This is a genomic window from Micromonospora lacuserhaii, assembly GCF_036902735.1.
Lineage (GTDB): Bacteria > Actinomycetota > Actinomycetes > Mycobacteriales > Micromonosporaceae > Micromonospora.
The window spans coordinates 110432-157263 of sequence record NZ_JBAKHO010000010.1; the positions used below are offsets into that span (position 1 = coordinate 110432).

The window sequence follows — 46832 nt, forward strand, 5'->3', positions numbered from 1 at the left end:
GGCGGATCGCCATGCGGGACGGGGTGGTGGTCTCCGACAGCGCCCATGATCGACCGCCGTTCGGGGCCGGGGAGGCACCTGACACACTGGATGGCGCTCCCAGCGCGGAGCCCCGGTCCGCGTCCGGAAGCGGCCCGGGGCACCCGTCCGGTGGCTCCGGTGGGCCCGCCGGAGCCACCGGACGCCTTCCGCACGACATCGGCGGTGCGTCGTGAGGCTGGCCGAGGCGTGGCGGGTGGCGCTGGACGCGCTGCGGGCCAACCGGATGCGCAGCGCGCTGACCATGCTCGGCGTGATCATCGGGGTGGCCTCGGTGGTGCTCCTGGTCGCCATCGGCACCGGCACCAAGCAGCAGGTGGAGCAGCAGGTCGAGGGGCTCGGCTCCAACCTGCTGCTGGTCGTACCGGGGAAGATCGACGTGGGAACCGCGCCGGTGGTCTCCCCGCTGACCCTGCGGGACGTGGACGCGGTCACCCGGGTGGTCGGCGATCCCGGCCGGGTCGCCGTGACGGTGACCTCCGGCGCGACCGCCCGGGCCGGCAACCGGTCCGACTTCACCACCGTGCAGGGTGTGCTGGAGACGACCCCGGCGGTCTTCACCCGCTCGCTCGCCCGGGGCCGCTACCTCACCGGCGCGGACGTCGACACCAGCCGGCGGGTCGCGGTGCTCGGCACGTCGGTGGCCCGGGCGCTCTTTCCCGACCGGGATCCGCTCGGCCAGCAGGTGTCGCTGGCCGGGGTGCGGTTCCGGGTGATCGGCGTGTTCGCGCCGCTGGGGCAGAGCCTGGGCGTGGACCGGGACGACGAGGTGCACGTGCCGGTCACCGCCGCGCAGCGGCTCTGGGGCACCCAGCGGGTGGACGGCATCGCGGTCAAGGCCCCGGACCGGGAGCGGATCGGGGAACTCGGCGACCGGATCGTCGCCGAGCTGGGCCGCCGGCACCCGGACACCGAGTTCAGCGCGGTCACCCAGCAGCAGATCCTCGGCGTGCTCGGCGACATCCTCGGCGTGCTCACCGGGGTGCTGGCCGCCATCGCCGGGATCTCCCTGCTGGTCGGCGGGGTGGGGGTCTCCAACATCATGCTGGTCTCGGTACGGGAGCGGACCCGGGAGATCGGCCTGCGCAAGGCGGTCGGCGCCCGCCCCCGGGACATCGGGGTGCAGTTCCTGCTGGAGGCGGTGCTGCTCACCTCGATCGGCGGGCTGACCGGAATGGCGCTCGGCGTGGGCACCGCGCTGCTGGTCGATGCGTTCTCGCCGATCCCGGCGGCGATCACCTGGTGGTCGCTGGCGCTGGCCTTCGGGGTCTCGGCGGCGGTGGGCATCGTCTTCGGGGTGGTCCCCGCGCAGCGGGCCGGCAGACTCGACCCGGTGGTCGCGCTGCGCGCCGAGTGAGGGCGGTGGCACCGGTCCCGGCAACGGGACGTCGGGCGCGGGCAGGCACAAAACCCCTGCTCACGGTCGGGTGAACCGCCGGTCAATCATGATCAGTTGTACGAAGGGATCGCGCCGGTCACAGCGGCCCCGCTACCGTACTGGTAACACGCGCGTTGCCGGCCCGGGTGGGACCACCCGTCGGGTGGCTCGCGCCGGGCATGGGATGGGTCGGGTGAGCCATGGCCGGGTCACAGTCCGACGGTCGGCTGTCGGATGTCAAGTTCCTGACCGTCGCCGAGGTGGCGTCGGTCATGCGGGTGTCGAAGATGACGGTCTACCGTCTGGTGCACAGCGGTGAGCTCACCGCCGTCCGGGTCGGCCGCTCCTTCCGGGTGCCCGAGCACGCGGTGCACGACTATCTCCGGGGCGCCTTTCAGGAATCCGCCTGACCCGTCCCCCGACGACCTGCGGAGTACGACGTAACGGGCATCGACGGGGGCGCGTTGGTCCTGCTGATGCTCTCCGGCTACCCTGGAGCCGACCGTGACCGCTCGCCGGTGCGCCCCACTGCCACCAGGCTGGTCCGGTCCGTTGTCCGCAAGCGGTCACCGGCGTCACCGCAGTGACGCCGCCCGTCCGCCCCGCACGTTCCATTGAAAGGCTGTCGTATGGGCTCGGTGGTCAAGAAGCGCCGCAAGCGCATGGCTAAGAAGAAGCACCGCAAGCTGCTGCGCAAGACCCGCGTCCAGCGTCGCCGTCTCGGCAAGTGACCGATGCCGGGCTACGGCCCGGCAGCCGGTACCACTTGCCAACTGTCGACCCTCGGAGGCTCAGGTGATCAGGCCGCGGACATCCCGGCTCGGTCCCTCCTGCCGGTCAGGGCGTGCGCGATGACCCCCGGTGGCACCTCAGGTGCTCCGGGGGTCGTCGTCGTGACCGGGGTCGGTCGCTACCTCGGCGCGCACGTCGCCGCCCGGCTCGCCGCCGACCCGCGGATCGAGCGGGTGATCGGGGTGGACCCCACCACCCCCGGCCCCGAGGTCACCGACCTGCTCGACCGGGTCGAGCGGATCCGGCTCGACCTCGGCTCGCTCGGCGGCCTCCTCGCCGACCTCGACGTCGACGCCGTCGTCCACCTCGCCCTGGTCAGCGCCCCCGACCCGCAGCACGGCGGCCGGGCGGCGATGAAGGACCAGAACGTCATCGGCACCATGCAGCTGCTCGCCGCCTGCCAGCGCGCCCCCCGGCTGCGCAAGCTGGTGGTCCGCTCCTCGACCGCCGCGTACGGCGCGTCGTTCCGCGACCCGGCCGTGTTCACCGAGGAGACCGAACCGCGCGAGGTGCCGCGCGGCGGTTTCGGCCGCGACATCCTCGACATCGAGGGGTACGTCCGCGGCTTCCGCCGCCGGCGCCCCGACGTCACCGCCACCGTGCTGCGCTTCGCGCCGTTCATCGGCTCGACCGCCGACACCACGCTCACCCGCTACTTCTCCCAGCCGGTGGTGCCCACCGTCTTCGGGCGCGACCCGCGGTTGCAGTTCGTGCACTTCGACGACGCGCTCGAGGTGCTGCACCGGTCGATCGCCGAGGACCACCCGGGGACGTACAACGTGGCCGGTCCGGGCGTGCTCTCCCTCTCCCAGGCGATCCGCCGGGCCGGCCGGGTGGCGATGCCGGTGCTGGAACCGGGCCTCTCCGGGGCCGCCGCGGTCGCCCGCAACCTCGGCTTCGGCCGGTACGGCCTGGACCAGGTCGACCTCTTCGTGCACGGCCGGGTGGTCGACACCAGCCGGCTCGAGCGGGAGTACGGCTTCACCCCGCGCTCCACCGCCGCCGCGTTCGAGGACTTCATCCGCGCCCACCACGGAGGCGTGGTGGTCAGCCGGGACAATCTCGCCGCCGCGGAGCAGTTGGTGCTGGAGAGCATCCGGCAGGTCCGCACGGCCGTTCGGGAGCGCTCGTCGTGACCACCGAAGGACCCGACAGTGGCGCTGACGGCCGGTACGACGTACCCCTGAGCGTGGCAGGACCGGACGCGGAGCCGGTGCGGCGCAACGGACACCGGCGCCGGACGGCCGCCGCCGCGAAACCCGCCGTCGACCCGGCGGCGCAGGACGAGCCGGACACCGCCGCGGCCGACGAGCCGGACACCGCCGCGGCCGACGAGCCGGTGGCGACGCCGACGGCCGGCGACCTTCCGGCCCTGCCGGACGGGGCGGCGGTGGCGGACCGGCCCGGTGACCACTGGGACCGCAAGGTCGCCTCCGGCCTGGCGTTCCTGCGCCGGCGGCTCTCCGGCGACTACGAGGTCGACGAGTTCGGCTTCGACCCGGACCTCACCGGCTCGGTCTTCCACCCGCTGCTGCGGATGCTCTACCGGGACTGGTTCCGCACCGAGGTCAGCGGGCTGGAGAACGTGCCCACCGACGGGGCCGGCCTGGTGGTCGGCAACCACTCCGGCACGGTCGCGCTCGACGCGCTGATCCTCTCCACCGCCCTGCACGACCAGCACCCCGAGCACCGCTACCTGCGGCTGCTCGGCGCCGACCTGGTGTTCCGGATGCCGGTGGTCTCCGAGATCGCCCGCAAGACCGGCGGCACGGTGGCCTGCAACCCGGACGCGGAACGGCTGCTCGGTAACGGCGAGCTGGTCGGGGTCTTCCCGGAGGGCTTCAAGGGCGTCGGCAAGCTCTACTCCGACCGCTACAAGCTGCAACGCTTCGGCCGGGGTGGCTTCGTCTCGGCGGCGCTGCGCACCGGTACGCCGATCGTGCCGGTCGCCATCGTCGGGGGCGAGGAGATCTACCCGATGCTCGCCGACGTCAAGCCGCTCGCCCGGCTGCTCAAGCTGCCGTACTTCCCGGTCACGCCGACGTTTCCGTGGCTGGGACCGCTCGGCATGGTGCCGCTGCCGAGCAAGTGGCTGATCGAGTTCTGCCCGCCGATCCCGACGGCCCACCTGACCGACTCGGCGGACGACCCGCTGGTCGTGTTCAACCTGGCCGACCAGGTCCGGGAGACCATCCAGCACACCCTGCACAAGCTGCTGGAACGCCGCCCCGACCCGTTCGGCCCCTGACCTACGGGGTCAGAGCGCGCGGCGGCGGCGGTGCGCGGCCAGGCCCGCGGTGACCGCGCCGGCCAGCAGCCCGGCCGCGGCGGTCGACGGTACGGCGATCTTGGCGGCCCGCCGGCCGGTACGGAAGTCGCGGACCTCCCAGCCCCGCTCCCGGGCCCGGCGCAGCAACGTGCCGTCCGGGTTGATCGCCACCGCCCGGCCGACCGCCGAGAGCATCGGCAGGTCGTTGGCCGAGTCGCTGTAGGCCGCGCAGCGGGACAGGTCGAGCCCCTCGACCGCGGCGAGCTGGGTGACCGCCTCCGCCTTCGCCGGCCCGTGCATCAGGTCGCCCACCAGCCGCCCGGTGTACGCGCCGTCGACCACCTCGGCGACGGTGCCGACCGCGCCGGTCAGGCCCAGCCGGGTGGCGATCACCCGACCGATCTCCACCGGGGCGGCGCTGACCAGCCAGACCCGCTCGCCCGCGTCGAGGTGCCGCTGGGCGAGGCGGCGGGTGCCGGCCCAGATCCGCGGGGCCATCAGCTCGTCGAAGATCTCCTCGGCGAGCAGCTCCACCTCGTTCACCCGCCAGCCCTGGATGAAGGCCAGCGCGGCCTCCTTGGCCTGCGACATGTCGCCGGCGTGCTCGGTGGCCAGCAGCCGGAACCGGGCCTGCTGCCAGGCGAACCGGGCCAGGTCACCGGTGGTGAAGTACTTCCGGGCGGCGAGCCCGCGGGCGAACCAGTAGATCGACGCGCCCTGCATCATCGTGTTGTCCACGTCGAAGAAGGCCGCCGCGGTCGGATCCGGCTCGACCGGGGTGGGCGGCGGCCGTTCCGCCTCCGCCCAACCGGCGGTGTGCCCGTGGACGTCGGTGCTGACCGTGACCTTGCGGGTGCGGGCCATGGCACCTCCCTCCGGTGGACCTGCCGCGCTGCCTACATCCCCGAGCCTAGTCGGGTGGTCGCGCGGGGTGATCGGCTGAAGGGAGAAGTGTGGCGGACTGCTCGCCGGGTCAGCGGTCGCCGGGGCAGGCGGCCGGGGCCGGGCCCAGCGCGTCGCTGCCGACCGGCCTGGGCAGCTCGCAGGCGATGGCGGCGCGCAGCCCGTCCGAACGCCTGCGGATCGCGTCGAGCAGGGCGAGGGACCGCCGGGTCCGGTCCCGCTCGGCGCGGCCGGCCCCGTCGAGCAGCCCGGTGACCGCCCCTCGCTGGCCGGTGACGAAGGTGTTCACCGCGTCCAGGCCGGCCGGGTCGGAACGCTCGACCGCGGTGGTGGTCAGCAGGCGTACGCCCTGGCGGGTGTCGGCGTCCATGTCGTCCAGCACCGCGCTGAAACCGGCCGGGTCGCCGTGCAGCGTGGCGGCCTCGTCGAGCCGGGTGCGGGCGAAGTCGAGGAAGAGCTGGCCCCGGCTCAGGTCCGAGCTGGCGAGCGCGAGCTGGGCCCGCTCGGTGGAGCGCTTCATGCCGTACAGCGCGTCACCGGGGACCGCGTTCTCGCTGGCGGCGGAGATGCCGGAGAGCGCGACCGCGCCGGCCGTGATGCCGACCAGGATGGCGCCCCGGGCCCGGGCCCGACGTGCGGTCGCCCCGCCCAGCAGCGGCGTACGCGAAGCGGTTGCGGCGGGCTGCGCCGCGGACTCCGTGGCGCCGGCGGTGCCCATCCCCTCCCGTACCGCCGTGGCCACGAGCATCGCCCGCAGCCCGCTGCGGAACTCGGGGTCCACCTGGACGTCCGGCCGTTCGGCGGTGAGCTGACGGCCGATCGCGACGAGGGCGACGAGCTGGTCGTCGGTCCGGGACCGGGCGTGATGGCGTCGCCCGCCGTTTGCCTCGTCGAGAAGCTGGGCGAAGCGTGTGGCCCGCCGACGGGAGAAGAGGTCACTGTCCACCGCAGGCACCCCCTCTCGCTGGTCACGGCCGATCGGCCGCGGTGGTTCCCGGCGACCGGTGGCAGTGGGACTCCGACGGGCGGCATGCGGTGACCACCCGTGCTGACCGGACCGGGTGGCCCGGGGGACGCCGGACAACCACTGGTCGCACCCGGAGAAACGGTTCGCGACGGGTGCCGGTTACGGGGGCGGCGGAGGCGAAATCACGAAGCGTGATCGCCGTCACTGGACGTGCGGTATCCTCGCCGGCCCGCCGCCGGCTGCACGAAGGCGCCCGATCAGGGCTGGAAGCCGTCCGGAAGCAGCCGGGCCAGGGCTCGCACCGCGCGGTACTGGAGGGCCTTGATGGCCCCCTCGTTCTTGCCCATCGCGCGGGCGGTCTCGGCCACCGAGAAGCCCTGGAGGAAGCGGAGCACGATGCACTCCTGCTGCTCCGGGTTGAGCTGCTTGACGGCGGTGAGCAGGGCGACGTTGGTGATGTGCTCCACCACCGCCGCCTCCGGGCTGCCCTCCGGCCCGCGGTCCTCGCGGTCGGCGTCGAGCACGTCGCCGGTGGTCACCTCCAGCCGGTAGCGACCGGACTTGAAGTGGTCGGCGACCAGGTTGCGGGCGATGGTGACCAGCCAGGCGCCGAGGTCGCGGCCCTGCCAGGTGAAGCTGCCGATCCGCTTGAGCGCCCGGAGGAAGGTGTCCGAGGTCAGGTCCTCGGCGAGCTGCCGGTTGCCGACCCGGAAGTAGACGAAGCGGAAGACGGTGTCGACGTACCGGTCGTAGATCAGACCGAACGCCTCGGCCTCGCCGGCCTGCGCCCGCTCCACCAGCCCCCAGACCTCGGTCGCCGGGTCGGACGGGTCGGGTCGGCTGGGGTAGCCGGTGGCGGGCGTGACGGAGGCCGGGACCGCGGGAAGCACGGCGGTGTCGCCGGCCGGCACCGCGGGGAGCACGGCGGTCTCGGTGCTCGACGGGTCGGTGACCGGGGCCGGTTCGCCGGCCCGCCGGCTCTGCGCCGGCATGGTCGGGCGGGTCGGTGACGCCACCCGGCCGGCCGGCGCGGCGTTGCCGCCGGGTACCAGCGGGCGGGTCGGGGCCTCGTTGTGGTGCGGTCGTTGGTGGACCCGACGCCCGGCGCTGTCGGAGCGGCCGGCGTCCAGCCGCTCGTTGACAGAGCTGCGGGGCGCCGGACCGGTCAGACCGGCGGGCCGCTCGGCGTAGCCGAAGGTGGTCACCGTGCCTCCCCGCTACGCTCCGCGGCCGGGTACGCGTGGCGACGCAGGGTCGCCGGTGCGTCCGGTCTGCCTCGGGCGGGCAGGGCCGCGCGGGGGTGTGCCGACGTGCGGCAGATCCCCATGAGGTGCTGGTCCAATGCGCTCACAGGCACGGGGGCCTCCTCGGGCTGAGGGGTGTCGACTCACGGCAAATGGGGTGAGCCGACCCGAGTGATGATAGGGCCAACGTCACCCGCGTGTGGCAAGTCCGTTACACAGGGCAGAAGTATTTCCCTCGAGGTCGCACAGATGGCGGACCCGTTGTCCGTCGTGTGCGGTTGACATTCACGTCGGGACTTGATCCCGAGTGGAAAGTCCGAGAAGGTAGCGAATTGTTCCCGCGTTCGGCGTGTCGGGGACGGGGCGGGCCGGTTGCGCCCGGGCGCGGGCATGGTCCGTGGGGGTCCTGCTGTGCCAGACTCAGCCACCGTGCAGGATGCCGCCGACCTCGCCGCGCCCACCCTCGCCGACCGGCTCCGCCGGGCGGCCGCCGACCGGGGCGACCACCCGGCGCTGCACTGGCGGGAGGTGACCCTCACCTGGTCCGAACTGGACTCCCGGGTGACCGCCGTCGCGCACGCCCTGGCCCGGATCGCCGCCGGGGACGGTGACCCGCCGGCCCGGGTGGCCATCGCGCTGCCGAACTCGCCCGACTTCGTGGTCGGCTACCTCGCCGCGCTCCGCGCCGGGCTGGTCGCGGTGCCGGTCAACCCGGGCCTCACCGCCCGCGAGCTGCGGCACGTGCTGACCGACTCCGGGGCGCGGGTGCTGATCTGCACGACGGCGGTCCGCGACCGGGTCGCCGGGTTCGCCGCCGACCTGCCGGAGCTCACCGCCGTGCACACCGAACTGCCGACCACCGAGCCGCCGGCCGCCGAGCCGCCGGCCGCCGAGCCGCCGGCCACTGAGCCGCCCGGCGGCGACGGGTCCGCCGAGACCCCGGCGGGGGCGGCGTTCCCGGCCCGGGGCGGTGAGGACCTGGCCGTACTGCTCTACACCTCGGGCACCGAGGGCTGGCCCAAGGGGGCGATGCTGCCGCACCGGGCGCTCGCCGCCAACCACGAGCAGGTCGGCCGGATCGACCCGCCGGTGGTCGGCCCGGACGACACCGTGCTGCTCGCCCTGCCGCTGTTCCACGCGTACGGGTTGAACTCGGGGCTCGGAGCGGTCGTCCACCACGGCGCGACCGGGGTGCTCGTCGACGAGCCCGGCCCGACCTGCGCGCTCGACGAGATCGCCCGGCACCGGGTCAGCGTGCTGGTCGGCGTACCGTCGATGTTCCTGGCCTGGTCCACGGCGGACGCCGACGCGGTCGTCGCGGCGATGACCGCGGTCCGGGTCGCGGTCTGCGGCGCGGCGCCGCTCGACCTGGCCACCGCGGCGCGCTTCACCGAGGTCACCGGGCATCCGGTGCACGTCGGGTACGGCCTGACCGAGACCGCGCCGGTGCTCACCTCCACCCTGGTCGGCGGGGAGCCGAAGCCGGGCTCGATCGGCCGGCCGCTGCCCGGCGTGGAGCTGCGGCTGGTCGGCGCGGACGGAGCCGAGCTGTGGCGGGACGGCGTCGCCGCGGCGGCGGACGAGGACGCGGACGACCCCTACCTGGCGGACTCCTCGCCCGGGACCGACCCCGGGGAGATCGTGGTCCGCGGGGCCAACCTCTTCACCGGCTACTGGCCGGACGGCCGGGGCGGCCCGGACGCCGACGGCTGGTGGGCGACCGGGGACGTCGGGTACGCCGACGACGACGGTGACCTCTTCCTGGTCGACCGGCTGGGCGAGCTGATCCTGGTCAACGGCTTCAACGTCTACCCGCACGAGGTCGAGCTGGTGCTGGACGCGCACCCGGGGGTGGCCGGCTCGGCCGTCCTCGGTGTGCCGCACCCGCGAACGGGTGAGACTGTCCGGGCGTACGTGGTGCCGGCGCCCGGGCGTCCGGTCACCGACGAGGAGCTGCTCGGCCACTGCGCGCGTAACCTGGCCCGGTTCAAGTGCCCGACCGCCGTCGAGTTCGTCGACGAGCTGCCGTACTCGGCGATCGGCAAGGTACGCAAGACGTCTCTGCGGTCGATCCCGGCCGCCCGCCCGACGGAGGTGCCCGATGTCCACTGACGCCCGGCTCGCCCTGATCACCCGCCCCGGTTGCCACCTCTGCGACGACGCCAAGGCGGCGCTGGACCGGGTGGTGGCGGTCACCGGCGACCGGTGGGTGGAGAAGGACGTCACCGGTGACGTGGAGCTGGAACGCGAGTACGGCGACCGGCTGCCGGTGGTGCTGCTCGACGGCAAGGAGCACGGCTACTGGCGGGTGGAGGAGGAGCGGCTGCTGCGGGACCTGACCACCCCGCAGTTGTGACCGGGCCTTATCGTGCTGCGATGACCCCTGCGCGCCACCACCTGGTGTGGGACTGGAACGGCACCCTGCTCAACGACCTCAGCCTGGTGGTCGAGGCCACCAACGTCGCCTTCGCCAGCGCCGGCGGGCCGTCGGTCGGCGCCGACGAGCACCGGAGCCGGTTCCGTCGGCCGATCGCCGACTACTACGCGGAGATGCTCGGCCGGGCGGTCGACGACGAGGCGTTCGGCCGGCTGGACCGGATCTTCCACGACGCGTACCGGGCGGGGCTGGCCAGTTGTGCGCTGGCCGACGACGCGACCGCCGCGATCGGGGCCTGGCCGGGCAGCCAGTCGCTGCTGTCCATGTGGTTCCACGACGAGCTGGTGCCGACCGTGCACACGTACGGCCTGACCGGTCACTTCGCCCGGGTGGACGGGCTGCGGGCCAGCGTCGGCGGCGGCTTCAAGGCGCAGTGGCTGGAGAAGCACCTCGCCGAGCTGGGGCTGGACGGTCGCCAGGTGGTGCTGATCGGCGACTCGATCGACGACGCCGACGCCGCGGCGAGCGTGGGCGCGACCTGCGTCCTCTACACCGGCGGCCTGTCGCACCCCGCCCGCCTGCGCGCCTCCGGCCACCCCACCGCCGACACCCTCACCGAGGCGGTCACCCTGGCCACCACCCTCCCTTGACGGTGGGCACGGCGCGATCGGCGGTGGGTCAGGGGCGCAGGTAGGCGAGGACCGCGAGGACTCGGCGGTGCTGGTCGGCGTCGGGGGGCAGGGCCAGCTTGGTGAAGATGTTGCGGACGTGCTTCTCCACCGCGCCGTCGCTGACCACGAGGGTCCGGGCGATCGCGGTGTTGGAGCGGCCCTCCGCCATCAGCGCCAGCACCTCCCGCTCGCGCGGGGTCAGCTCCCGCAGCGGGTCGTCCCGACGCCGCCGGACCAGCAGCTGGCCGACCACCTCCGGATCGAGCACCGTGCCGCCGCCGGCCACCCGGGTCAACGCGTCCAGGAACTCGTCGATCGCGGCGACCCGGTCCTTGAGCAGGTAGCCGACTCCGCCGCCGCCGGCCCCGCCGGTGGTCGCCAGCAGGTCGTCGGCGTACGACGCCTCGACGTACTGGGAGAGCACCAGCACCGGCGTGTGCGGCACCAGCCGGCGGGCCTCCACCGCCGCGCGCAGCCCCTCGTCGGTGTGCGACGGCGGCATTCGGACGTCCACCACTGACACGTCCGGCCGGTGCGCCACCACCGCCTCGACCAGGGCGTCACCGTCACCCACGGCGGCCACCACCTGGTGCCCCGACTCGGTCAGCAGCCGGGCCAGCCCCTCCCGGAGCAGTACGGCGTCGTCCGCGATCACCACCCGCATGGTCCGGTGTCTACCACGCCGCGCCCGTCCCGTCCGCCCGGCCCGCCCGGCTTGCCCGGACCGCCCGGCGGCGCGGTCGGGTCAGCGGGGGAGGGCGGCGCGGATCTCGGTCGGGCCGCCGGCCGGGCTGACCACGTCGAGCGTGCCGCCGGTGGCCCGGACCCGGTCGGCGATGCCGGCCAGCCCGTGCCCCTTGGCCACGTGCGCGCCGCCCGCGCCGTCGTCGTACACGTCGATCAGCAGCCGGTCGCCGTCGCCGCCCACCGTCACCCGGCAGCCGGTGGCCCGGCTGTGCTTGGCCACGTTGGTCAGCGCCTCGGCCACCACGAAGTACGCGGTGTTCTCGACCGCCGGGTCGAGTCGCCCGCGCGGGGTGCCGAGCTCGGGCTCGACCACCAGCTCGGTGGGGACCAGGGCGCGTCCGGCGAGCGCGGCCAGCGCGCTGGGCAGGCCGCGGTCGACCAGGATCGGCGGGGCGATTCCGCGGGACAGGGCGCGCAGCTCGTTGAGGATCTCCCGGGTCTGGGCGACGGCCTCGTCCAGGATCACCCGGGCGGCCTCCGGATCCGTGGCGAGCTGGTGCCGGGCCCGGCCGAGATCCATCGCGAGGCGGACCAGCCGCTGCTGGGGGCCGTCGTGGATGTCCCGCTCCAGCCGGCGCAGCGCGGTCGCCTCGGCGGAGACGGCGGCCCGCTTCTGCTCCTCCAGGGTGGTGATCCGGTTGCGCATCTCGGCCACCCCGGTCAGCAGGAAGCGGGCGAACTCGGCCTGGAGGAGGGCGCAGGCCCGGACCACCAGCGGAAGCGTGAACAGGCAGAACAGCCCCAGGGCGGTGTTCAGGAAGATCCGTGGGCCGGCCCCGTCGCCCATCCCGAGGAGCTGGCTGAGGTCCTGGTCGTCCGGGCCGCGCGGGATCGCCCGGTCGTACGCCCCGTAGAGCGTGCCGGCCACGGCCACCGCCCACCAGACGACCGTCACCACGAAGGTGGGCAGGGCCGCCACCAGCTTGAACAGGGCGTGCGCCAGGTCGAGCCAGGACTGCGCGTCACGCATCGGCAGGAAGATGCGCCGCCACGCTCCCGCTCCGGGCTTCGGCGTGCGGTAGTCGGGACGCACCCGGGGCTGGTGCAGCACGGCGGGCAGTCGCAGTCGCTCGATGTCGGCCAGCCCGCGGGCGGCGTAGAGGGTGCCGGTGAGGACGGGCAGGCCGACCACGGTGACCAGCAGGCCGGCGCTGAGCGAGATCCCCGCCACGGTGACCACGAAGCTGGCGACGGCCAGCGGGAGGCCGAGCAGCACGTACCGGGAGTCGCGGAGGAGTTGACGGACGACGCGTACGGGCGCCGGCGGGGGGACTGCGGTCATGTGTCGAGGCTATGGGCGTGCCGACCTCGCTCCCATCCCGCTCACCGGCCTCTTCGGGGTGAGGCTCTCCCTACCGTCGGCCCGGCCGGAGAGTGAGCCTCGCCCCAGATCGACGGTGACTCAGCGCGACCGGGCGCGCGCGATTGGTCAGAGAAGTCGGGATTGAGCAATAATCGCGCAGCGGCGCCGGCGGAGGCCGCCGGATCGATCTTGCGGAATGGAGAAGCTGGTGGAGGTGCGTCGCGAATCAGCAAGATCGCGATTTGTGCACGTCTTCACAAGCGCCTACTCTGTAGTTCCGACGCGCCCCGCTAGCACGACCGGCACTTTCGGTCGCGAGCGGGGGTCCCAAAATGGCCGGGCACCGGAGCTGGCCGAGGATCGCACCGCACGGAGTCTCATGAGTCAGCACCGTCACCCTGGCGCGCCCGGCCGCGCCGGTGCCGTACCGACGCTCCCGGACCTGCCGGAGGCGACCGTCGCGCGGCTCCCGGAATACCTCCGTGCCCTGCACAACCTCGCCGAGGCCGGCCACGAGACGGTCTCCAGCGAGGGGTTGTCCGGTGCCGCCGGGGTCAACTCGGCCAAGCTCCGCAAGGATCTCTCCCACCTCGGCTCGTACGGCACCCGGGGCGTCGGCTACGACACGGCGCTGCTGATCGAGCAGATCGAGTACGTGCTCGGGCTCACCCAGTGCCGGGCGGTGGCGCTGGTCGGCGTGGGTAATCTCGGTCACGCCCTGGCCGGCTACGACGGCTTCGCCAGCCGCGGCTTCCGGATCGCCGCGCTCTTCGACGCGGACCCCACCCGGGTCGGCGAGGTGATCAACGGCCTGGCCGTCCGGCACGTCGACGAGCTGCCCCGGGTCGCCGCCGAGGAGTCGATCTCGATCGGCGTGATCGCCACCCCGGCCGCCGCGGCCCAGCCGGTGGCCGACCAGTTGGTCGCCGTCGGCGTGACGAGCATCCTCAACTTCGCGCCGTGCGTACTCTCGGTGCCGGAGGGAGTCGACGTCCGCAAGGTCGACCTCGCCATCGAGCTGCAGATCCTGTCCTTCCACGCACACCGCAAGGCGTCGTTGACCGCGCTCCCCGCCACCGGCGGGTCCGCCCTCACCGCTCTGCCCGGCGGACGCGCGGCCACCGACACCCAGGAGGCGATCGGCACGTGAAACTGCTCGTCGTCGGCGCGTCCTACCGCACCGCTCCGGTCCCCACGCTGGAGCAGCTGGCGGTCGCCCCCGCCGACCTCACCCGCACCCTGGACCGCCTGGTCGCCCAGCCGTACGTCGCCGAGGCGGTGCTCGTCTCCACCTGCAACCGGGTGGAGGTCTACGCCGCCGTGTCCGGCTTCCACGGCGGCCTGGGCGACATCTGCGCCGTCCTCGCCGAGCAGGCCGGCGCCCCGCCCGCCGCGCTCGCCAACCACCTCTACGTGCACTACGACTCGGCCGCCGTCGACCACGTCTTCCGGGTCGCCGCCGGGCTGGACTCGATGGTGGTCGGCGAGGCGCAGATCCTCGGCCAGCTCCGGGACGCCTACCACTGGGCGAGCGGGGCCGACACCGCCGGCCGGCTGCTGCACGAGCTGATGCAGCAGGCGCTGCGGGTCGGCAAGCGGGCGCACGCCGAGACCAACATCGACCGGGCCGGGCAGAGCGTGGTGACCGCCGCGCTGGACCTGGCCGCGGGCCACCTCGACGGTGACCTCGCCGGCCGGCCGGCCATGGTGGTCGGCGCGGGCGCCATGGGCGCGCTGGGCGTCGCGACGCTCTCCCGGCTGGGCGCGGGGCCGCTCACCGTGACCAACCGCGGGGCCGACCGGGCGGTCCGGCTCGCCGAGTCGTACGGCGCCAGCGCCGTGCCGATGGCCGAGCTCGTCGACGCGCTCTCCACAGTGGACATCGTAGTGGCCGCCACCGCGGCCACCGAACCGGTCCTCACCCGCGACGTGGTGACCCGGGCCCTCGCCGACCGGGACGCCGACCGGGGCCCGCTGGTCCTGCTCGACCTGGCCGTCCCGCGCGACGTCGAGGAGGGGGTGGCCGCGCTGTCCGGCGTCGAGGTGATCGACATCGACCGGATGGCCACGCTGCTCGCCGACGGCCCCGCCGCCGCCGACGCCGCCGAGGTGACCCGGATCGTCACCGGCGAGGTCGAGGCCTTCCTCTCCTGGCTGCGCGGCGCGGACGTGGCGCCCACCGTGGCCGCGCTGCGCGGACGCGCCGACGACGTGGTCACCGCCGAGCTGCGCCGGCTCGCCCAGCGCCGCCCCGACTTCAGCGACGAGCAGCGCGCCGAGGTCGCCCGTACCGTGCACCGGGTCGTGCAGCGGCTGCTGCACCAGCCCACCGTGCGGGTCCGCCAGCTCGCCGCCGAGCCGGGCGGCGACCAGTACGCGGCGCTGCTGCGTGAGCTGTTCGACCTCGAGGTGCCACAGACCTCCCCGGTCGACACCGTCCCCGACGTCGTCGAGAGCGCCGACGGCCGCCCGTCGTTCGGCGCCGCCGAAGTGCCGCCGTCCGTCGGCGCCACCGACGTCCCGCCCACCGGAGGTGAGCGATGAGCACCCCCCTGCGCCTCGGTACCCGGGGCAGCGCCCTGGCGATGGCCCAGTCGGGCCAGATCGCCGAGGCGCTGACCGCGGCCACCGGCCGGGAGGTCGAACTGGTCGAGGTGGTCACCGCCGGCGACCGCTCGGCGGCCCCGGTGCACCGGCTCGGCGTCGGCGTCTTCGTCACCGCCCTGCGGGACGCGTTGACCGCCCGCACCGTCGACTTCGCGGTGCACTCGTACAAGGACCTGCCCACCGCCGCGGCGGCCGGGCTGCACATCGCGGCGGTGCCGCCCCGGCAGGACCCGCGCGACGCGCTGGTCGCCAAGGGCGGTCGCACCCTCGCCGAGCTGCCGCCGGGCGCCGTCATCGGCACCGGCGCGCTGCGCCGCATCGCCCAGCTGCACGCCCTCGGGCTCCAGCTGGAGGTCACCCCCATCCGGGGCAACGTGGACACCCGCCTGCGGCGGGTGCTCGGCCCGGACGCCGATCTCGACGCGGTCGTCCTGGCCCGGGCCGGCCTGGCCCGGCTGGGGCGCACCGACGAGATCACCGAGACGCTCGACCCGATGCTGATGCTGCCCGCGCCCGCACAGGGCGCGCTGGCGGTGGAGTGCCGGGCCGACGACCAGGACCTGGTCGAGCTGCTCGCCGTGCTCGACCACGCACCGTCCCGCGCCGCGGTCACCGCGGAACGGGCGCTGCTGGCCACCCTGGAGGCCGGATGCTCCGCTCCGGTCGCCGCCTACGCCGAACTCGCCGAAGGCGAGACCGGTGACGAGATCTACCTGCGCGGGGCGGTGATCAGCCCGGACGGTACTCGTGACCTCCGGCTGTCCCGCACCGGAACGCCCGCCGACGCGGCGGAGATCGGCAAGGCACTCGCCGCCGAACTCCTCGAACTCGGCGCCGACTCGATCCTCGGCCACGAAGGAAGCACCGGCCCGGGGACCCAGCAATTTGGGAGCACAGAATGACCCGCACCCGTAAGCCCGTAGGCCGGATCGCGTTCGTCGGGGCCGGCCCCGGCGACCCGGGCCTGCTGACCCGCCGGGCGCACGACGCCCTGGTCGACGCCGACCAGGTGGTGTACGACCGGGGAGTCCCCGAGTCGCTGCTCGACGCCGTGCGTGCGCAGGCCAAGTCCGACGCCCAGTTCAGCCCCGCCGAGGGCGTGCCGGGCGACGTGGCGAAGGTGCTGATCTCCGCGGCCCGCTCCGGGCTCAACGCGGTGCACCTGGTCGCCGGGGACCCGTTCGGCCACGACTCGGTGGTCAAGGAGGTGCAGGCGGTGGCGCGTACCGCCGCGCACTTCGAGGTGGTGCCGGGAGTCGGCCAGGCCGAGGGCGTCGCCACGTACGCCGGCGTGCCGCTGCCGGGCGTCCGGACCGCCGCCGACGTCGAGGACGTCAGCACGCTGGACTTCGACGCGCTCGCCGCGGCCGTCGGCCGGGGCTCGCTGGCCCTCGCCGTGGACGCGGGTGACCTGGCCGCGGTCCGGGACGGCCTGCTCGCCGCCGGGGTGGACGGCACCACCGGCGTCGGGGTGACCGGCGACGGCACCGGCGAGACGCAGTACACCACCACGTCGACCGTCGACTCCTTCGTCGCGGCGGCGCTCGGCTTCACCGGCCGGGTCGTGCTCACCGTCGGCGAGGGCGTCGGCCAGCGGGACAAGCTCAGCTGGTGGGAGAACCGGCCGCTGTACGGCTGGAAGGTGCTCGTTCCCCGGACCAAGGAGCAGGCCGGCGCGATGAGCGCCCGGCTGCGCGCGTACGGGGCGATCCCGTGCGAGGTGCCGACCATCGCGGTCGAGCCGCCGCGTACCCCGGCCCAGATGGAGCGGGCGGTCAAGGGCCTGGTCGACGGCCGGTACGCCTGGGTGATCTTCACCTCGGTCAACGCCGTCCGCGCGGTCTGGGAGAAGTTCGCCGAGCACGGCCTGGACGCCCGGCACTTCGGCGGCGTCAAGATCGCCTGCATCGGTGAGGCCACCGCCGACGCGGTCCGCGCGTTCGGCATCCAGCCGGAGCTGGTCCCCTCCGGTGAGCAGTCCTCCGAGGGGCTGCTGGCCGAGTTCTCGCCGCACGACGAGATCCTCGACCCGGTCGGCCGGGTGCTGCTGCCGCGCGCCGACATCGCCACCGAGACCCTCGCCGCCGGGCTTACCGAGCGCGGTTGGGAGGTCGACGACGTGACCGCGTACCGGACCGTCCGGGCCGCCCCGCCGCCCGCCGAGATCCGGGATGCGATCAAGTCGGGCGGGTTCGACGCGGTGCTCTTCACCTCGTCCTCCACCGTCCGGAACCTGGTCGGCATCGCCGGAAAGCCGCACGCGCGTACCGTTGTTGCTGTCATCGGGCCCAAGACGGCGGAGACCGCGACGGAGTTCGGCCTGCGGGTCGACGTCCAGCCGCCGCACGCCTCGGTGCCCGACCTGGTGGAGGCGCTCGCCGCCTACGCCGTCGAGCTGCGCGAGAAGCTCGCCGCCATGCCGGCGAAGCAGCGCCGCGGCTCGAAGGTGCAGGGGCCGACCGCGCTGAGGTTCCGGTAGTCGTACAGGAGGCTCCTCATGTCGTACCCCGAGATCCGGCCCCGCCGGCTGCGTCGTAACGCGGCCGTGCGGCGGCTGGTCTCCGAGACCCGCGTCGACCCGGCCGAGCTGGTCGTGCCGATGTTCGTCAAGGAGGGGCTGGCCGAGCCGCGGGCCATCGCGTCGCTCCCGGGGGTGCTTCAGCACTCCCGGGACTCGCTGCGCAAGGCCGCCGTCGAGGCGGTCCAGGCCGGCGTGGGCGGGATCATGCTCTTCGGGGTGCCGGCGTCCCGGGACGAGACCGGCTCGGGCGGCATCGACCCGGCGGGCATCCTCAACGTCGCCATCCGGGACGTGGTCGCCGAGGTGGGTGACGCCACGGTCGTGATGAGCGACCTCTGCCTGGACGAGTTCACCTCGCACGGGCACTGCGGCCTGCTCACCCCGGACGGCGGCGTGGACAACGACGCCACGCTGGCCGCGTACGCCGAGATGGCGGTGGCCCAGGCGAACGCCGGGGTCGGCGTGGTCGGGCCGTCCGGGATGATGGACGGCCAGGTGGGCGTGGTCCGCCGGGCCCTGGACGCCGCGGGCCACCAGGACGTGGCCGTGCTGGCGTACGCCGTGAAGTACGCCTCCGCCTTCTACGGCCCGTTCCGTGACGCGGTGGAGTCGGCCCTGGAGGGCGACCGGCGCACCTACCAGCAGGATCCGGCGAACCTGCGCGAGTCGCTGCGCGAGGTGGCGCTGGACATCGCCGAGGGCGCCGACATGGTGATGGTCAAGCCGGCGCTGCCCTACCTCGACGTGGTGTCGGCGGTCCGGGCCGCGGTGGACGTCCCGGTCGCTGCCTACCAGGTCTCCGGCGAGTACGCGATGGTCGAGGCGGCCGCCGCGAACGGCTGGATCGACCGGGAACGGGTGATGCTGGAGACGCTCACCTCGATCCGCCGGGCCGGCGCCCAGATCATCCTCACCTACTGGGCCGTCGAGGCCGCCCAGCTCCTCCGCGACCGCTACTGAGCGGTCGCGGAGACGATCCGGGTCACCTCGGGAACCTGGTAGACCCCGTGGGTCCGCCGCAGAGTGGACCCGCCGTGGCGCGGACCCGCCGTGGCGCGGACCCGGGAGATGTCTCCTGCGCACGCTTTGCTCTGCTACACCACAGGCAACACTGAAAGCGCTCCACTGTTGCCGTCGCCGCAGCAGAGCAAAGCGCGCGAGGGAGATGCCGGGTCGCGCCCGGTATCCCGGTCGCGCCGGTAGCCGGTTCCACCGGGCCGATTCGGTCGCGCCCCGGGCCGGCGGCGCGTTGTCCACAGGTTTGTCCACAGGGGTTGTCGTTGGTGGACCGTGCCCGGCAGGGTGCCGGCATGGCTTCCGCACTCGATCCGCCGCCCACCGGCCCGACCGTGGGGCCCTTCCCGATCGCGGGGCTCATTCGGAAGGCGCGACGCATCGCCGGCCTGGGCCAACGGCAGATGGCACGGTTCGCGAAGGTCGCGCCGTCGACGGTGGGCCGGGTGGAGAGCGGGGCGATGGCCCCCAGCCTCGCGGTGCTGGAGCGGCTCCTCGGTGCGGCGGGCCTCTACCTGGCCGTGGTCGACCACGACGGTCGGGTCATCCAGCCGATGGCCGACTGGGACGACACCCGGGACGGGGCCGGGCGACGCTACCCGTCCCACCTGGACACGATCCTCGACCCGGAGCCGGGGGAATGGTGGGGCGACGTCTACGGCCTTGCCCGCCCACCGGAGACCTTCCACCGCTGTCCGGTTGACCGGGAGGCGCGTCGGCGGCGCAGCCAGTGGGAGGTGCGGGTGGCGCAACATCGGCACCTCCCGCCGCCCAGGAACATGCGGGAGCGGTACTGATACGGCCCGCCGCCCACCGGGCCGGAGCCCGGGAACGGCGGGCCGTCGCCCGCTGAACGGAACGGTCAGTCGTCGTTCGAGATGGTGCCGATCGCGACCGGGTCCGCGGGCCGCAGGTTGGGCACCCCGGCGACCGCGATGGTCAGCTTCTCGTCCACCTCGACCCGCCGGTCACCGCGGACGGCCACCGGGAACGCCAGCGTGGTCTGCCCGGCGGGCAGCGTCCGGCAGCCGAGGTACGAGTCGAAGTCCGACCCGGCCTGGGCGGTCAGACCCCCTGTGGCGGCGCAGATCAGCGCCGGCTCGGAGAGCGGCCGGGAGACGGTCACTGTGAAGGTGAGCGGGCTGGTGCCCTGGTTGCCCTCCACCACCGCCGCGTCGCCGACGCTCAGCGACGCCTGGGACCGGAACCGGGCGACCTGCGGGTCGTGGTCGCTGGCCGCCCGGTCCCCGAGGCCCTCGGTGTCGGTCGGGTAGTCGGCGTTGATGTGCGCCACCCGGATCTGCACCAGGTCGTCATGGAGCCTGCCGTTGACGAACAGGTTGTCCAGGGTCTGCGCCTGACCACTGAAGGTGTACGAGTAGGCCGCGGCCGGCACCTCGGCGACCAGGTCGTCCCAGAGGTTGCGCATCCCGGCCTGGTACAGCGGGCCGAGCTGATCCGACGGGGTCGGGTTGGCCGCGGTGGCGATCGGGTCGTCCGGGCGCGGGAAGACGTTCAGGTCACCGCCGTAGATCACCCGGGCGTTCGGGTCGCTCGCCTCGATGGCTTTGACCAGCGTGGCGCCGTACCCGGCCTGCTCCCGCCGCTGCCCGACCTTGGTGTCCGGGCCGGACGAGTAGTGGTTGCTCAGTGCCCAGAGCGTGTAGTGCTCCGTCGAGCCGGGCACCGCCGCCACGGTGAACTTCCCGAGCTGCGGGGCCCGGGTGTACACGTTCTTGCCGTCCACCCCGGTGGACCGGTCCACGTCGTCCGGCAGCAGGGCGTTGAGCGCCTTCGGGTTCTGCACGTCGGCGTTGCTGGGCAACCCCGCCGCCCGGTACTCCACCGCCGGGGCCGAGCCCAGCAGCGGGTCGGTGGCGGTCGCCTCGGCCAGCGTCAGCCGGTCCGTGCGGTAGAGGAACGCCGAGGTGATGCCGCGGGCGTCCGCGCCGGTCCGGTCGTACGCGGCGGCGTAACCGGGACCGCCGTTGGCCGCGATGGCCAGCGCCAGCTCCTGGAGGGTGTCCGGCGCGCCGTCGGCGTCGTTCGTGGTGCCGCAGGCCAGCTGGCCGTCGGCCACCGCGCAGATGTCCTGGTCCTCGGCCTCCTGGACCATCACCAGGTCGGGGCTGTGCAGGGAGTTGATGATCTGTCGGGCCTCCATGCCCAGCCGCTCGGTGTACGCGGCCTCGCTGGCCGGTACGTAGTCGAACGGCGGGGTGACCCCGGTGCAGCCCGTGTTGCCGGCGAAGTCGCAGCCGTCGAACGGGTCGTCCCGGTAGTCGTAGAGGTTCTCCAGGTTGTAGGTGGCCACCGCGAGCTCGGTGCCGCGGTCCGCCGGCCGGGGCGGGTTGTTCGCCGACGGGTCGGCGCCCCCGGTGAAGGCGATAGTCGGCGGCTGCACGGTGTACTTGCTGAACGCGTACGACACGGCCCCGGGGGCGTCCGCGGTGAGCGTGTCGAAGGTCCGGGCCGGGGGCAGCAGCGCGGTGGAGTCACCGGCGGTGGCCTTCACGCCGCCGGCGCCGATCAGGATCCGCTGCGGGTTGCCGTTGTCGAAGAGCTGCCCCGGCACGTCGTCCAGCGGGTGAGCGTCCCGGAAGGACCGGCGGGCGTACGGGTCGGTCCGCTTCATCAGCGGGTCCTCGCGGTCCAGCAGGTAGATCTCCGAGTCGGCGCTGGAGGCGTAGATGTGCCGGGGGGCGGTCACGCCGCTGCCGGCGCGGACCCGCACCCGGGCCCCCTCGTGGCGCTCCCAGAACCGGTCGACGTCCGCCTGGTCGGCCGAGGGCGCCGCGTCGTCGACCTGCACGACGGCGTCCACGTCGAGGCCGGAGTCCACCTTGCGCACCAGCGAGGCGCCGGAGAGCTGGGTCTGGTTGAAGTACTCCGACACCCGCGCCCGGACGACGACCTCGTCGCCGACGGTCGGCGCGTAGCCGCCGATCAGGGTGGTGAACGAGCCGGTGAAGACGAAGACGCCGTCCGAGCTCAGCGGGTCGCCGTCCCCGGTGCCCTGGCGGCTCTGCAGGTAGAAGCCGTTCTGCTCGACCCCGGCGGAGGTGCGGGTGAGCGACTTCTGGGTGATCACACCGCGGACGTCCCACAGCCGGGTGCTGGTCCCGGTGCCGGTGGCCGGCGCCAGCGGCGACCGGTCGGCCGCACCGGCCTCGGCGTCGGTGGTCGGGCCCTGGACGGCGCCGACGGTGACCTCCTCGACCGCCTGCACGGTCAGCTTGCAGGTGGCGGTGCCGCCGCCGGTGTCCGTCGAGGTCACCTCCACGGTGTAGATGCCGCCGGCCAGGTCCGCGCTCGCGGTGACGGTGGCCCGGGCGGTGCCGCCGGTCGCGTCGGCCGGCGTGAGGGCGGTGCGGGCGATCGAGCCGGTGGCCGGGGTCGGCGTGACGGACGTGACGGCGAGGTCGACGATCGTGTCGTCGGGGTCGACCGCGGTCACCTCACGGCCGGCCGCGGTGCCCACGGCGGTGACCAGTTGGGTGCCGCAGGTCAGCACGGCCGGCTGGTCGACCGGCCCGCCGCCGTCGACGGAGTGCGCGCCGAGGCCGTCGAAGCTGTCGGTGGCGAAACCGGCCCACTGGGTGGCCGGGTCGAACGCGTCCGCCGGGTCGAGGTCACCGGAGGAGACCGAGGCCAGCCGGCGCAGGGTGTTGTCGGCGGTGCTGGTGAGCCCGGCGCCCCACTCGGTGCCCGGGTCGACGCCGACCTGGCCGATCGAGTCGAGCACGGTGCTGCCCTTGCGGAGCACGATCGCGTCGTCACCGTTGAACAGGCTGGCGCCGGTGGTCTGGTCGGCCTGGGCGAGGACCGTCGGGGCGGCCGAGGCGGCGGCGAAGACGAAGACGTCGCCGGCGGCGACGGTGCCGCTCAGCGCGATGCTGGTCGGGCTGGTGCCACCGTTGAAGTAGAGCTGGAGCTGGTAGCCGCCGGCAGCCAGGTCGACGGGGGCGCCGGTGCCGTTGAACAGCTCGATCGCCTTGTTGTTCGACGAGCCTTCGACGTACTCGGAGATGAAGAGGTCGGTGGGCGCGGCGGTGGCCGCGGTGGGTGCGACGCCGATGACCGGAATGGTGACGGCGGCGGCGGTTGCGAGCGCGGCGAATCTGCGGCGCGGGCGCATGGGGCCTCCACGATGGGTGGACGGGAATACCCGCACGTTAGGCGTCGATGCTGGTCGCCGTCCATCCTCCGGGCGGCGGTGTGGTGAATTACCGTTAAGGTCAGCGCGAGGAATCGAGCCGGTGCACCAGCTCGGCGACGTCCACGCTGTATTCGCACCAGTCCCGGTCGGGGCGGTAGCCCAGCTCGGCGTTCACCTTGAGCATCGCCTCGTTCGCCTGGGCGTTCCAGGTCTGCACCTCGGCCAGCTCCGGCTCGGCGGAGCGCAGCTCCAGCAGCATCCGCGCCTTGATTGCCCGGTCGATGCCGTAGCCCCGGTGGTCCTGGCCCACGATCGTGTCGTACTGGTCGGCCCGGGTGGGGTGCTGCGCCGGCACCACCACCTCGGTCAGCCCGGCCACCTCACCGGTCTGCTCGTGGATGGCCAGCACGATGTAGGGCTTCATGCCCCGCCGGTGCAGCGTGTCGAGGCTGTCGCGCAGCCGCTGCGGGTCGTACGAGCTGGGGCGCAGCTCGCCGTCGTCGACGTCGCGCACCTCGGCCTTGGCCCGCGCGTACGCCTCGATCAGGTCGTCCGGCGGGCCGCCCGGGCAGAACTCCAGGTGGTAGCCCGCGCCGACACCGGTGGCCATCTCGGTCAGCGACGGCCAGTCCACCGCGCGCAGGTCGAGCACGCTGCGGGTCTCGACGTACTCCCGGGTGAAGCCCAGCGACTCGTAGAAGGCGACGGCGGGGGTGTCGCCGACCACCTCGACGCCGATCGACTGGAAGCCCTCCTGGTAGACCCGGCGGGCGGCGAGCAGGACCAGGTCGCGGCCCAGGCCGGTGCGGCGCGCCGAGGGGTGCACCAGCACCTCCAGCACGCCGATGTCGCCGAGCAGCAGGATGTGCACGTGGCCGACGATTTGGCCCGGCTCGTCGGCCGACCCCTCCTGGGCCACCCAGGAGATCCGCCGTTCGCCCGGCATCACCTCGGAGAGATATTCCCGCAGGGAGCTCTCCCGCCAGGGCGGGTCCTGCGGGAGGTCCGCCGCCAGGACCGCGTTCAGCGTGTCCAGCACGGACGCGACCTCGTCGGACGACGCGGTCCGGGGATCCCACTCGCGCACCATCACCCGTCTAGCTTGCCGTCATTGGCCGCCCGGGGGAAGTGTCTGGCCCGCCAATGTACGCGGACGATCACGTCACGTACGGCTGGCCTGGCCGTAGCGGTTCGCGGTGTCGAAGACGGCCTGGGCGTACGGGCGCACGTCGTTGTAGGAGAGGATGGCTCCCCACCAGTCGCCGGGGATGGTCATGTTGCGCCCACCGGCGCAGAGGTAACGGGCCGCGGCGAGGGCGGCGTCGTCCAGGTCGTGCGGGTCCTTGCGGCCATCGTTGTCCGCGTCCGCGCCGATCTCCTGCCAGGTGGTGGGGATGAACTGCATCGGCCCGATCGCCCGGTCGTAGACGGTGTCCCGGTCGAAGAGGCCCCGGTCGGTGTCGATGATCCGGGAGCGTCCGCCCTGGCCGTCGAGGGGGTCGCCGATGATCTCCGGCTCGGCCCGGCCGTCCGGCTTGAGGGTGGCGCCGTTGGCCTGCCCGTGCCGGGACTCGACGTACCCGATCGCGGCCAGCGTGGTCCAGCTCAGCTGGCAGCTCCGGTTGGTCTGGGCGAGCACCAGCTCGGCGTAGCCGTACGCCTGCATGGCGACCGGGGCGATTCCCACCTTGGCGCCGGTGGTCCGCGCCCAGCCGGCGAGGGCGTCGGCGGGGCGCCCGGTGGCGGGCGCGCCGACCGGCGCGGTGGGCGCCACCCCGCCGGGGAGCAGGGTGGCGGGCGGCAGGCCGGGCAGGCCGGTCGCGCCGGGCAGCACGGGCGCTCCGGAGAGCCCGGGCAGGCCGGGCACCGCGGTCGGGTCGACCGGGGGTGTGCCGAGTGCCGCGCCCGCGGTGGCGTCCACCGCGGCCGGGCTGGGCGTCCGGACGGCCGCGGGCACCACCACGGCGCCCACCACCGCGGTGGCCGCGACCAGCGCGAACCCGAACACCGCCGGCAGGGTCAGCCGCCCGCTGGGGCGGCGGGACCAGGCCCGGGTGGCCGAGGCGGCGCGCCGGACCGGGGGGAGCCGGAGGGCGCGCGCGAACGGCACCCGCCGCTGGCCCGAGGTCGGCCCGGCCGCGGGATCGCCGGTGGAAGGTTCGTCGGTGGCGGGGGTGTCGGTCCCCTCGCGGCCGTTCGCGCCCGGCGTGCGGTCGGCGTCGGCGCTCGCCGGCTTCGCATCGGCGTCGGCGTCGGCTGGCTTCTCACCGGCGTCGGGGTTCGCCGGCTTCGCGCCGCCGTCGGCTTCGGCGTCGACGCTGGGCGGCTTCGCGCTGGCGTCGGCGTTCGCCGGCTTCGCGCCAGCGTCGGTGGGCGGCGCGTCGGTCGGGGCGGGTGGGTCGACGGCCGGGCGGGGCCGGGGAAGCGGCGTCCGCTCCGTAGCCGGCCCGGCTTTCGCGAGCGCGCCGTCGGGCGGTGCCGCCGGTCGCAGGGGCCGCACCGTCGGTTGCTCCTCGCCGCTCGCCACCCGTCGAGTATCACCCATGCCCGGCTTGGCGTCGGGGCCGGTCGTACGCTGGTTCCATGCCCCGCTACGAGTTCCGGTGCCGCGCCTGCGGCGACACCTTCGAGGTCAACCGTCCGATGTCCGAGGCGGCTGCGCCGGCGTCCTGTCCACAGGGTCACGGCGACACCGTCAAGCTGCTCTCCGCCGTCTCGGTCACCGGCCGCGGCGGGGCCGGATCGGCGGGCGGCGCCCCGGCGGCCCCGGCGGGCGGCGGCTGCTGCGGTGGCGGCTGCTGCGGCTGACCGGACCGCGCCCGACCACGTCGCGGCCGACCCGCTGGACGATGCCGCCCTTGCCGGGAATGGGGTCCGATGGCAACTTTGGGTCGGAAGCCGCCCGGCCGTTCTCACGATGCGTGACGGCCTGACCATAGGGCAGCATGAACCCGATGTCAGGGGCGGAGGTTCCACGCATGTCGCCACGGATCCACCTCCCGAGCGGGTGGGTCACCTTCGTGTTCACCGACATCGAGGGTTCGACCCGGCTGGCCCAGCTGCTCGGTACGGGCTACCGCCCGGTGCTGCGGGAACACCGTCGACTGCTCCGTGACACCCTCGCCGGGACCGACGGGGCGGAGCTGCTGACCGAGGGCGACTCGTTCTTCCTCGCCTTCCCGGACGCCTCGGCGGCGCTGACCGCCTGCCTCACCGCCCAGCGGGCACTGTCCACCCACGACTGGCCGCACCCGGACGCTGCGCCCCGGGTCCGGATGGGCCTGCACACCGGCTACGCGGAACCGCGCGACGGCGAGTACGCCAGCCCCGAGGTGCACCGGGCCGCCCGGGTGGCCGCCGCCGCGCACGGCGGGCAGGTGCTCTGCTCGGCGTCGACCGCTCGGCACGCCGACCCGCTGCCGGCCGGCGCGTCCCTGCTCGACCTCGGACTGCACCGGCTGCGCGGCTTCGACGACCGGGAACGGCTCTTCCAACTCGTCGCGCCCGGCCTGGAGCGGCAGTTCCCGCGGCCGCGTACCGCCGACGCGGTGGCGCACAACCTGCCCACCCAGGTCACCGCGTTCATCGGCCGGGAGACCGAGCGGGTCGAGCTGGACCTGCTGGTCCGGCGGCACCGGCTGGTCACCGTCCTCGGCGCGGGCGGCGGAGGCAAGACCCGGCTGGCGGTCGAGCTGGCCGCCGGGGTGGTCGAGGAGTACCCGGACGGGGTGTGGTTCGTCGACATCGCCACGGTCACCGATCCGGGGCTGGTGGCGTTCGCGGTGGCCGCGGTGCTCGGGCTGCGTCCGGAGCCGGGCCGCCCGATCCTGGACACCCTCGTCGAGTACGCGGCCGCCCGCCGGATGCTGGTCGTCCTGGACACCTGCGACGCCCAGCCGGCGGCCTGCGCCGAGGTGGCGTCCCGGCTGCTCGCCGGCGGGGGAGGGGTGCGGGTGCTGGCCACCAGCCGGGAGTCCCTCGGCCTGCCGGGCGAGGTGGTGTGGCGGATCCCGCCGCTGTCGGTGGAGCCCCAGCCGGGACGGGAGGCCGACGCGGTCGCCCTGCTGCTGGACCGGATGGCGGCGGCCCGGGGCGGCCGGCCGCCGGACTGGGCGGAGGCCGCCGACCTGCGCCGGGTGGTGCAGCGGCTGGACGGGCTGCCGCTGGCGATCGAACTGGCCGCCGCCCGGCTGCGGGTGCTCTCCGCCGGTCAGCTCGCCGCCCGGCTGGACGACGTGCTCGGCACCCTGGACGCGGGGCGGCCCGCCCCGGAGCCGCCCGCGGAGAAGGGCTGGACCGGGAACCAGCAGGACACCGTGGACCTGGCCGCCGCGGCGATCGGGAACACCCCCGCGTCGCCGGCGCACCGGGCGGTGCAGCGTTCCGCCCTCGAACGGCACCTGACCATGCAGGCCACGGTCACCTGGTCGTACCGGACGCTGGGACCCCGGGCGGCGCGGCTGCTGCGCTGGCTGGCGGTCTTCGCCGGGCCGGTGGACCTGCCCACCGTGGAGTGGCTGCTCGACGACGACCCGCTGGATCCGCTGTCGGTGCTGGTGGACAAGTCGATGGTGCTGGCCGAGCCGCACGCCTCGGGGAGCACGTACCGGATGCTCGACCCGATCCGGGCGTACGCGGCCCGCCGGCTGGCCGAGGCGGGCGAGGAGCGGACCGCCCGGGACCGGCACGTGGCCTGGTCGGCGCACGCCTTGGCGCAGGCCCACCTCGGCCCGGACGGGCGGCCGGTCACCCTCTCGCTCTACGCGCTGGACCCGCTCGCCGGTGAGCTGCGCGCCGCGCTGCGCTGGTGCGCCAACGGCGGCAGCGCCCGGACCGGGTTGCGGCTGGCCGGCGGGTTGGACCAGTGGTGGCGGGAACGCGGCCTGTCCCGGGAGGGCCGACTCTGGCTGTTCCGGTTGTACGGCCGAATCGCGGAGACCGGCGAGGCGATCCCGGAGGCGGAGCTGGCGGCGGCGTACCACCTGCACTCGCTGCACGCCGGCGCGGACGGCGAGTTCGCCGAGGAGCTGCGCTTCTCCCAGCGGGCCGAGGCGGCAGCCCGGCAGGCCGGCGATGCGGGACTGCTCGCCCGGGTGCTCGCCGGCCGGGCCGCCCCGCTGATCGACATGGGACAGTTCGCCGAGGCCGAGCGGGTCTGCCGGGAGGTCATCGACTGGGCGCAGGAGCAGCAGGTCACCGGGGACGCGCTCTTCGCCATCTACAACCTGGCGGAGCTGCTCTGGCGGCGGGGCGCGCTGACCGAGGCGGCGGAGTTGCTCGGCGCGGCCCGGCCGGTCGAGGCGTCCCGGCCGGCGGAGCGGGGACGCCGGTCGGTGGACATGTTGCTCGGCATGGTCGCGCTGGCTCGAGGTGACCTGGTCGCCGCGCACGAGCACCTGCTGGTGGCGCTGCGGTCCCGGATGAGCCACGGCTACCACGGCCGGGCCTGCGACACGGTGAACGCGGTGGCGGTGCGCTGCGCGGCCGGCGGCGACCCGCTGACCGCCGCCCGGCTCTTCGGTGCGGCCCAGGCGACCCGGGCGCAGCTGCGGGGCACGCCCGGCATCTACGGCAGCTACTGGCTGGAGCAGCAGGCGGAACTGCGCCGGACGCTCGGCGACGCGGCCTTCGACGCGGCGTACGGGGAGGGTGGCGAGCTGGGTCTGGAGGAGGCCGCGGCGGTCGCCCTGGCGGTGGAGCACCCGGACCTGGCGGCCGACTCGGTGCGCTTCGGCAGCGCCAACGCCAACGCCCCCGCCCCCCGCCAGCCCGACCCCGCGAACCGCCGCGAACGCGCCTAACCCCACCCCCACCCCTCCGCCGCCTCGGCCCCCTAGCCTCGTTGATCAAGAAGTTTGCGTCCTCGGGAGCGCTCTCCGAGGACGCAAACTTCTTGATCAACACGGGTGGGGCGGGTGGGCGGGGGTGGGTGGGTGGGTTAGCGGAGGGCGGCCTGGCGTTCGGCGGTGGCCTTCATGCGGGCGGCACGGTCGATGTCGGACTGCTGGACGGCGGCGACGGAGCCGAAGACGCTGACCGCCTCGTAGTACGTCCAGGCGAGGCTGTAGCAGGCCGGCCGGACCACGTAGTTGTAGGTGGCGCAGACCCGCTTCAGGTCGGCGTAGAAGGCGCTGTCCAGGCGGGACTTGTTGGCGGAGAACTGGCCCATCGCCTTGTAGTTGCGGTAGCCGAAGTCGTGCCGGTAGCAGGAGAGGCTGAAGTTGAACCCGAGCGGATTGTCCGGGCTCGATGAGCAGTAGTCGGTCGACCAGTCGAAGGCGTACTCCGACCAGGCGGCCTTGTTGAGCCGGCCGGCGTTCCAGGCGTTGTAGCTGGTGGCGCTGGTCTGTGTCCAACTGGAGAGCACGCTGAGCTTCTGCTCGGTGCTCACCGCGGCGGACGCGGGCGAGGCGGCACCGAGCGCGGTGAGCAGCGCGATCGTGCCGGAGACGAGGATGGTGGCGAGGCGTCGGGACACGGTTACCTCCGCGGGGATGTGCGGTACGGCGGGTCACCGGCAGGTCACCGGATGTCGATCAGTTTCGATCAATCCCCGGGCGGCGAGTGGGGATCCACCCGAACTATTGATGACATGCGTCAAAACAGACGAATGGCCCGGGCGGTCACCGCCCGGGCCGCTCGCCTTTCCGTCAGCGGACCACCCGGGCCGGGCTGGCCGGGCTCTCGTTCGACAGTCGGTCCAGTGCGGTCACCAGGTAGGTGTAGGTCGCCCCCGGTGCGGCGGTGGTGTCCACCCAGGACTGCACGTCCTCGGCGGAGCCGCGGACCGTGTCCACCAGGTGTGCGGCGTCGGCGAGGCCGCAGGCGTCCACCGGGCCGTCGGAGTCGAAGCGGTAGACCGCGTACGAGGTGGCGTCGCCGAACGGGCCGCGCCCGTCGGCCGGCTGCCGCCAGCTCAGCCGTACCCCGTCCTCGGTCCGCTCCGCCTCGGTGACCACCGGGGCGAGCAGCGGCCGGGCCGGCAGGTGCGGCATCGCCGGCACCAGCGCCGGGCGCGAGTAGTGCTCGGCGGTGTAGATGTCGGTGGCGCCGAGCCGGTTGGCCTTCACCTGCACCGCCGAGAAGTGCACGTTGCCGAGCACCTCCGGGTACGACCGGTTGAGCGTCAGGTGGTCCGACAGCTCGCGCGGGTTCTGCCAGTACGGCCCGTACGCCGGCTCGCCGCTCTTGTAGTCGGCCTGCCCGATGTAGAGCTGCACCCGGGTGCCGCGCACCTGCTCGGCCCACCACGGCACCAGCCGGGCGTAGTCGGCGGCCGGGTACTGGCCGATGTACCAGTAGAGCTGCGGCACCACGTAGTCGATCCACTCCTGCTTGATCCAGGTGCGGGTGTCGGCGGAGATGATGTCGTACGACTGCGAGCCGGTGGTGTCCGAGCCGGCCGGGTCGGCCGAGGCGTTACGCCAGATGCCGAACGGGCTGACCCCGAACTTCACCCACGGCTTGGCCGCCTTGATCTTCTCGCCCATCTCCCGGACCAGCAGGTTGATGTTGTCCCGCCGCCAGTCCGCCTTGTTCGTGAAGCCCCGGTTGTGCTGGGCGAACGTGGCGTCGTCCGGCACCTGGTGGGTGCCGCTCGGGTAGGGGTAGAAGTAGTCGTCGAAGTGCACGCCGTCGATGTCGTACCGCTGGACCGCGTCCAGCATCGCGGTCTGGACGAACGCGCGGACCTCGGGGATGCCGGGGTTGTAGTAGAGCCGGCTGCCGGCGACCCCGGCCGGCGGGTAGGCGAAGACCCAGTCCGGGTGCTGCCGGGCCGGGTGGTCCGGCGCCAGCTTGGCGAGGTCGGCACCGGCGCCGCCGGGGGCCGGCATGGAGACGCGGTACGGGTTGAACCAGGCGTGGAACTCCAGGTTCCGCTGGTGCGCCTCGGCGACGAGGAAGGCCAGCGGGTCCCAGCCCGGGTCCTGGCCGCGCACCCCGGTCAGGTACTCCGACCACGGCTCGTACGGCGACGGCCAGAACGCGTCGGCGGTCGGGCGGACCTGGACCACGACGGCGTTGTGGTTCAGCTTCTGCGCCAGGTCGAGCCAGCCCCGGTACTCCGCCTGCTGCGCGGCGATCCGGTCGGGCGCGGTCTGCGAGGCCTTGCTGGGCCAGTCGATGTTGACCACCGACGAGATCCACATCGCCCGGAACTGGCGCTTGGGGGTGGCCGGGTCGGTGACGCAGGTGGTGGTGGAGTCGGCCGGGTCTGGGGCGGCGCTGGCGGGGGTGGCGGTGGCGAGCGCGCCGAGCATCGCCACGGCCAGCCCGGCGGCGCCGAGCCGAGTTGCCTTCATGCGGTGTGTCCCTTCGTCGGTGCTCCGGGGATCGCGGCCGCCTCGGCAACATTCGCCGCTGGCAATCTGCCGCTGGTAGGAAATTTTCACACCGGACGGGGTCCGCGCAAGGGTCTGACCTGGATGTCCGGATACCGCCGCCGCTCGATGGGCGGCGACGGGCGTCACAGTACGCACGGTGACCGGCGCCACACGCCCGGTCGACGCCCGGTTGGTGTGACTCGTGACGATTGGCGAGGGTCCGTCCTGGGTAGCATCGCCGATCGCCGGCCGCTACCAGGGTGGTCGTCAGGTGGGGAGGGGTGAGGCGCGGTGTCCGTGCTGCGTACGAAACCGATCAAGGACGTGATAGCCCAGGGCGAGGCCGACGGCAGCGACGGCCAGCTCGGGCTGAAGCGCCACCTCGGCGCGCGGGACCTCACCGGCTTCGGCATCGGCATCGTGATCGGTACCGGCATCTTCACCCTGACCGGCATCGAGGCGCGGGACAGCGCCGGGCCGGGCGTGGTGATCTCCTTCGGCATCGCCGGCGTGGTCGCCCTGCTCGCCGCGCTCTGCTACGCCGAGCTGGCGTCCAGCGTGCCGACCGCCGGCAGCGCCTACACCTACGCGTACGCGACCATGGGCGAGATCGTCGCCTGGATCATCGGCTGGGACCTGCTGCTGGAGTTCGCGCTCGGCGCGGCGGTGGTCGCCCGGGGCTGGTCCGGCTACCTCGCCGAACTCTTCGGCCTGCCCAGCACCTGGTTCGGGGAGGAGGGCAGCATCGTCAACCTCGGCGCGATCGGCATCGTGCTGCTGCTCGGCGTCGTGGCGACCGTGGGCATCCGCGAGTCCGCCCGGGTGACCAACCTGCTGGTGCTGGTCAAGGTCGCCATCTGCGCCTTCGTCGTGATCGCCGGCCTGTTCTTCGTGAAGGCCGCCAACCTCACCCCGTTCATCCCGCCGGCCCAGCCCGCGGGCGCCGGTGACGACGGCATCAAGCAGCCGGTCACCCAGGCCATCTTCGGGCTGGAGCCCTCGGTCTTCGGCTTCGCCGGGGTGCTCAGCGCCGCCGCGGTGGTCTTCTTCGCGTACACCGGCTTCGAGGCGGTGGCAAACCTCGGCGAGGAGACCCGCCGCCCCAAGCGCGACCTCACCCTCGGTCTGCTCGGCACCCTGCTCATCTCCACCGTGCTGTACGTCGGCGTCTCGCTGGTCGTGGTCGGCATGGTCCCGTACACCGAGATCGACCGGGGCGCCCCGATCGCGTCCGCCTTCAACGCGGTCGGCGCCGGCTGGGCCGGGGTACTGGTCTCCATCGCCGCCGTCGCGGGCCTGACCAGCGTCATCCTGGTCGACCTCGTGGCCATGGGCCGGATCGGCTTCGCCATCTCCCGGGACGGCCTGATCCCGCCGTCGATCGCCAAGGTGCACCCGCGCTGGGGCACGCCGTACCGGATCTCGATCGTCATGACGATCGCGGTGGCGCTGCTCGCCGGTTTCCTGCCGCTGTCGGCCCTGGCCGACCTGGTCAGCATCGGCGCGCTCTGCGCCTTCGTCATCGTCTCGATCGCGGTGCCGATCCTGCGCCGCAAGCGCCCCGACCTGGACCGGCCGTTCAAGGTGCCGTTCTCCCCGGTGCTGCCGATCGTCTCCGCGCTGGCCTGCTTCTACCTCATGCTCAACCTGTCGGTGGAGACCTGGATCCGGTTCCTGATCTGGATGCTGCTCGGCGCGATCATCTACTTCGGCTACGGCTACCGCCGCAACCGCCTGGCCCAGCACCAGCCGGCCACCCCCACCCCCCGCACCCCGACCCCGCACAGCTGACCCACCCCCCGCTTGCACGGGAAAGAGTGGCTGTCCGACGCGGGACAGCCACTCTTTCCGTGCAAGCGCCCGGGGTGGGGGTCAGGGGCGGGGTTGGGGGGTGGCGGTGGGGCCCTTGACGACGGGTTTGCCGTTCTGCCAGGTGACCTCGTCGAGCCAGACCTGGCGGCCGGGGTCGGTGCTGCCCTCCTGGCCGGGGGGCCAGGCGTGGTAGAACAGCCACGTACGACCGTCCTTCTCGACCATGGAGGCGTGGCCGGGGCCGGAGGCCGCCTCGCTGGTCTTCAGGATCGGGTTCTCCGCGGCCTTCACGCAGGGGCCGGTCGGGCTCTCGCAGACCGCGTAGCCCTCGCCGTAGGTGTCCCTGTCGTACGCGTTGGCGGCGAAGAAGAGGTAGAGCTTCCCGTCCCGCCGGTGCAGGAACGGCCCCTCGATGAGGGTGCCCTCCCAGGGCTCGGTCTGCTTCAGCAGCTTCGTCGGCTCGCCCACCAGGGTCAGACCGTCGTCGGCGAGGCGCTGCGACCAGAGCCAGGTGTCCACCCCGATCGCGTTGCCGTCGTTCTTCCAGAGCAGCCAGAGGCTCCCGTCGGCGTCCCGGTACGGGCTGGCGTCGATCGCCCCGCCCAGCTCCGCCTGGCAGATCAGCGGCCCGTCGTGGTCGTCCCGGTACGGCCCCCGCGGGGTGGTCGCCACCGCCCGCCCCACGCACTGCCGGCCGGATTCCCGGCCGGCGACCGTGTAGTAGAGGACGAACCGGTCCGGCCCGAGCGGGAGCATCTCCGGCGCCCAGGTCTTCCCGGCGTCCGCCCAGTCGGGCAGCGCCGGCAGTGCGTCGCCGGCCTCGGTCCAGTCGACCAGGTCGGCCGAGCGCAGCACCGGCACGTTGCGCCCGCCGCTGTTGGTGTGGAAGAGCAGCCACTCGTCGCCGGCCCGGACGACGAACGGGTCCGGGGCGTCGGTGCGGACCACCGGGTTGGTGAACATGCGGGCGTCCTCTCCCGTACTCGAAGGGGTGTCGCTACGGTCGTCACCGCAGCCGGCGACGAGCAGTGCGGCGGCGAGGACCGCCGCCGCACCACGTCGCCGGGAGTGCCCGGCCCTCATCCCTTCAGGCCGCTGCGCGAGACGCCCTGGATGATGTGCCGCTGGGCCAGCACGAACAGGATCAGCACCGGCACGCTGGCCAGCACGGCGCCCGCCATGATCACCGGGTAGTCGCTGACGTACGCGCCCTGGAGCAGGCCCAGGCCCGCCGGCAGGGTCAGCCGCTCCGGGCTGAACAGCACGTAGATCGGCCAGAGGAAGTCGTTCCAGTTGGTCAGGAACGACAGCACCGCCAGGGTGGCCAGGGCGGGCTTCGACAGCGGCAGCAGCACCTTGGTGAAGATCTCCCAGTGGTTGGCACCGTCCAGCACCGCCGCCTCCTCCAGTTCGGCGGGGATGCTGAGGAAGAACTGCCGCAGGAAGAACACCCCGAACGCGCTGGCCGCGCCGGGCACGACCACCACGGTCAGGGTGTCCAGCCAGCCGAGCCGGTCGGCGATCACGAAGTTCGGGATGATCAGCGAGGTGGGCGGGATGAACAGGGTGCCCACGATCAGCGCGAAGGCCACCTTCCGGCCCCGGAAGCGGAGTCGGGCCAGCGCGTACGCGGCCGCCGAGGCGGTCACCAGCACCAGCAGCGCGTGCAGGGTGGCGGCCAGCATGCTGTTGAGGAACCAGCGCAGCACCGGGTTGGCCGTGTTGCCGAGGATCTGCTGGTAGCCGTAGGTCGAGAACGGGTTCGGCACGAAGTTCGGCGGGAGCTGCTGCGCATCGCCGTAGGTCTTCACCGAGGTGATGGCCATCCAGACCAGCGGGGTCAGGAAGATCAGGGCGAGAAGCACCAGGACCGCGTAGCGGGCGGAGCGGCGGAGTGTCGTCATGGTCGGCCCCTCAGTCTTCCCGGTACCGGAAGAACCGGAAGTTGATCATGCTGATCACCGCGAGCGCGAGCGCGAAGACGATGCTCATCGCGGCGGCCCGACCGGCGTCGTTGTCCCGCAGCCCCTCGTCCACGATCCGCCAGACCACCGTCCGGGTCTGCTGGCCCGGCGCGCCCTGGGTGATCAGGAACGACTGCCCGAAGACGTTCGCCGAGGCGAGGATCGTGGTGGTCAGCACGAAGAGCAGGACCGGGCGCAGCCCGGGCAGGGTGACGTTGCGGAACCGCTGCCAGCCGTTCGCGCCGTCCATCCGCGCCGCCTCGTAGAGCTCGGGCGAGATGTCCTGCAGGCCGGCCAGGTAGATCACCGCGTTGAACCCGGAGGTCCACCAGACGGTCACCCCGACCAGCGACACCCAGGCCCACGGCACGTCGGTCACCCACGGGGTGTCCGACGGCAGGCCGACCGCGCCGAGCAGCCGGTTGACCAGGCCCAGGTTGGCGTCGAGCAGGAAGCGCCAGAGCAGGCCGATCACCGCTACCCCGAGGACGTACGGGGCGAAGTACACCGCCCGGAAGAACGTCCGCCCGGGGAACGACCGGTTGAGCAGCAGCGCCAACCCCAGCGGGACGACCACCAGCAGCGGCACCGAGAAGACCGTGAAGATCGAGGTGGCCCGGACACTCGACCACCAGTCCCCGTAGATGGCCGACTCGCTGTCGAAGAGGTCCTGGTAGTTGTCCAGCCCGACGAAGGGCCGGTTGGGCAGTTGCAGGTCCCACTGGTGCACGCTCAGCCAGACCCCGAAGACGATCGGGAGCAGGCCGAAGACGCCGAACAGGACCAGGTACGGCGCGAGGAAGAGGTAGGGGGTCGCCCGACTGCCCCGATTCGTCGCGCCCCCGCGGGTTTTTGACCCCGCCGGGGGCGGCGCGTCCCTGCGCGCCGCCCCGACCTCGATCACGTCCGCCACGAGGGATCAGCTCCCGTACTTCTTGCGGTTGTCCTCGAGCTGCTTGTTGGCCTTGGCGACGCCGTCGTCCAGGGCCTGCTTCGGCGACTTCTTGCCCAGCGCCGCCTCATTGAAGGAGTTGTAGAAGGTGGTGATCACCTCGCCGAGCCCGGGGGAGGCCGGCGGGAAGGCCGCGTACTCCAGCTCGGGGGCGAGGGTGGAGACGTCCTTCAGAGCCTTGAACTCGGCGCTCTCCCGGACCGCCTTGCGGGCCGGCACCTGGCCGCCCTTGGCCCAGTCCAGGGAGTGCTGGCTGAGCCAGTTGATGAAGACCTTGGCGCCGGAGATCTTGTTGTTGTCCGCGCTGCGCTGCTTGACGATGGTGAAGTTGTGCGAGTTCGCCCAGGCGGCCTGCTGGCTGCCGATCTGCGGCAGCGGCGCGACGCCGATCTGCGCGTTCGGGTCCTTGGCGATGTCGTTGATCTGCCAGATGCCGTTCCAGTTGAAGGCGTTCTTGCCGCTCTTCAGGGCCAGGTAGTCGGCGTCCTGCCCGACGTTGGCGGGGGAGTGGCCCTGCTTGATCAGGTCGACCAGCCAGGTGCACGCCTCGACGGCCGGGTCGGAGTTGAAGGTCGCCTTGGCCACGTCGGCGTCGAACAGGGTGCCGCCCCACTGGTGCAGCAGGGAGTAGAAGGTCATGCCGCCGGTGAACTGGAACGGGCTGATCCAGAAGCCCTGCACGCCGGACTTCTTCAGCTCGGTCAGCGCCGCGGTGTACTCCTCGCGGTTGGTCGGCGGCTTGTTCGGGTCCAGGCCGGCCTTCTGCATGACGGCCTTGTTGTAGTAGAAGCCGAGCGGGTGCATGTCCAGCGGGATGCCGTACCGCTTGTTGTTGTAGAGGCCGCCCTTCCAGACGGTCGGGGCGAAGTCGCCCTCGCTGAGCTCCAGCGCCTTCGACACGTCGTCCAGCTCGGTGATCACACCGCGGGCGGCGAAGGTGGCCAGCTGGTCCATGTGCATGACCGCGATGTCCGGGCCCGAGCCGCTGGAGACCGCGCCGGGGAGCTTGCTGTAGTAGTCCTCCCAGCGGTACGTGTTGACCGCGATGGCGATGTTCTGGTGCTCGGAGTTGAACTGCTCGACGAGCTTCTTGAAGATGTCGCCGTCGCCGCCGGTGAAACCGTTCCACAGGTTCAGCGAGACCTTCGGGCCGGTGTAGTCCTTGCCGCCGTTGCCGCTGGCGGTGCCGGACTTGGTGGCGCTGCCGCCGCCGCAGCCAGCGAGCGTCAGCGAGGCGGCCGCGCCGAGGCCGACGCCGAGCCCGAGCAGGCGCCGCCGGCTCAATTCGTTCTGCATCATGCGGGTTTCTCCTTGGGGGACGGAAATCAAGTATTTCCTGGTCAGCGCCGGGGTGCGAAGCGCAGCACGTTCCAGGAGACCGCCGGCAGGCGCACGGAGCACCGATCGCCGTCGGGGGTGGGGGTGGGCAGTTCCCGGGGCGTCACCCGGTCGGGCTCGGCCTCGGTGTTGATCGCCTCCGGGTCGTCCCCGGCGGCGACGGTCAGGTGTGATTGACCGGATAGTCCTGGCAGGCCGCGCAGGTCGAGCTGCAGGTCCAGGTCGTCTGAGCCCCGGTTGACCGCGAAGACGGTCAGCTCGCCGGACTCCTCGTCGAGTACGGCCACCGTGTCCAGCACGGGAACCTCACCGTATTTCTTCGTCTCGTAGGTCGGCGCGACCGGTTCGGTGCGCAGCACGGTGCCGCGGGCGTACCGGGCGGTCAGCGCGAACGGGTGGAAGATGCTCTGCCGCCAGGCCGGGCCGCCGGTGCGGGTCCGGATCGGGGCGATGACGTTGGCCAGCTGCGCCTGGCAGGCGACGCCGACCCGGTCGGCGTGCCGGAGCAGGGTGATGAGCAGGTCGCCGACCACCACCGCGTCGACGGCGGTGAAGTCGTCCTCGATCAGCGCCGGCGCCTCGACCCAGCCCCGCCGGTCCAGGTCGGCCTTGAGCCGGGACTCGTACCAGACGTTCCACTCGTCGAACGAGATCTTGAGCTTCCGCTTGTGCCGCTGCTTGGCGGCCACGTGGTCGGCGGTGGCGACGACGTCGGTGATGAAGTTGTCCATGTCCACGGCCGAGGCGAGGATGCTGGCCCGGTCGCCGTCGGACGGGTCGTAGTAGGTGTGCGCCGAGATGTAGTCGACGTGCTCGTAGGTGTGCTCCAGCACGGTCGCCTCCCAGGAGGCGAAGGTGGGCATCCGCCGGTTGGAGCTGCCGCAGGCGACCAGGCTGATCGAGGGGTCGATCATCTTCATCGCCCGGGCGGTCTCGGCGGCGAGCCGGCCGTACTCGTCGGCGGTCTTGTGGCCGACCTGCCAGGGGCCGTCCAGCTCGTTGCCGAGGCACCAGAGCCGCACCCCGTACGGCTCCTCGGCGCCGTTCTTGCGGCGCAGGTCCGACAGCTGGGTGCCGCCCGGGTGGTTTGAGTACTCGAGCAGGTCGCACGCCTCCTGGACGCCCCGGGTGCCGAGGTTGACCGCCATCATCGGCTCGACGCCGGCCTCGGCGGCCCAGGTCATGAACTCGTCCAGGCCGAAGGCGTTGGTCTCGATCGTCTTCCACGCCAGGTCGAGGCGGCGGGGGCGGTCGCCGGCCGGGCCGACGCCGTCCTCCCAGCGGTAACCGGAGACGAAGTTGCCGCCCGGGTAGCGGACCACCGAGACGCCCAGCTCCCGGGTCAGGTCGAGCACGTCGCCGCGGAGGCCGCGGGAGTCGGCGGTGCGGTGGCCGGGCTCGAAGACGCCGCCGTAGACGCAGCGCCCCATGTGCTCGACGAAGGAGCCGAAGATGCGTCGGTCGGCGGGGCCGATCGCGAAGGCCGGATCGATCGTCAGCTGAGCTCTGACCACGGGGGTGCCGCCTTTCGTCTTCCTGCACCGGGTGACTGCCGTCACGCCGTACCCCGTGTTTGTACAACGTTGTAAGCAACGTTGTAAAGCACTCGTTACACGATAGAGTCCGGGGCGGAAACCCGCAGGAGGGAGGGACGAGCGCGTGCGACACAGGCTCAAGGACGTAGCCGAACGGGCCGGAGTGTCGGTCAAGACGGTGTCGAACGTGGTCAACGGCTACGTGCACGTCCGGCCGGACACCCGGGCCCGGGTCGAGGAGGCGATCGCCGAACTCAACTACCGGCCCAACCTCTCCGCCCGGAACCTGCGCAAGGGCCGCACCGGGGTGATCGCGCTGGCCGTGCCGGAGCTGGACATCCCGTACTTCGCCGAACTGGCCCGGCACGTGGTCAGCGCCGCCGCCGTGCACGGCTGGACGGTGCTGATCGACCAGACCGGCGGCGGGCCGGAACAGGAGCGGGTGGCCGCGGCCGGCATCGGCGACCACATGATCGACGGCCTGATCTTCAGTCCGCTGGCGCTCACCGCCGACGACCTGGCCAACCTCGACGGCATGCCGATGGTGCTGCTCGGCGAGCGGGTCGACCACGGCCCGGCGGACCACGTGGCGATCGACAACGTGGCCGCCGCCCGGGAGATCACCGCCCACCTGATCGGCCTGGGCCGGCGCCGGATCGCCGCCATCGGCTCGCAGCGCACCCCCGAGGGCGCCAGCGCCCGGCTGCGCCTGGCCGGCTACACCGCGGCCCTCGCCGAGGCCGGCATCGGGTACGACGAGGCCCTCGTGGCGTCCGCGTCCGCCTGGCACCGCGCGGACGGCGCGGCCGCCGTCCGACACCTGCTCACCTCGGGGGTACGCCCCGACGCCGTCTTCTGCTTCAACGACACCCTGGCGCTCGGCGCGCTGCGCGCCCTGCACGAGGCCGGCCTGCGGGTGCCCGACGACGTCGCGGTCGCCGGCTTCGACGACATCGAGGACGGCCGGTTCAGCGTGCCCACCCTGACCACCATCGCCCCCGACAAGGAGCGGATCGCCAAGCTGGCGGTCGAACTCCTCGCCGGCCGCCTGGCCGGCGACCGCGACGCCCCACCCCGAGAACTCCAGGCCCCCTACCGCCTGACCCCCCGCGAAAGCACCGCCCCCGGGCCCCGCCCACCGCGTTGATCATCAAGTTGTCGCCAGCCGCGTCGACGTGTCGTGGTTATCCATTCATGATCAATGCTTGGTGGGGTGGGGTGGGGTGGGTCAGTCGAAGAAGCGGGCCAGGTGGTTCCTGGTGGGTGGGTCGGCGTCCGGGGGCAGGGGGGTGAGGTCGGCGAAGATGGAGGCGCCGTCACAGCCGGCGTGCAGCGGGTACCAGCGGGGCTTGTCCGGCGGGCGTTGACCGCAGATGCCCTTGAAGGTCTGCACGTCCAGCAGCCGTACGTGGGTCGGGTCGGCGACCGCGTTCACGTGCCCCCACCAGGGGCTCATCACGTGCAGGACGCCGCCCGGCCGGAGCACCCGGTGGCACTCGTCCACCAGCGGCAGGAAGTCGATCAGGTGCTCCAGGATGTGCACCGCGAAGAGGGCGTCGACCGAGTCGTCGGCCAGCGGCAGCGAGCCGGAGAGGTCGGCGACCGCGTCCACCCCGGTCGCCGGGTAGATGTCCAGCCCGAGGTTGGTCGGGTACTGCTTCTGCGGGCCGCAGCCCAGGTCGACCACCACCGGGTCCCGGCCGGCGACCCGCACCCGGTCCCAGACGCCGTACACCCCGGCGAGCCGGCCGACCAGGTCGCGGACCAGGCTCAGCTCGGCCGGCTCGGCGACCTCGCCGGTCAGGTGGGCGACCCCCCGGTCGAACCGCACCTCGACGGCGAGCCCGCGCAGCCGCTCGTCGTGCCCGGCCTGTTCCGCCCAGGCCTCGGTGAGGAACCCGTCGATCGCCCGCAGCCGGTCGGCCGAGGGCGGTGTCTGCGCCAGCGCGACCATCGCCACCTCCCGCCGGCCGTTACCCGGATCTTCGCCCGGTATGCACCGATGCTGGGCGAACGCGAACCCCCCGGACCGTCGCGATGGGGAGCGGGTGGGTCAGCCGGAGATGGTGCGGCGGCTCGGCCGGCCCGCGCCGCGCATCCGCTGACGCGGTTGCGGGGCCAGCGCCCTGGGCCGCTTCAGGTGGTACCGGTGCAGCTCGCTGTGGCCGGGCAGGGACGGGTCCTCGCTCATCGCGACGAGCTCCCAGCCCTGGTCACCGGCCCGGTTCAGGTGGGCCAGCGCGGTGTCGCCGTACGGCGTGACGTCGACCATCGAGCCGTCCGGGCCGTACCAGATGAAGACGACCTCCCACCCGATGTCGGTGGTGGCCGCCTGGCGGCGCCGGACCAGCAGCGCGTACTCCCACTTGAGCATGGGCTCATTCTCACCCGGCGCGCGCCCGCCGGCACGGATCAATCCTCGGCGATCCGTCCGCCGTCGACCCGCAGCCGCCGGTTGACGGTCACCGCGTCCAGCATCCGCCGGTCGTGGGTGACCAACAGCAGGGTGCCGGGATAGTTCTCCAGCGCCGACTCGAGCTGCTCGATGGCCGGCAGGTCCAGGTGGTTGGTCGGCTCGTCCAGCACCAGCAGGTTGACCCCGCGACCCTGCAACAGGGCCAGCGCCGCCCGGGTCCGCTCGCCGGGCGACAGCGTCGCCGCCGGCCGCAGCACGTGCGCCGCGCGCAGGCCGAACTTGGCCAGCAGCGTCCGCGCGTCCGCCGGCGCCAGCTCGGGTACGGCGGCGCCGAAGGCGTCCAGCAGGGGCTGGTCGCCGAGGAAGAGCCCGCGGGCCTGGTCGACCTCGCCGACCACCACGCCCGGGCCGAGCGCGGCGTGGCCCTCGTCGAGCGGCAGCCGGCCGAGCAGCGCGCCGAGCAGGGTGGTCTTGCCGGAGCCGTTCGCCCCGGTGATCGCCACCCGGTCGGCCCAGTCGATCTGGAGGTCCACCGGGCCGAGGGTGAAGCCGCCCCGGCGGACCACCGCGCCGCGCAGCGAGGCCACGATCGCGCCGGCCCGGGGCGCGGCGGCGATCTCCATCCGCAGCTCCCACTCCTTGCGCGGCTCCTCGACCACGTCCAGCCGCTCGATCAGCCGCTCGGTCTGCTTGGCCTTCGCCGCCTGCTTCTCGGTCGACTCGGCGCGGAACTTGCGGCCGATCTTGTCGTTGTCGGTGGACTTGCGGCGGGCGTTCTTCACGCCCTTCTCCATCCAGGCGCGCTGGGTACGGGCCCGCGCCTCCAACCCCGCCCGGGTGTCCGCGTACTCCTCGAAGTCGGCGCGGGCGTGCCGGCGGGCCACCTCCCGCTCCTCCAGGTAGGCGGCGTAACCGCCGCCGTAGTGGCGGACCTGCTGCTGGACCAGGTCCAGCTCCAGCACCCGGGTCACCGTGCGGGTGAGGAACTCCCGGTCGTGGCTGACCAGCACGGTGCCGGCGCGCAGCCCGGTGACGAACCGCTCCAGCCGTTCCAGACCGGCCAGGTCCAGGTCGTTGGTGGGCTCGTCGAGCAGGAAGACGTCGTACCGGCTGAGCAGCAGCGAGGCCAGCCCGGCGCGGGCGGCCTGGCCGCCGGAGAGGCCGGTCATCGGGTGGTCCAGGTCGACCGTCAGCCCCAGCTCCGCGGCGACCTGCTCGGCGCGCTCCTCCAGGTCGGCGCCGCCGAGACCGAGCCAGCGCTCCAACGCCTCGGCGTACGCGTCGTCGGCGCCGGCCGCGCCCGCGCCGAGCGCCTCGCCGGCGGCGTCCAGCGCCGCCTGGGCGGCGGTCACCCCGGTACGCCGGGCCAGGAAATCCCGGACCGTCTCGCCCGCCCGGCGCTCCGGCTCCTGCGGGAGGTAGCCGACCGTGGCGGTGGGCGGGTTCAGCGAGACGCTGCCCAGCTCCACCGGCTGAAGCCCCGCGAGGGTACGCAGCAGCGTCGACTTGCCGGCCCCGTTCACCCCGACCAGCCCCACCACGTCGCCCGGCGCGACGACGAGTTCGAGGTCGGAGAAGAGCAGCCGGTCACCGTGCCCGGCGGCGAGGTCCTTGACGATCAACGTGGCGCTCATGAGGAGCCGAGCCTATCCCGCGCGATCCGGGGGAAATCGCTGCGGCAGGAGATCATCCGACCCGCCGCCTCCCCGAGATCGGCGGGGAGGGGACAGGAGCGGGACGGACACGAGGGAGACTCACGGGCGTGGTGACGACTCTGGCGATCGACTGTGGGGGCGGGGGCATCAAGGCGTCGGTTCTCGATGCCGCCGGGACGATGCGGGCCCGGCCGCTGCGGGTGCCCACGCCGTACCCCCTGCCGCCCGCGCTCTTCGTGAAGACGCTGCTGGAGCTGGGTGGCCGGCTGCCCACGGCGGACCGGGTGACGGTGGGGATGCCCGGCATGATCCGGCACGGCGTGGTGGTCGCCACCCCGCACTACGTGACCCGCTCCGGGCCGCGCAGCCGGGTCGACCCGGACCTGCTCGCCGAGTGGTCCGGGTACGACGCCCGCACGGCCCTCTCCGACGCGTTCGGGGTGCCGGCGCTGGTGCTCAACGACGCCGAGGTGCACGGCGCCGGGGTGGTCGCCGGCACCGGCTGCGAGCTGGTGCTGACCCTGGGGACCGGGCTGGGCAGCGCGCTCTTCGACGGCGGGCAGCTCGCCCCGCATTTGGAGTTGTCGCACGCGCCGGTGCGCTGGGGCACCACCTACGACACGTACGTGGGGGAACCGGAGCGGCGCCGGCTCGGCGACGCCTTCTGGTCCCGCCGGATCCGGCAGGTGGTGGACGGGCTGCGCCCGGTGTTCCGCTGGGACCGGCTCTACCTGGGCGGCGGCAACTCCCGGCTGATCCGCCCCGAGCAGGTGGCCCGGATGGGCGACGACGTCGTGGTCGTCCCGAACACGGCCGGAATCGTGGGCGGTGTCCGGGCCTGGGACCTGGTCGCCCAACCGTACGACGCGACCGGTTGAGCCCATTCGGGCGCAACCGCGTCCAGGGGAACACTCGCGGTACGGCCGATGTTGTGCCAGCGTCGGAACAGTGGCGGCGCGAGACGAGGAGGTGGGTCGGGATGGATCTTCTGGCGGAGTACCGGCGGGCGACCATGTTCTTCGAAACGGGTGACCCGGCCGGAGCGGCCCGGTTGCTCGAACCCATCGTCGAGGCCGAGCCGGGGAACTCCTCGGTACGCCAGCTGCTGGCCCGGGCGTACTTCCAGTCCGCCCAGCTCAACCGGGCCGAGGAGCAGCTGCGCGAGCTGGTCGACCGGGACCCGAGCGACCACTACGCGCACCACGTGCTGGGTCGGACGCTGGAGCGGATGAACCGGCACGCCGACGCGCTGCGGCACCTCCGCATCGCCGCGGCCATGTACTCGACCAACACCGACTACACGACCGCGCTGCGCCGGGTGGAGAGCCGGGTCGGCACCGGCCGCTGACGCTGGTCCTCGGGGCGGCCCTTCGGGGCCGCCCCGACGCGTGTCCGCCGGTCCACCGGCGGCCCGCCTACCATTGCCGGCATGGGACGTGAGCTGGCGGTGGGCGCGGCATGAAGCTGAAGCTGGACCTGCACGAAATCTTCAACAAGGGCCAGGACATCGACCGGGCGCTACGCGGGATCATGGACGAGGCGGTGGCGAAGAAGGCCACCATGGTGGAGATCATCCCCGGCAAGGGCTCCGGCCAGCTCAAGAAGCGGGTGCTGCGCTTCCTGGACCAGAAGGACGTCAAGCAGCTCTACCACCGGGTGGAGAAGGACTCGAAGAACTTCGGCCGGCTCTTCGTGCACTTTCGCTGGAAGTAGAAGCCTCGGCTTCCCGACCTTCCACGCCAACTCCCGACGTGCCTCCTGACCTGGGGAAACGTCTTCCGTCGGCTTCCGGCATCTTCCGCCGCCGCTCGCACTCGGTTGTGCCGGATTTGTGCCACGTGATCATGGCGAACTAGCCAGTGCCGCGGCCGTCGATGTCGAGCAGCGCCACCGGACCGACCGGGGGGCGCGCTGCAAGTCGCGGGTCGGGCGCGGCGGCGTGTCGGCAAGGGCCGGACTTGAACTCCTGAACCCGTCTGGGAGCGCCCTGGTCATCTCAAAATACCTGCGCCGTTCGAGGCCTGGACGGCCGCCGCGATGGTGTCGTCGACCTCATCCGGGCGGTTTGTCGCCCTTCCTCTCGGCGGCTATCCGTCGCCTGCGGCCGGCCGTGACCCGCCACCACAGAAACATCAGCGCGCCGGTGAGCACCTGGGGAACGAAGGTCCCGGCCCGCCACACGAGGGTCACGGCGAGAGCCTGGCCCCCGGTGGCACCGAACGCGGTAAGCAAACCGGTCAGGGTCGCGTCCACGGTGCCTAGACCGCCGACGGTGACCGGAATGAACGTCACGATCACCGCGAACGAGAAGGCCGCCAATGACTCCTGCCAGCTCACCCCGAAGTTGTCGTGGGCGCCGTTCTCTAGGCCCGTTAATGTGAGGAACAAGATCGACCACGAGGTGAGCTGCGGCAACAGGGTCGCCGCGACCACCCGCGCCCATCGCGTCTTCATAACCTCGACTACGCCCGAGCGGAAGTCAACCACCTTGCCGGTGAGGTTGGCCGTCCGGCGGTGACGCAAGGGCCGTGCCGTCGCGTTGAGGAGCCGCTCCGCCAGGTGCCCGACCCTGCGGGCCCCGTCCTCATTATGCAGAATCACCACAAACGCGGAAATGGCGATGCCGACGCCTAGAACCCCGACGACCGCGATCAGCACGTAGTGCCGTCTCGCCTCTCCGCTGACCAGCAGCGTCAGGACACCCACGACAGGCATGACGAGCGTGGCGAGAATGCTGAAGCCGCTTGACATCGCGGCCGCGCTCGCCGCCGCCCCCCTATCGCACCGGTAGGACTCGAGCATGTCGTACTCGACACCGAGACTGATGGCGCCGCCGGCCGGCACGACATTGCTCAAGGCGAACGAGGTCTGGTCCACCACGAAGGCTGGTCCATATCGCAGCCCAGGCAGCACGGTCTGCAATTGCCACGCGCCCGCGGCGAGGTTGACCACTGCCGCGCCGACGAGGGCGACGAGGTAGGCGATCGGCATCCGCTGGATCGATGCGCAGGACTGCGAGTAGTCGGCGAATCGAGGAAAAGCACCGACGAACACGATCACGAGAACGGCGACCGTCACGGCGGATACGACCACTCTTCGACTGAGGTGCCTTCGGCGCCGCGCGTGGACGCCTCCGCCCGGTGTCGTTCCGCCGGCGCCTGCCTTCGAAGGGCCCGCCATCATCTACCCGACCACGACGGCGGCCTACTCACCAACGCCTGACTCCTCACCCCCGTTACACGGCCCTTCGCCAGTATCGCCGATGTGACGGCAATTTTACCGATCCACTGGACTGCAGGAGCCGGCGCACCTTCGCCAGCCCTACGGCGCGCTGGTCCAGTGGTCCACTGACGTCCGGCGCGATCCGGCCGAGTCCGCCACCTTGGCTACTTGCGTGGCTACTCGGCTGGCACCCACCGGTTCTACGACCAGCGCCGGCATGACAGTGCGCCGCGACCGCAGCCACTTCCACACGCGGCAATCTCGCTCAATCGGACAGTGGCGCGTGCGAAGAGCCTGGCGCGCATAAGGTCGGCTCGACATGGCGACCTTCGCGAGACTCGGACGGGTAGGACATGGACCAAGGCACCCGCGACGAGTTGCTCGGCCGCCTGGGTGAGGCAGTCGGGTCGGTCACAGTCGCACATCCGACGCGGGTTGCCATCGACGGACCGCCAGCCGCAGGCAAGACGACGCTCGCCGACGAACTGGCCGTCGCCTTGCGCATACAGGGCCGCGACGTCATCCGCGCGACAATCGACGATTTTCTCTTCCCACGGGCGCAGCGCTATCCGCGCGGCGAGTACTCGGCCGAAGGCTGCTACTTCGACACCCACGACTACGAC

General features: G+C 73.0%; 42 protein-coding genes (1 of these 42 cut by a window edge). 23 read left to right on the forward strand and 19 right to left on the reverse strand.

The genetic code is table 11. The features are described from left to right. The 6 genes from V6U81_RS09970 to V6U81_RS09995 all read left to right on the forward strand — a co-directional run. Nucleotides 1-215, forward strand: partial view of an ABC transporter ATP-binding protein gene (locus V6U81_RS09970; RefSeq protein WP_334487052.1) — the 3' portion only. Its footprint begins 637 nt before the window's first position; only the last 215 of its 852 coding nucleotides appear in the window; the start codon falls outside the window, past its left edge; it ends in the stop codon at nt 213-215. Continuing rightward, nucleotides 212-1396: an ABC transporter permease gene (locus V6U81_RS09975; protein WP_334487055.1), complete on the forward strand. Its 1185-nt coding sequence runs from the start codon at nt 212-214 to the stop codon at nt 1394-1396. Before V6U81_RS09970 ends, V6U81_RS09975 begins: the two co-directional genes overlap by 4 nt. A 221-nt stretch (nt 1397-1617) precedes the next feature. Continuing rightward, nucleotides 1618-1827, forward strand: a complete 210-nt coding sequence (locus V6U81_RS09980; protein WP_334487057.1) for a helix-turn-helix domain-containing protein — start codon at nt 1618-1620, stop codon at nt 1825-1827. Between the two features lie 219 nt (nt 1828-2046). Continuing rightward, the gene (locus V6U81_RS09985; protein ID WP_007465623.1) at nt 2047-2148 is read left to right on the forward strand and encodes a 30S ribosomal protein bS22; all 102 of its coding nucleotides are present in this window, start codon (nt 2047-2049) and stop codon (nt 2146-2148) included. A gap of 120 nt (nt 2149-2268) precedes the next feature. Further along, nucleotides 2269-3345 (forward strand): NAD-dependent epimerase/dehydratase family protein, encoded by a 1077-nt coding sequence (locus tag V6U81_RS09990; protein ID WP_334487059.1) that lies wholly within the window; start codon nt 2269-2271, stop codon nt 3343-3345. A gap of 236 nt (nt 3346-3581) precedes the next feature. Beyond that, nucleotides 3582-4457, forward strand: a complete 876-nt coding sequence (locus V6U81_RS09995; protein ID WP_334487169.1) for a lysophospholipid acyltransferase family protein — start codon at nt 3582-3584, stop codon at nt 4455-4457. 9 nt (nt 4458-4466) lie between these two features. Here V6U81_RS09995 and V6U81_RS10000 read toward each other — a convergent pair whose 3' ends face one another. The 3 genes from V6U81_RS10000 to V6U81_RS10010 all read right to left on the reverse strand — a co-directional run bounded on the left by V6U81_RS10000 (nt 4467) and on the right by V6U81_RS10010 (nt 7553). Further along, nucleotides 4467-5342 carry an HAD family hydrolase gene (locus V6U81_RS10000; protein ID WP_334487062.1) on the reverse strand — a complete coding sequence of 292 codons (876 nt, stop codon included), beginning with the start codon at nt 5340-5342 and terminating at the stop codon, nt 4467-4469. A gap of 109 nt (nt 5343-5451) precedes the next feature. Further along, the gene (locus tag V6U81_RS10005; RefSeq protein ID WP_334487064.1) at nt 5452-6327 is read right to left on the reverse strand and encodes a DUF5667 domain-containing protein; all 876 of its coding nucleotides are present in this window, start codon (nt 6325-6327) and stop codon (nt 5452-5454) included. 278 nt (nt 6328-6605) lie between these two features. Beyond that, nucleotides 6606-7553, reverse strand: a complete 948-nt coding sequence (locus V6U81_RS10010) for an ECF subfamily RNA polymerase sigma factor, BldN family (protein ID WP_334487067.1) — start codon at nt 7551-7553, stop codon at nt 6606-6608. A gap of 429 nt (nt 7554-7982) precedes the next feature. Here V6U81_RS10010 and V6U81_RS10015 point away from each other — a divergent pair, with 429 nt between their 5' ends. The 3 genes from V6U81_RS10015 to V6U81_RS10025 are packed head-to-tail and all read left to right on the forward strand — an operon-like array spanning nt 7983 to nt 10619. Next, entirely contained in the window at nt 7983-9704 is a 1722-nt protein-coding gene (locus V6U81_RS10015) for an AMP-binding protein (protein ID WP_334487070.1), read from the forward strand. Continuing rightward, a complete protein-coding gene (locus V6U81_RS10020; RefSeq protein WP_334487073.1) occupies nt 9694-9948 on the forward strand; it encodes a glutaredoxin family protein in 255 nt (84 codons plus the stop codon). The genes V6U81_RS10015 and V6U81_RS10020 overlap by 11 nt, the downstream gene beginning before the upstream one ends. A 20-nt stretch (nt 9949-9968) precedes the next feature. After that, on the forward strand, nt 9969-10619 hold the full coding sequence (locus V6U81_RS10025; protein ID WP_334487075.1) for an HAD family hydrolase: 651 nt from the start codon (nt 9969-9971) through the stop codon (nt 10617-10619). A 28-nt stretch (nt 10620-10647) separates the two neighbouring features. Here V6U81_RS10025 and V6U81_RS10030 read toward each other — a convergent pair whose 3' ends face one another. After that, nucleotides 10648-11304 carry a response regulator transcription factor gene (locus V6U81_RS10030; protein ID WP_334487077.1) on the reverse strand — a complete coding sequence of 219 codons (657 nt, stop codon included), beginning with the start codon at nt 11302-11304 and terminating at the stop codon, nt 10648-10650. An 81-nt stretch (nt 11305-11385) separates the two neighbouring features. Beyond that, nucleotides 11386-12669, reverse strand: a complete 1284-nt coding sequence (locus V6U81_RS10035; RefSeq protein WP_334487080.1) for a sensor histidine kinase — start codon at nt 12667-12669, stop codon at nt 11386-11388. 400 nt (nt 12670-13069) lie between these two features. Between V6U81_RS10035 and V6U81_RS10040 the strand changes: the two genes are divergently transcribed. From V6U81_RS10040 to V6U81_RS10065, 6 genes are all read left to right on the forward strand, one after another. Further along, entirely contained in the window at nt 13070-13840 is a 771-nt protein-coding gene (locus tag V6U81_RS10040; RefSeq protein ID WP_334487082.1) for a redox-sensing transcriptional repressor Rex, read from the forward strand. After that, nucleotides 13837-15234 carry a glutamyl-tRNA reductase gene (locus V6U81_RS10045; RefSeq protein WP_334487084.1) on the forward strand — a complete coding sequence of 466 codons (1398 nt, stop codon included), beginning with the start codon at nt 13837-13839 and terminating at the stop codon, nt 15232-15234. Before V6U81_RS10040 ends, V6U81_RS10045 begins: the two co-directional genes overlap by 4 nt. Further along, entirely contained in the window at nt 15231-16199 is a 969-nt protein-coding gene (gene hemC / locus V6U81_RS10050; RefSeq protein ID WP_334487085.1) for a hydroxymethylbilane synthase, read from the forward strand. The genes V6U81_RS10045 and hemC overlap by 4 nt, the downstream gene beginning before the upstream one ends. After that, on the forward strand, nt 16196-17776 hold the full coding sequence (locus V6U81_RS10055) for a bifunctional uroporphyrinogen-III C-methyltransferase/uroporphyrinogen-III synthase (RefSeq protein ID WP_334487087.1): 1581 nt from the start codon (nt 16196-16198) through the stop codon (nt 17774-17776). Before hemC ends, V6U81_RS10055 begins: the two co-directional genes overlap by 4 nt. Nucleotides 17777-17794: 18 nt before the next feature. Then, on the forward strand, nt 17795-18778 hold the full coding sequence (hemB, locus tag V6U81_RS10060) for a porphobilinogen synthase (RefSeq protein ID WP_334487090.1): 984 nt from the start codon (nt 17795-17797) through the stop codon (nt 18776-18778). Between the two features lie 350 nt (nt 18779-19128). Further along, the gene (locus V6U81_RS10065; RefSeq protein WP_334487093.1) at nt 19129-19629 is read left to right on the forward strand and encodes a helix-turn-helix domain-containing protein; all 501 of its coding nucleotides are present in this window, start codon (nt 19129-19131) and stop codon (nt 19627-19629) included. 65 nt (nt 19630-19694) lie between these two features. Here V6U81_RS10065 and V6U81_RS10070 read toward each other — a convergent pair whose 3' ends face one another. From V6U81_RS10070 to V6U81_RS10080, 3 genes are all read right to left on the reverse strand, one after another. Next, nucleotides 19695-22970 (reverse strand): lamin tail domain-containing protein, encoded by a 3276-nt coding sequence (locus V6U81_RS10070; protein WP_334487096.1) that lies wholly within the window; start codon nt 22968-22970, stop codon nt 19695-19697. 100 nt (nt 22971-23070) lie between these two features. After that, nucleotides 23071-24081 (reverse strand): GNAT family N-acetyltransferase, encoded by a 1011-nt coding sequence (locus V6U81_RS10075; protein ID WP_334487171.1) that lies wholly within the window; start codon nt 24079-24081, stop codon nt 23071-23073. Between the two features lie 72 nt (nt 24082-24153). Further along, nucleotides 24154-25518 (reverse strand): lytic murein transglycosylase, encoded by a 1365-nt coding sequence (locus V6U81_RS10080; protein ID WP_334487099.1) that lies wholly within the window; start codon nt 25516-25518, stop codon nt 24154-24156. A 56-nt stretch (nt 25519-25574) separates the two neighbouring features. On the opposite strand from V6U81_RS10080, the gene V6U81_RS10085 reads away from it, so the two are divergent. Together V6U81_RS10085 and V6U81_RS10090 are read left to right on the forward strand one after the other, a co-directional pair. Beyond that, nucleotides 25575-25799 (forward strand): FmdB family zinc ribbon protein, encoded by a 225-nt coding sequence (locus V6U81_RS10085; protein WP_334487103.1) that lies wholly within the window; start codon nt 25575-25577, stop codon nt 25797-25799. Between the two features lie 170 nt (nt 25800-25969). After that, on the forward strand, nt 25970-28792 hold the full coding sequence (locus tag V6U81_RS10090) for an ATP-binding protein (protein WP_420884004.1): 2823 nt from the start codon (nt 25970-25972) through the stop codon (nt 28790-28792). Between the two features lie 137 nt (nt 28793-28929). Here the strand turns inward: V6U81_RS10090 and V6U81_RS10095 are convergent, their stop codons facing one another. Beyond that, entirely contained in the window at nt 28930-29469 is a 540-nt protein-coding gene (locus tag V6U81_RS10095; protein WP_334487105.1) for a phospholipase, read from the reverse strand. Between the two features lie 172 nt (nt 29470-29641). Then, on the reverse strand, nt 29642-31294 hold the full coding sequence (locus V6U81_RS10100; RefSeq protein WP_334487108.1) for a glycoside hydrolase family 10-like protein: 1653 nt from the start codon (nt 31292-31294) through the stop codon (nt 29642-29644). A gap of 312 nt (nt 31295-31606) precedes the next feature. Between V6U81_RS10100 and V6U81_RS10105 the strand changes: the two genes are divergently transcribed. Next, nucleotides 31607-33106 (forward strand): amino acid permease, encoded by a 1500-nt coding sequence (locus V6U81_RS10105; RefSeq protein ID WP_334487111.1) that lies wholly within the window; start codon nt 31607-31609, stop codon nt 33104-33106. An 81-nt stretch (nt 33107-33187) separates the two neighbouring features. On the opposite strand, the gene V6U81_RS10110 is transcribed toward V6U81_RS10105, so the two are convergent. The 5 genes from V6U81_RS10110 to arfA all read right to left on the reverse strand — a co-directional run bounded on the left by V6U81_RS10110 (nt 33188) and on the right by arfA (nt 38895). Continuing rightward, entirely contained in the window at nt 33188-34090 is a 903-nt protein-coding gene (locus tag V6U81_RS10110) for a glycoside hydrolase family 43 protein (RefSeq protein WP_334487114.1), read from the reverse strand. 116 nt (nt 34091-34206) lie between these two features. Continuing rightward, nucleotides 34207-35031: a carbohydrate ABC transporter permease gene (locus tag V6U81_RS10115; RefSeq protein WP_334487117.1), complete on the reverse strand. Its 825-nt coding sequence runs from the start codon at nt 35029-35031 to the stop codon at nt 34207-34209. Nucleotides 35032-35041: 10 nt separating this feature from the next. Then, entirely contained in the window at nt 35042-36004 is a 963-nt protein-coding gene (locus V6U81_RS10120; RefSeq protein ID WP_334487119.1) for a carbohydrate ABC transporter permease, read from the reverse strand. Nucleotides 36005-36010: 6 nt separating this feature from the next. Then, on the reverse strand, nt 36011-37342 hold the full coding sequence (locus V6U81_RS10125) for an ABC transporter substrate-binding protein (protein ID WP_334487122.1): 1332 nt from the start codon (nt 37340-37342) through the stop codon (nt 36011-36013). A 41-nt stretch (nt 37343-37383) separates the two neighbouring features. After that, nucleotides 37384-38895, reverse strand: coding sequence for an arabinosylfuranosidase ArfA (gene arfA, locus V6U81_RS10130; RefSeq protein WP_334487125.1), 1512 nt, complete (start codon nt 38893-38895; stop codon nt 37384-37386). Between the two features lie 145 nt (nt 38896-39040). On the opposite strand from arfA, the gene V6U81_RS10135 reads away from it, so the two are divergent. Further along, on the forward strand, nt 39041-40063 hold the full coding sequence (locus V6U81_RS10135) for a LacI family DNA-binding transcriptional regulator (protein WP_334487128.1): 1023 nt from the start codon (nt 39041-39043) through the stop codon (nt 40061-40063). Nucleotides 40064-40144: 81 nt separating this feature from the next. Here the strand turns inward: V6U81_RS10135 and V6U81_RS10140 are convergent, their stop codons facing one another. The 3 genes from V6U81_RS10140 to V6U81_RS10150 form a co-directional block, all read right to left on the reverse strand. Further along, the gene (locus V6U81_RS10140; RefSeq protein WP_334487130.1) at nt 40145-40870 is read right to left on the reverse strand and encodes a methyltransferase domain-containing protein; all 726 of its coding nucleotides are present in this window, start codon (nt 40868-40870) and stop codon (nt 40145-40147) included. Between the two features lie 99 nt (nt 40871-40969). Then, nucleotides 40970-41290 (reverse strand): hypothetical protein, encoded by a 321-nt coding sequence (locus tag V6U81_RS10145; protein WP_334487132.1) that lies wholly within the window; start codon nt 41288-41290, stop codon nt 40970-40972. 38 nt (nt 41291-41328) lie between these two features. Continuing rightward, nucleotides 41329-42966, reverse strand: a complete 1638-nt coding sequence (locus V6U81_RS10150; protein WP_334487134.1) for an ABC-F family ATP-binding cassette domain-containing protein — start codon at nt 42964-42966, stop codon at nt 41329-41331. Nucleotides 42967-43094: 128 nt separating this feature from the next. Between V6U81_RS10150 and V6U81_RS10155 the strand changes: the two genes are divergently transcribed. The 3 genes from V6U81_RS10155 (at nt 43095) to V6U81_RS10165 (ending at nt 44700) form a co-directional block, all read left to right on the forward strand. Next, nucleotides 43095-43865 carry an ROK family protein gene (locus V6U81_RS10155; RefSeq protein WP_334487136.1) on the forward strand — a complete coding sequence of 257 codons (771 nt, stop codon included), beginning with the start codon at nt 43095-43097 and terminating at the stop codon, nt 43863-43865. A 101-nt stretch (nt 43866-43966) separates the two neighbouring features. Next, a complete protein-coding gene (locus V6U81_RS10160) occupies nt 43967-44335 on the forward strand; it encodes a tetratricopeptide repeat protein (RefSeq protein ID WP_334487138.1) in 369 nt (122 codons plus the stop codon). A 110-nt stretch (nt 44336-44445) separates the two neighbouring features. Next, nucleotides 44446-44700, forward strand: coding sequence for a Smr/MutS family protein (locus tag V6U81_RS10165; protein ID WP_334487141.1), 255 nt, complete (start codon nt 44446-44448; stop codon nt 44698-44700). A gap of 339 nt (nt 44701-45039) precedes the next feature. On the opposite strand, the gene V6U81_RS10170 is transcribed toward V6U81_RS10165, so the two are convergent. Next, the gene (locus tag V6U81_RS10170) at nt 45040-46047 is read right to left on the reverse strand and encodes a lysylphosphatidylglycerol synthase transmembrane domain-containing protein (RefSeq protein WP_334487144.1); all 1008 of its coding nucleotides are present in this window, start codon (nt 46045-46047) and stop codon (nt 45040-45042) included. 515 nt (nt 46048-46562) lie between these two features. Here V6U81_RS10170 and V6U81_RS10175 point away from each other — a divergent pair. Continuing rightward, on the forward strand, nt 46563-46832 hold a 270-nt coding region (locus tag V6U81_RS10175), incomplete at its 3' end, for a nucleoside/nucleotide kinase family protein (RefSeq protein ID WP_477463169.1).

Bases quoted from the DNA above. Each gene is read 5' to 3' on its own strand.
- V6U81_RS09980 (WP_334487057.1), top strand. From the start codon at position 1,618: ATGGCCGGGTCACAGTCCGACGGTCGGCTGTCGGATGTCAAGTTCCTG.
- V6U81_RS09985 (WP_007465623.1), top strand. From the start codon at position 2,047: ATGGGCTCGGTGGTCAAGAAGCGCCGCAAGCGCATGGCTAAGAAGAAG.
- V6U81_RS09990 (WP_334487059.1), top strand. From the start codon at position 2,269: ATGACCCCCGGTGGCACCTCAGGTGCTCCGGGGGTCGTCGTCGTGACC.
- V6U81_RS10000 (WP_334487062.1), bottom strand. From the start codon at position 5,342: ATGGCCCGCACCCGCAAGGTCACGGTCAGCACCGACGTCCACGGGCAC.
- V6U81_RS10015 (WP_334487070.1), top strand. From the start codon at position 7,983: ATGGTCCGTGGGGGTCCTGCTGTGCCAGACTCAGCCACCGTGCAGGAT.
- V6U81_RS10020 (WP_334487073.1), top strand. From the start codon at position 9,694: ATGTCCACTGACGCCCGGCTCGCCCTGATCACCCGCCCCGGTTGCCAC.
- V6U81_RS10025 (WP_334487075.1), top strand. From the start codon at position 9,969: ATGACCCCTGCGCGCCACCACCTGGTGTGGGACTGGAACGGCACCCTG.
- V6U81_RS10030 (WP_334487077.1), bottom strand. From the start codon at position 11,304: ATGCGGGTGGTGATCGCGGACGACGCCGTACTGCTCCGGGAGGGGCTG.
- V6U81_RS10035 (WP_334487080.1), bottom strand. From the start codon at position 12,669: ATGACCGCAGTCCCCCCGCCGGCGCCCGTACGCGTCGTCCGTCAACTC.
- V6U81_RS10040 (WP_334487082.1), top strand. From the start codon at position 13,070: ATGAGTCAGCACCGTCACCCTGGCGCGCCCGGCCGCGCCGGTGCCGTA.
- hemC (WP_334487085.1), top strand. From the start codon at position 15,231: ATGAGCACCCCCCTGCGCCTCGGTACCCGGGGCAGCGCCCTGGCGATG.
- V6U81_RS10055 (WP_334487087.1), top strand. From the start codon at position 16,196: ATGACCCGCACCCGTAAGCCCGTAGGCCGGATCGCGTTCGTCGGGGCC.
- hemB (WP_334487090.1), top strand. From the start codon at position 17,795: ATGTCGTACCCCGAGATCCGGCCCCGCCGGCTGCGTCGTAACGCGGCC.
- V6U81_RS10065 (WP_334487093.1), top strand. From the start codon at position 19,129: ATGGCTTCCGCACTCGATCCGCCGCCCACCGGCCCGACCGTGGGGCCC.
- V6U81_RS10070 (WP_334487096.1), bottom strand. From the start codon at position 22,970: ATGCGCCCGCGCCGCAGATTCGCCGCGCTCGCAACCGCCGCCGCCGTC.
- V6U81_RS10075 (WP_334487171.1), bottom strand. From the start codon at position 24,081: ATGGTGCGCGAGTGGGATCCCCGGACCGCGTCGTCCGACGAGGTCGCG.
- V6U81_RS10085 (WP_334487103.1), top strand. From the start codon at position 25,575: ATGCCCCGCTACGAGTTCCGGTGCCGCGCCTGCGGCGACACCTTCGAG.
- V6U81_RS10090 (WP_420884004.1), top strand. From the start codon at position 25,970: ATGTCGCCACGGATCCACCTCCCGAGCGGGTGGGTCACCTTCGTGTTC.
- V6U81_RS10100 (WP_334487108.1), bottom strand. From the start codon at position 31,294: ATGAAGGCAACTCGGCTCGGCGCCGCCGGGCTGGCCGTGGCGATGCTC.
- V6U81_RS10110 (WP_334487114.1), bottom strand. From the start codon at position 34,090: ATGTTCACCAACCCGGTGGTCCGCACCGACGCCCCGGACCCGTTCGTC.
- V6U81_RS10115 (WP_334487117.1), bottom strand. From the start codon at position 35,031: ATGACGACACTCCGCCGCTCCGCCCGCTACGCGGTCCTGGTGCTTCTC.
- V6U81_RS10125 (WP_334487122.1), bottom strand. From the start codon at position 37,342: ATGATGCAGAACGAATTGAGCCGGCGGCGCCTGCTCGGGCTCGGCGTC.
- V6U81_RS10140 (WP_334487130.1), bottom strand. From the start codon at position 40,870: ATGGTCGCGCTGGCGCAGACACCGCCCTCGGCCGACCGGCTGCGGGCG.
- V6U81_RS10145 (WP_334487132.1), bottom strand. From the start codon at position 41,290: ATGCTCAAGTGGGAGTACGCGCTGCTGGTCCGGCGCCGCCAGGCGGCC.
- V6U81_RS10150 (WP_334487134.1), bottom strand. From the start codon at position 42,966: ATGAGCGCCACGTTGATCGTCAAGGACCTCGCCGCCGGGCACGGTGAC.
- V6U81_RS10160 (WP_334487138.1), top strand. From the start codon at position 43,967: ATGGATCTTCTGGCGGAGTACCGGCGGGCGACCATGTTCTTCGAAACG.
- V6U81_RS10165 (WP_334487141.1), top strand. From the start codon at position 44,446: ATGAAGCTGAAGCTGGACCTGCACGAAATCTTCAACAAGGGCCAGGAC.